Origin of the sequence: Salipiger sp. PrR007 (assembly GCF_010499845.1) — a bacterium.
In the GTDB taxonomy this organism is placed as follows: Bacteria; Pseudomonadota; Alphaproteobacteria; order Rhodobacterales; family Rhodobacteraceae; genus Salipiger; species Salipiger pacificus_A.
In genome coordinates, this window is sequence record NZ_JAAGOZ010000017.1 from 167588 (window position 1) to 223366 (window position 55779).

The following is a 55779-nucleotide window of genomic DNA, read 5'->3' on the forward strand; positions in this document are numbered from 1 at the left end:
GGCATTCCACGTGCGTCCCGCACCGAATATGACGCCCGGCCGAAGGATCCAGAGCGGCAGGTCAGCGGCGCGGCAGAGCTCTTCCTGCGCGAGCTTTCCGGCGACATATGGGTCGCGGGCCGTGGCGCTGGTTTCGAGCGGGGTCCGTTCGGTGACGTCGGCTCCGGGGGAGAGCCGGGCCGTGTCGTAGACGCCGATCGAGCTGACCAGCACGAGGTGCAGCGGCAGCCCCTCGAGCGCGGCAAGCAGGTGGCGGGTGCCGTCCACGGTGGCCGCGGTGACAGCAGCCTCGTCGGAGCCGAGATGCGCCGCGGCATGGATCACTGCCGAACAGCCCCAGGCCGCCTCGCGCAGGCGCGGGATGCAGGCGGGGTCCGCGAGATCGGCCTCGAACCAGCTTATGCCCTTGCCTTGAACGCCCTCTTCCAGCGCGGCGGAGCGGCGGAGCGCGATGACCTGCAGCCGCTGCGCGCGCGCCTCGGCAAGCACCGCGCGGCCGAGGAAGCCGGTGGCGCCGGTCAGCAGGATACGGGTTTGGCCGGTCCCATCGTCGATCGCTGCGTCGGTCATTTTTCCAGTCACTTCGCCCATGGCATCGGCTCCATGGAATCGCAGCGGGTGGTCATCACCTGCGGGCCGCTGTCCTCGCCGGCGTTCTGGATCGCCAGCGTGACCTCGGTCAGGTGCAAGGCAAACTCCGAAGACAGGCGGCAGGGGCGGCGCTCGCGCAGGGACTCCAGCATTTCGGCGGGGCCGAGCATGAAGTTCATCGCAGCGGCGCCCCAGCGTTTCACCTTGGGATGGGTTGGGTGTGGCAGCCGGAGGCGGCGGGGGAAGGGGCTCTCGATCAGCCGCCGGCGCAGCGTGCGGCGCCTTGCGAAGCGCACCTTGGCATCGTTGTCCCAAGAGGCCTCGCAGCTCAGCACGCCCTTGTCGCCGAAGATGCGGATGCCATGGCCGTGGCTGGCGACGATCGAGCAGGTGAGCCGCGTGACCGGTCCGTTCTCGAAGAAGAGCGTGGCAACAGAGAGGTCCGGGGCGGAAGCTGTCAGCCCGGGCTTGTCCGGCAGCACTTCGGCCGAGGCGGCGACCACCTTGCGGACGGTGCCGAACCACGACATCAGCCAGGTGAGGTAATAGCCCGCATGTTCCAGCGTGCAGCCGGTTGCGAACTCGTCCTCATAGGGCCAGGGCGCGCCGGTCTCGCTGTGCCAGCGGGCGTAGGGCGCCTGGGGAATGAAGCCGTCGTCGAGCTCGGCGTAGATCGCGCGCGGCGTGCCTGCGGTGCCATGGCGCAGCGCGTGCCCCAGCGTCTGCGCCGCCTCGCCCAGCACCGAGCAGGGGGCGGAGGCGAGCAGCAGGCCCTTTTTCAAGGCCAGCGCGTGCAGCGCCTTGGCCTGCCCAACTTCCATGGCGAGAGGTTTCTCGCAATAGACGTGGTGCCCCGCCTCGAGCAGCCGGAGGTTCAGCGCGTAGTGCTCGGCGGGGTTCGTCAGGTTGAGCACCACGCAGCCCTGGGGCAGGCCAGCGATGAACGCCTCGAGATCGGGCTCGGCACGCAGCTGCCAATGGCCGCAGAAACGCGACAGGCGGGCGGCGTCGCGGTCGTGGACGGCATGGACGGCGATGCCCTGCATCGCCTGCAGCGAGCGCAGGTAGAGATCGGCGACGAACCCGCAGCCAAGCAGGGCGATGGTGCCGGTCATCGGAGGCCCGTACCGCAGCGGAGCGCGCTGCAGGCGCGCGCGGTGCGAGGGAGGCGAAGGGCGTTCATCGGGGTACCTGACTACGGGTCGTGCAAAAACTGGATGCGCATTTCGGGAGGCGCCTCCGGGACGCCATTCAGCAGAGAACTTTGACGGAATTTCGGCGCTGCGCAGGTCTCTTCGGCGCATTGCTTGGATCGCGGTGCATTTGTCTCGCGACTGCGGCACGGCGGCCACGGTCATGGGCAAATCGCCCCGGCCTGCTAGGATCGCCCGGGGCCATGCGCCACATTCCCCGACGGGGCGAAATAAGGATGTCGCGCGCCGATGTATCCGCGCATGGAATTTCGGGTTGGCGGCCAGCGCGTCGCCATCAGCGTGCCCACCTGGGCCGCGTTGCAGGCGCGTGTGACCGAGCGACTCGCCCAGAGGCAAGGCTTTGCGCTGGCAACCATCAACCTCGACCATCTGGTCAAACTGAGCCGCTCGGCGAAGTTCCGGGCCGCCTATGCGGCGCAGGATCTTGTCGTCGCCGATGGCAATCCCATCGTCTGGCTCTCGCGGCTCGCAGGACGGCCGGTAGAGCTGATTCCCGGCTCCGACGCGATCCTGCCGCTGGCGCGCATCGCGGCGAAGCAAGGCATCGGCGTGGCGCTGGTCGGCAGCACGCCCGCGGCGCTGTCGCGCGCGCGCAGTTACCTCGAACGCGAGGTCCGCGACCTGAGCGTGGTGTGCCTGATCGCTCCGCCCATGGGCTTCGATCCCGAGGGGGCCGAGGCGCTGCCGGTTTTCGACGAGATCACCGCCTCCGGGGCGGGGCTGTGCTTTGTCGCGCTCGGCGCGCCCAAGCAGGAGATGTTTGCCGCGGTCGGGCGCAAGCTGGCGCCGAACGTGGGCTTTGCCGGGATCGGCGCGGGGCTGGATTTCCTTGCCGGTACCCAGCAGCGCGCGCCGGCATGGACGCGCAAGCTGGCGCTGGAATGGCTGTGGCGCGCGGCGAACAGCCCGGGGCGGCTGGGGCTGCGCTACCTGCGCTGCCTGTCAATCCTGCCGGCGCAATCGGCGCGGGCGCTGCTGCTACGTTTCTTCACGCTTCGCCCCTAAGGTGAGATCCGCCGTGGTCTGCGTCGGCGCATCATCAGCAGGTTCTTGAGCCTGCCCTTCAGGCCAAGCTGCGGCAGGATCTCCCGGTCCATCTCGAATGTCGCCCCGGTGAGCGCCGGATCGGCATCGAGCGCCAGCGCCACGCCCCACCGTGCGGCCCGTTCGGGCTGTACCCCGTCCGGAATGCCCATCTGCGTGCGCAGCATTCCCGGCATCCAGTCGGTGATGACGATCTCGGGGAAGCGGTCCGCCAGATCCGCGATCAGCGCGCGGGTGAAGATCCGCGCGGCGCCCTTCGAGACGGAATAGGCGGACGAGGCGGGCAGCGGCGCGACGTCGGCGAAGGTGGCGACGTTGAGAATGCGCCCGTGCCCGTCCTCGACCATGCCATCGAGCGCGGCGCGGCAGCAGGCGACGGTGCCGCCGAGGTTGGTGGCGACGGTCCGCAGGAAGCTTTCGGCGCTCTCGTCGAGGATGTCGCGGCGCGGGTAGGTCGCGGCGTTGTTGATCAGAAGCGCGATGCGCCCGTGCTCGGCCCTTATGCGCGCGAAAGTCTCGGCGACCTCCTGCGGCGCGGCGACATCGGTGGGGTAGAGGTGGAAGCGCCCCGGCTCGGCCTTGGCGCGGGTCTCTTCCAGCGCGGCGCGGCGGCGGCCGAGGCCGGCGACGCTGAAGCCGCGTTTCGTCAGCTCGATCGCCATGGCGCGGCCAAGGCCGGAGCCCGCGCCGGTGACGACGGCGATGCCGCTCGCGGGGGTGAGCTGGGTCATCTGCGCTCCTTGAGGAGGGAATCGGCCACGCGCAGGGCATTGGCGGCGATGGTCAGGCTGGGGTTCACCCCCATCGAACTTGGCATGAAGGACGCATCCGCCACCCGCAAGTTGCGCAGCCCGTGGGCGCGGCAGTCCGGGTCGAGCACCGAGCTCCGGGGGTCGATGCCGAAGCGCAGCGTGCCCGAGGGGTGGCCGAAATTCAGCTCGGGGGCGCGGCCGAGAAACATGCGGCGCTGGCCCCTCAGGGCGCGCGAGATCGCCTTGCGGAAGGCACGGCGGCGCTGCAGCAGCTCGGGATGCAGCGTGTAGTCGACCGACAGCCGGTGTGGCTGCGCCGGGTCGTAGGTGACGCGGTTTTCGGGGTAGGGCAGATCCTCGAGCAGGCCGACGAAGATCTGCGCATGGCCGAAGAGCTTTGCCGCGGCGGCGGCGGGCAGGCGGGTGAGCTGCGCCAGGCCTGGCAGGTGGCGCAGGCGCGATCGGGCCAGCATGCGATTGAGGTAAAAGGTGATCTCGCCATAGGACGCGCGGATGCCCATGGCCTGCACCGTGCCCATGCGGGTCCCTTCCGCGTGGTAGAGATCACGCAGCGAGATCGCCTTGGTTGCGCCGAGGTCGGGCGTCCCGCGCGGCGGCCAGAGCGCGAACATCTCGTTGAGGTGGAACATCAGGTTGCGGCCGACGAGGCCAGAGCCGTTGGCGGCGCCCTCCGGCCAGGCATCGCAGGCCGAGGCGAGCAGCAGGCGCGGCGAGTTGAGCGCCCCGGCGGCAAGCACGTAGGTTGCGGCGCGGAACACATGGGTCTCGCCGTCGCGGCGGACCTCGACACCCTCTACTTTATCCTCACGGCCGAGCAGCCGGGTTGCCTCGGCGCGGTCAAGCAGCATCGCGTTGCCGGTGGCCAGCGCGGGCTCCACCCCGGCGGAGCGCCCGTCCATCTTGCAGGTCCGGGGGCACTTGCTGCCGAGGCAGTTGAGGCAGTCCGGCGTGCGGTCGATGGCCGTATGGGCGTGGTAGGGGTGCAGGCCGTTCGCCTTGAGCGCCTGCATCAGCGCGGTTTCGGTGGCGGTGAGCGGTGGCGGGCTGCGCAGGGGCGGCGCGGGCTCGGGCGAGAGCGGGTCGGGGGTGCCATGAACGCGGTAGAGCTCGGCGGCGCGGTCATACCAAGGGCGCAGCGCGTCATAGCCCACCGGCCAGCCACCCGCGGGATGGGGCAGGCCGGGCAGCTCGTCGAGATCGTGCCGCTCGGGCCGCTCGAGCGTGGCGGCGTAGAAGACCGAGGAGCCGCCCGGCCCGGCGCCGAGCGGGGCGTAGAAGGAGCTCTCGGTCCCGTTTACCCGTGCGTGCAGGGGCTCGGGCCAGAGCCCGCGGGCCAGTCGGGCCTCGGGCACGAAGACCTCTGAAAGCCCATTGCGCGCGGCACGCTGACCGGCGGGGCCGCGTTCGAGGAAAAGCACCTTTTGCCCGGCCTCGGCCAGCGCGCGACCGATCGTGCCGCCGCCGATGCCGGTGCCAATGACGATGACGTCCCAGCAGGTGTCGCTCAGCGGGTGGGTCACAGTCCGGCCACCTTGGTGCCGAAGATCGGGACGAAGAGGTCGCGCAGCGCGCGGGCGGCGGTGTTGGTGATGTGGTTGTTGTCGAAGTACCAGCCTTCGGATCCCTGCAGCGCGTGGCACGCCTCGGCATCGCAGAACCGCGGCCAGCTGTCGATGAAGCTGATCTCACCCGTCTCGGCCATGGCGCGCCAGGGCGCCTCGGCCTCGGTCACGCGCTGCGCGAGGGTGCCTCGGGGCATGTCGGGATCGGTGACCGGCGCCGGGGCCAGTGGCCAGCCGGCGTGGGCGGCCTCGCGTGCGGCACGGCGGCTGTCGTAGTTGGCGATCTCGGGGGGCTGGCGCAGGGCGATGACCTCGGGCCCATCGGCGCGAAGCTCGGCGACGGTGGTGCGGGCGGCCTCGGCAACGATCTGCGATTGCGGCGCGTCGGCCGGTGTCGGCGCGTCGGTGGGGAAGAGCTGGATGGTGTTGCCCGCGTCAAGCCCGACGCCCGCGCCATGGGCGTAATAGGTCCAGCGCCCGATCAGGGCGATTCGCTGGAGGTCGGTCATGGCAGGAAGCGCCTGGCGGATCTGCAGGTTGGCCTGGGTGCAGGCGCGGTCCTGCGCGGGGGTGGCGGCGCTCTCGGTCTTGCGCAAACCGAAGAGCGGTGGACAGCCGGCGCGCCAGATGATGAGGCCGGGCACACCGGCCTCGTGGGCGGCGAGATCGAGCCCCTCCTTGAAGGCGCGGACGTGGCTGTCGCCCCAGACCAGCACCTGCGGCGTGCCCTCGGGGCCGATCGGGCAGGTCTCGATCCCCATCAGCGGGCCGCTCGCGGCGGTGGTGCAGCGGCTCCAGTCCTGAAGAAAGTCGGCAGAGGCGGCGATATGCGGGCGCACCATTGGGCCGAAGCGCCCCGCGAGACCGTCGCCGAGATAGAGCCAGGCGCCCACCGCCAGCGTTGCCGCCGAGGCCAGCGCCGTGCCCCCAAGGACGACGATCCCCGGCAGGCGGGCGCGGCGCATCGGGGTTTCGACGAAACGCCACGACAGCCAGGCCAGAGCCACCGAGAGCGCCATCCAGCACAGCGCTTCCACGGGGCTGGCGTAGCTGCCGCGCAGGTAGAGCGACAGGCACAGCACCGGCCAGTGCCAGAGATAGAGCGAATAGGAGATGCGCCCAAAGAACAGCGCGAACGGATGCGAGAGCGCCCGGTTCACCGGGCTGTCACCGGTGCCGCTTCCGATCAGCAGCACCGCGCCGAGCACCGGGGCAAGGGCCAGAAGACCCGGGAAGAGCGGGCCTGCCGGGATCAGCAGCACAGAGCCGAGCACCAGCGCCAGCCCGGCCCAACTCAGCGCCGGATGTCCGCGCCAGACGCGTCCGGTCTCCAGCCCCCAGATCGCCAGCAGCACCCCCGACAGCAGCTCCCAGGCGCGGAACGGAAAGAGGAAGAAGGCCGCGTCCGGGCGGCTCGGCGTGGCGAGCACGCTGGACCCGAGCGAGCCGCCCCAGATCGCAACGAGCGCCATGAGCAGCAGGCTGCGGTTGCGCGACAAGGCCACGATGAGCAGCGGCAGGAAGAGGTAGAACTGCTCCTCCACCGCCAGCGACCATGTGTGCAGCAGCGGTTTCAGCTCTGCGCCGGTGTCGAAATATCCCGACTGCCGGTAGAACAGCACGTTCGACAGATACACCGTTGCGGCGACCAGCGACTTGCCGAACTCGCGGAATTCGAAGGGCAGGAGCAATGCCGCGCTCAGCGCCGCGGTCAGCAGCGCCATGCTGAAGAAGGCCGGGGCGAGCCGGCGGAAGCGGCGCAGGTAAAAGGCCCCCAGGCGGATGCGCCCCTCGGCCTCGTACTCGCGCCAGAGGATGCCGCCGATCAGGAAGCCGGAGATGACGAAAAAGACGTCGACCCCTGTGAAGCCGCCGCCGAGCCAGGGCAGACCGAAGTGGTACAGCACCACCGAGAGCACCGCCACCGCCCGAAGCCCGTCGATGTCGGGGCGGTAGGGCATGGGGGCAAAGGCCGGATCGCGCGGGGGGGCCGGGTCACGCATGGCCGGGGCAGCCGCTGTGGGATGGGACGCAGGGGGGCATGACCGGACCGGATCTCAACATGACGCGAACTCGATATGGAACGACCCCGACAGGGGCAGAAGCGGCCTGCGCCGAGGCGTGCGCCCTTCCTCGACTATAGGAAGGCGGACGGCAGCATCGCAAGGCAAAGGCGGGCGCGGGAAGGGTAGCCTCGGAAGTGTTGCGAAACTGCGAGCGGTTTGGGGAAATCTCAAGTGGCCGATGCATCGCCTCCGCCCTGGCTGTCCCGCAGCAGCTGCGGAGGCGCGCCGGGCTGGCCCCGGGCGATCCAGTCGTAGACCTCGGCCAGCTGCGCGGCCTTGCGCGGCCAGGTGAACTGCGCGCGAACGTGCCGCCGCGCCGCTTGCGCCATGGCGGGCAGGGGCGAAGGGTCGGCGGCGAGCCGCTCCAGCGCAGCGCCGAAGGCGGCGACGATCCCGGCGCGGTCGGTGCAGGGCAGCTTGAAGCCGGTGCCCTTGGTGACCAGCTCGGCGGGGCCGGCATAATCGACGATCATCGGCACCACGCCAAGCGCCATGGCCTCGAGCACAACGCCGCCGCCAAACTCGCGGATCGACGGGAAGCTCAGCAGGTGGCAGCGACAGAGCACATCCTGAACCGCCCGGTGATCGAGCCAGCCGTGGAAGGTGACGCCATGGGTGACGCCAAGCGCCGTTGCCTGCGCCTCGAGGGACGCGCGCATAGGCCCGTCGCCGACCATCTCGAGTTTCAGGCGCCCATCTCGGAGCAGCGGGGCGGCGGCCTCGAGCAGCATGTCCGGCCCCTTGTAAGGCACGAGCCGCCCGACGAAGGCGGCGCGCAGGTGGCCGGGCTCGGGCATCGCCCGTTTGTTGAACCGGGCGGGGTCAATGGCGTTCTCGGGCAGGTAAAGCAGCTTTTCCCGATATCGGGAGGGGATCTCGGAGGCCGTATGGCGCGAGCCGGCGAGGATCGCGCTGGCGTGGCGCAGGGTCGATTCCCGCCCTGGCAGGGCTTTGTAGGCCCCGCGCAGGTAGCTCAGCCATTCTCTCTCGCGCAGGCGCTCGGCGTCGAAGCCAGTTGGCCACGGCACACCGCCGTTCAGTGGGCCGAGCACGAAGGGCACGCCCGCACGCGCGCAATGGCGGGCCAGCGGCGAGGCGACCGTGGGGCTGAGCGGCGTAATGCGGTGCACCGCGTCCCATTCCTTCGCCCGGATCCCGGCGCCGAAACGCTGCCAGACCAAGCGCTCGAAGTAGGGGTAACTCAGTGCGTTGATCGCCTGCACCATGGTCCAGCCCTTGCCATCGCCCATGCGCAGCCGTTCGGCGAGCTTCCACATCGGGCGCGCAAAGGCTTCGGAATCGATGGCGGTGAAGTCCTGCCCTTCGGCCATTCCGGCGCGCAGGAAGGCGTCGCGGTTGCGTATCTGGGTGACGATGTGGACCTCGGCCACCGCGCGCAAAGCCGACGCCAGCGACCAGCCCACCAGCGGCACCGAGACCCATTCGGGGTTGGCGGCCTCGGCGATGGCAAGGATGCGGGGCTTGCGGCTCATGGCTGCGGACCTCCGGGGCTCAGAGGATCGATTGCCATTTTAGCGCCTCCGGGCGGTCGCGCTCGACCCGCGTCAACCGCGCCGACTTCAACGCCTCGGCATAGCCGGTCAGTGCGCCCGCCACGAGCCAGGTCAGCGGGGTGAGCGTGGCATTGGGCACCATGTCCGACAAGTTGATGGCCAGCAGCAGCGAAAGCGGCGCGATGAAGGGCGAGACCTCGGCCCGGTCGCGCGCGGTGCTTTCGCGCCAAAGCAGCAACAGCGGCAAGAGGATCAGCCCGAACTCGGCGAGGAAGCCGACCCAGCCGTAGACGCCGATGACGATGATCCAGCGCCCGTCGGTCACCGTCAGGATATTGCCGGTGACCGGATCGAGGATGTGGTTGCGCCCCCAGCTGCCCCAGCCAAAGACCGGCTTCTCGTAGGCGCGGTCGAGCAGCGTGTTCTCGTTCTCGAAACGGAACTCGAGCGAGTAGGCGCGCTCGGGGTCGATCTTGGCGGCCTCGGCAAGGATGCGGTCCTCGGGCACCAGATGCGTGCCCTTGAGCACCGGGTAGGTGATCGCCACCAGCCCGATGAGGATTGCCACGCGGATCTGCCCCATGCGGGTCAGAAGCAGCACAACCGGGATCAGCACCACCGCGAAGATCAGCGCGCCCAGCGATTTCGCCAGCACGAGGATCAGCGTCAGCCAGAGTGCCACCAGCAGCATCTTCGTGTTGCGTTCGGTTCGCCAGAGCGCCCAGGCCGAGACCGTGGCGGTCATCAGGAAGAAGGCGACCCAGAGCCCGTGGTAGAGAAAGACCACCGGCCGGTAGCCGTCGGCGCGGATCGACTGGCCAAAGAGGTGCTGGTAGTATCCGTAGACCCAGCGGTTGAGCTGCGGCGAGAGCCGCATCTCGACCAGCATCGGCAGCGTGTAGAGCAGCCCGCCCCAGATCAGCGCCACCAGCAGATGTCTTTGCGAGCCCCCCTGCGCCAGGAACTGCCGCGCGAGCAGGAAGGGCAGGACCAGCAGGACCTGTTGCAGCACCAGCGCCACCGCGTCCTTGATCGAGAGCCCCGGCAGTCCGATCTCGCCGTAGAACACCGGCTCGGTGTTGGTCACCGCGGTCAGCGCGGGAGAGAGCACATAGGTGATCAGCAGCACCTTGCCCGGCAGCGAACGCGGCAGCAGCCCGCCCTGCAGCCCGTACCGCCAGAGGCAGAAGGCAAAGGCGGCGAGCGCGGGGATATTGTGCTTTGTCAGCGGCGGGAACATCGGCAGATCGAAAGCCGCCGGCGGCTCAGGCAGGATCAGGTAGCCCGCCAGAAGCGCGGCGATCAGAGCCCGGTCGGGCGGCAGGCGGCGGAACAGCACGACCGTGAAGATCGGCCAGAGCGCCAGCATCAGAAAGGCAAGAGGGTTGGGCATGCGGTGTTGCGACCCGTGGACCAGATTACTCAGAACGAGACCCGGACGACGCCCCCTGCGCCCGGACCAGGTCTTCTAGCTACCACGGGCCGGCGGCCCTGTCGCCTGCGGAGCAGCGCGATCGCCGGGGAATCGGCAGATTTGGCACATCTGCGGCCCGCTTGCGGGGGCGCGTCTGGCGAGAAGTCTCCGGCTTGGATTAAATCGCCGTGAAACCGCAGGATTGTTCGTTTGGAGACATGTTCCTGCCCGATTGCAGGCGCAGCCTACCTCCAAGAAAGGTAGCAGGAGTATGAGTGCAGCATGGTCCGTGGCCCCCTCAAGATCGCTTACCTGAGTGATTTCTCGGCGCTCGACCGGAACCTCTATTCTGGCGGCAACGCACGCATTCATGACGCGCTGCGGGCCCATGCCGGGGAGGTGACGATCCTGCCCACCGACTGGGGCACCGCCGAGCCGATCCGCCGCGCCATCCTGTCGATGCCCGACGCGCTCAGCCTGCGCCTGCGGTGGCGCGCCCAGATGGCGCTGTCGCAGGTGGTGGCCCGCCGGATCGAGGCGGCGCTGCAGCAGGACCGGTACGACGTGCTCTTCTGCGCCTATGCCTTCCAGTCGCTGCTCAGCCTGCGGCTGCCCTACCCGATGACCGTCGCCTATACATCGGACGCCACCCACAGCATCTACCGCGCCTCCGAGATCGGCGAGGCGCATCCGGGGCTGATCCCCGGCGGACGCCTCTTGGATGATTGGGTCGAACGCGCCGAGGCCGAGGTCTTCCGCCGCGCCGATCTGCTGCTCTGGCCCTCGCAATGGCTGATGGACGCCAGCGTCGCCCGCTACGAGCTGCCCGGGTGCAAGGCCCGGCTGGTGCCCTGGGGCGCAAATATCGCCCCGCCGCCACCGCTCGCGCCCCGGTCGATCTCGCGCTCCGACACGCTGCACCTGCTGGTGGTGGGCCGCAATTGGTGGGCCAAGGGCGGCCCCGTCGCGCAGGAGGTCATGTGCCTCCTGAGGGCGCGCGGCATCGACGCCCGGCTCACGGTGATCGGCTGCGTCCCGCCGCCCGAGGCGCAGGGCCCGCACACCGAGGTCCACCCGCAGCTCGACAAGGCCGTGCCCGAGCAGGCGGCGCTCTTCGAGCAGCTCTACGCCCGTGCGCATTTTGTTGTCATGCCCAGCTTCGAGAGCTACGGCTTCGCCTTCTGCGAGGCTTCGGCCTATGGCGTGCCCTCGCTCTGCCTGCGCATCGGCGGAGTTCCGGTGCGCGACGGGATCAACGGCTTCGCCCTGCCACCGGGCAGCGGCGCCGAGGATTTTACCGCCTGCATCCTCGCCTGCCTCGACGCGCCCGGGCGCTACGCCGCGCTGTCGCGCCGCAGCCGCGAGGAATACGAGGCACGGCTGAACTGGGACGCCTGGGGCCGTTCGGTCGGCACGCTTCTGCACCAGCAGGTGGCGCAGCGCAGCCGGGTCTCCGCGCCCTGCGCGGCGCCCGAGGCGCCCTGCCAAGCGGCCCCCGCGGGCTGATCCGACGCGGGTTCCGGCGCGCGGGCGCCGGGCCGCCCATCGCGCGGGCGTGACCGGGAAAGACCTAGCCTCACGGGGGCTTGTGGCCTAGCCTTCGGAGAAGGCACGGACGTGGACCCGAATGGCGCAGACGGAACGGCAGCACGACATCCCCGACACCCAGGTGCAGATCTCGGACGAGATCCGCAAGACGACCTGCTACATGTGCGCCTGCCGCTGCGGCATCGACGTTCACCTGAAGGATGGCACCCCTGTCTACATCGAGGGCAACCGCGACCACCCGGTGAACCGCGGCGTGCTCTGCGCCAAGGGCGCGGCGGGGCTGAAACAGGTGACCTCTCCGGCCCGGCTGCGGGCGCCGCTGCGCCGCGTGGGTCCGCGCGGATCGGGAGAGTTCGAGGAGATCAGCTGGGACGAGGCGCTGGAGACCGCAGCCGGATGGCTCAAGCCCCTGCGCGAGACGGCCCCCGAGCAGCTCGCCTTCTTCACCGGGCGCGACCAGTCGCAGAGCCTCACCAGCTGGTGGGCGCAGCAGTTCGGTACGCCCAATTACGCCGCCCATGGCGGCTTCTGCTCGGTCAATATGGCGGCGGCGGGACTCTACACGCTCGGCGCCAGCTTCTGGGAATTTGGCACCCCCGACTGGGATCATGCCGAGCTGCTGCTGCTCTTCGGCGTGGCCGAGGACCACGACAGCAACCCGATCAAGATGGGCCTGTCCCAGCTCAAGGCGCGCGGCGCCAAGGTGGTCAGCATCAATCCGGTGCGCAGCGGCTACAGCGCCATCGCCGACGCGTGGCTCGGCATCACCCCGGGCAGCGACGGGCTGCTGGTGCTCTCGCTGGTGCACGAACTCTTGCGCGCCGGGCGGATCGACCTCGAGTTCCTCGCGCAGTTCACCAATGCCCCGGTGCTGGTCGATTGCGATCCCAAGTCACCGGAGTACGGCCTGTTCCTGAGGGGGGATGACGACAGCCCGCTGGTCATCGATGCCCGCACGGGCCGCCCCGCGCCCTGGGACGGCGAGGGAGTCGAGCCCAAGCTCACCGGCCACCTGCGCCGCGCCGGGATCAGCCACCGCACGGTGATGGAGATGATCGCCGCGCAATACATGGACCGGGCCTATGCGCCCGAGGCGGTGGCCGAACGCGTCGGCCTGCCGCCCGAGCGCATCCGCTGGCTCGCCGCCGAGATCGCCCGCGCCGCCTTCGACACGAGGCTGCAACTGGACCGCCCCTGGACAGACTTCCGCGGTCGCCAGCACAGCACCATGCCCGGCCGCCCGGTGGCGGTGCACGCCATGCGCGGCGTCTCGGCGCATTCCAACGGGTTCCAGACCTGCCGCGCCATCCACTTGTTGCAGGCGCTTCTGGGCGCGGTAGAGACGCCCGGCAGCTTCCGCTTCAAGCCGCCTTATCCCAAGCCGCCCGAGGCGCATTGCCGCCCGCATTTCCGCGCCCGCCCCGGCCAGCCGCTGGAAGGCCCGCCGCTCGGCTACCCGCTCGGCCCCGAGGACTTGGCGGTGGACGCGGCAGGCGCGCCGCTGCGCATCGACAAGGCCTTCAGCTGGGAGGCGCCTCTGGCGGTGCACGGCATGATGCACATGGTCATCGCCAATGCGGTGGCGGCAGACCCGTATCCGATCGACACGCTGTTTCTTTACATGTCGAACATGGCCTGGAACTCGGCGATGAACACCGCCGGCACCATGGAGATGCTGACGGCGCAGGACGAGGAGGGCAATTACCTCATCCCCCGCATCATCTACTCCGACGCCTATGCCTCGGAGATGGTCGCCTATGCGGATCTCATCTTGCCCGACACCACCTACCTCGAACGCCACGACTGCATCTCGCTGCTCGACCGGCCGATCTCCGAGCCGGATGCCGCCGCCGATGCGATCCGCTGGCCGGTGATCGAGCCCGACCGCGACGTGCGCCCCTTCCAGTCGGTGCTTCTGGACCTCGGCGCACGGCTCGGCCTGCCCGGCATGTCCAAGGATGGCAGGCCGGTTTACCGCGACTACGCCGATTACATCACCAACCACGAGCGCCGGCCCGGCATCGGCCCGCTCGCCGGTTTCCGCATGGGGCCGCACGGTTTGCAGGACGGGCGCGGCACGCCGAACGAGGCGCAACTCGACAGCTACATCGCGGCGGGCGGCACGCATCGCATTCCCGTCCCGCCAGAGGCCGCCTACTACAAGCCGTGGAACCGCGCTTACCAAGACTGGGCCGTGGCGACAGGGTTGCTCGACGCCCCGGCGCCCGCGCTCGTCCAGCTCTGGTCCGAGCCCCTGCGCCGCTTCCAGCGCGCCGCCGAGGGACAGGGCGAGCGCCAGCCGCCCGACGCGCTGCGCGACCGTCTCGCCGCGGTCATGACGCCGCTGCCGGTCTGGTACCCGCCGCTGTCGGATATTCCTGAGGACGAGGAAAGCTACCCGCTGCACGCGATCACCCAGCGCCCCATGGCGATGTACCACAGCTGGGGCAGCCAGAATGTTTGGCTGCGGCAAATCCACGGGGCGAACCCGCTCTACATCCCCGGCGCCTGGTGGCGCGCGCTTGGCCTGCAGGAGGGCGATTGGGTCCGGGTCATATCTCCGCACGGCGAGATCACCGCCCCCGCCGCGCGCATGGAGGCGCAGAGCGAAAGCACCGTCTGGACCTGGAACGCCCTCGGCAAGCGCAGCGGCACCTGGGGGCTCGACCCGGATGCGCCAGAGGCGAAGAAGGGGTTTCTGCTCAACCACCTGATCCCCGAGCACCTCCCTCCGCGCGCGGAGGGCGTCAGCCTCTCCAACTCCGATCCGATCACCGGCCAGGCGGCGTGGTTCGACCTTCGCGTCCGCCTCGAGAAATGCGCCGCACCGGGCGACTCCCGCCCGGCCTTCCCGCCGCTCCGCTCTCCCGTCCCGCGCCCCGCCTGAGTTTTTCTTCCAGCTCCAGATATCCCGGGGTCCGGGGCAGCGTCCCGAAACCCGCCAGCCACGAGCCAGACGCCAGAATGACCGACCTTCCCAGCCACACGGAGCGCCAGCTCGGCCTCGTCATCGATCTCGACACCTGCGTCGGCTGTCATGCCTGCGTGGTGGCCTGCAAGGGCTGGAACACACAAAGCCAGCCGAGCCCGCTGTCGGACCAGGACCCCCATGGCGCCGCGCCTTCCGGTACCTTCCTCAATCGCGTCCACGCCTATGAGGTGATGCCGGAGTCCGGCCCGGCGCAGGTGGTGCATTTCCCGAAGTCCTGCCTGCACTGCGCTGACGCGCCCTGCGTCACCGTCTGCCCCACCGGTGCGAGCTTCAAGCGGATGGAGGACGGCATCGTGCTGGTCAACGAGGCCGAGTGCATCGGCTGCGGCCTTTGCGCCTGGGCCTGCCCCTATGGCGCGCGCGAGATGGACATGGCCGAGGGGGTGATGAAGAAATGCACCCTCTGCGTCGATCGCATCTACAACGAAACCCTGCCAGAAGAGGATCGCGTGCCCGCCTGCGTGCGCACCTGCCCGGCTGGGGCGCGGCATTTCGGCGATCTGTCGGACCCGGAGAGCGCGGTCTCGCTGCTGGTCGAGGCGCGCGGCGGCATGGACCTCATGCCCGAACAGGGCACCCGCCCCGCCAACAAGTACCTGCCGCCCCGCCGGCGCGACGCCTGGCAAGACGAGGTGGACGTTCTCGCGCCCTGGCTCGAGCCGGTGGCCGAGGAGCCCCGGGGCTTGCTCGGCTGGATCGACCGGACGCTGGCGAGGCTCTGAGATGCACCCGGCGCCCTCGCTCATCCTCTTCACCACGCTTTCGGGTCTCGGCTTCGGCCTTCTGGTGTGGCTCGGGATCGACCCGTCACCGCCCGAAGCGCTGACCGCCTTCGCGTGGTTGGCGCTGGCCTACGCCTTGTGCCTCTCGGGCCTCGCCGCCTCGGCGACTCACCTCGAGCGCCGCGAGCGGGCGTTGAAGGCGTTCCGGCAGTGGCGCACGAGCTGGCTCTCGCGCGAGGCCTGGGCGGCGTTGGTCAGCCTGCTGCTGGGCGGCGGCTACGGACTCTCGCTGTTGCTTGGCCGGCCGCTGCTGCCACTCGGCTGGTTGACCGCCCTCGCAGCGCTGGCCACCGTCTTCTGTACCGCGATGATCTACGCGCAGCTCAAATCCGTGCCCCGCTGGCACCACCGGTCGACGCCGGCGCTCTTTCTCGCCTACGCGCTGAGTGGCGGCGCGCTGCTGTCGGGCCAAAGGTGGCCGGCGTTGGTGCTTCTGGGGCTCACCGCCGCGTTGCAAATCTGGAGCTGGATCGACGGCGACGGGCGCTTTGCTCGCAGCGGCACCACGTTGGCCAGTGCCACGGGGCTCGGCGCCGCGGGCAGCCCCCGGGCGCTGTTTCCGCCACACACCGGCAGCAACTACCTGCTGCGCGAGATGGTCTTCGTCGTCGCCCGTCGCCATCTTTTGAAGCTGAGGGTGCTGGCCGCGCTGCTCGGCTTCGTGCTGCCGGCGGCGCTGCTGCTCGCGACAGCTGTGTCGTATTTTAACTTCATCTGCCTTGCCCCGCATGTCGCGGGCGTGCTCCTCTCGCGCTGGCTCTTCTTTGCCGAGGCCAAACACGTGGTCGGCCTCTACTACGGAAGGTGACGAATGTGTCGTTTCTCGCCGGGTTCGACCCGCGCTGGCAGGACGCTGGCCAGTACCTCTCTTCTCTCACCCGCGACCTCGACGAGGGGCGGCGCCTTGACCTTTTGGGTGCGATGCTCGCGCCCGAGCTGGTCTCGCATGGCGGCAGCGGCGCGCTGATCGAGCCCGAGGTGCTGGGCGCAGAGCTGGCGGCGCGGCTCGCGGCGCTGACCGGGCCGCGTCTTCGGCTGGAAGACCGGCTTTGGCAAGCCGCGGGCGCCAACACGCTCTATGCCGCCGAGCGATTTCAGGTCACCGCCCTTCACGGCGGCAATGGGCTCTACGGGCCGCCGAGCCGCAGGCCGGTGCAGTTCGCGCAGATGTCCGAGCGGCTCTGCGTCTCGGGTCGGCTCACCGAGCAATGGGTGCTGCGCGACGAGGCGGCAATCGTGCAGCAGTTGGGGCTGACCCCGGAGGAGGGGGCGCGGCTGCGCCTCGCGGGCGGCGCGCCCGATCCGGTGGCGTCACGCTATGCTGGCGGCGGCAACGCAGATGCCTGGGGCGCGGCGCTGGCCGACCTGCTCACACGGGTGATGTCGGGCGAGGTCGCGGTTTTGGCAGCGCAGTACGATCCGGCGGCAGAGCTTTTCCTGCCCGGCGCCGAGATCGGCTGCGGCCCGCGCGAGGCCGAGGCGTTTTGGATCGGGCTGCGCGCGGCCTTCCCCTCGGCCCCTTTCGAGGTCGAGCACGCGCTTGGGGCAGAGACGCCGCTCGCGCCACCGCGCGCCTGCATCCGCTGGCGGCTCACCGGGCGGCACGACGGGCAGGGCGCGTTCGGTGCCCCGAGCGGCGCGCTGGTCGATATCCTGGGGATGACCCATGCCGAGTTCGGCCAGGACGGGCTGCGCCGCGAATGGACGCTCTACGATGCGCCCGGGGTCTGGGTGCAGATCCTGCGCGCCACGGGCGCCTGCTGAGCGCGCCTCACCTCTTTTTGCGCCCGAAGAAGCCGCGGATGCGCCCGCCCGCCTCGTCGAGATTGTCGCCCATCTCTTCCAGAGCCGGGTCGATGCGGGCGCGGCGGAAGCGCCGCCAGCGCACCCAGACCGCCCAGACGATCGCCGCCAGCAGGGTCAGCACGATGATGTTGGTCCAGGGAATGATGCGTGCGTCAGGTCCGTCCACCGGCGTGATCTTCACCGCGTTGGGGTAGATCGAGAGGAACTCGTTGCGCCAGCCGTAATGTTTGATCGCCACCCATTGCGGCGCCGCCGAGCCGGAGCGCAGGTCGTTCGCCTCGGCCTGCAGGTTCGAGGTGTCGAACTTGAAGTAGGGTGGCCAGCCCCAGCTCGTGTCCTCGTTGCGGTAGACCATGACCTTGTCGTTGGACAGGCGGGTCTGGATGAAGAAGACGTCGCGCCCGCCAGTGGCGGCGGCGCTCTTGCTTCCGGCCTGGCTCCAGAACCAGCGGTTGACGCTGCCCGGCGTCTCGCGCTTCTCGTAGGTGTCGGTGATACGCGCGATGTCGTGCTGCGGCAGCGTGTAATGCAGGAACCCCGCGACGAGCACCCAGAAGAGCACGATGAAGGTCCATTTCACGTAGCGCATGGCAAGCTCTCCTGAATGTCGCGTCGGGCCTTAACTCAGGTGACGCCTCGGCGCGGGAAAATCAACCGCGCGATGCGGAAAACCTCGGCGGGCCAGCGCCCTGCCGCCGCTTCTTCCGGGCCCAAACGGGCCTGAGGGGCGGCATCTGCGGACGGGGGAAGAGCCCCCGCCCGGCCTGTTCATTGCAGCGCGCAGACTGGCCTTGCCGCGCTGCGGCGGTGTTTCACGTGGAGCGTGACGCAGGGTCGGGATGATGCCGTGCCCATGTGTGAGGGGCGCCGCCCCTCACACGCGCCGGGATATTTCCACCCAGATCAAAAGGGCAGAGGCTCAGACGCTCAGGCAGACGTATTTCATCTCGAGGTAGTCCTCGATGCCGTGGTGGCTGCCTTCGCGGCCGAGGCCGGACTGCTTGACCCCGCCGAAGGGGGCGAGCTCGGTGGAGATGAGGCCGGTGTTGACCCCGACGATGCCGTATTCCAGCGCCTCGGCCACCTTGTACACGCGGCTGAGGTCCTTGGCGTAGAAATAGGAGGCGAGACCGAAGATCGTGTCGTTTGCCATCTCGATGACCTCGTCTTCGTCCTCGAATTTGAAGAGCGGGGCGAGGGGGCCGAAGGTCTCCTCGGTGGCGAACTTCATCTCGCGGGTGGCGCCGGTGACGATGGTCGGGCCGAAGAACTGGCCGTCTAGTTCCTGCTCCTCGCTGCCGAGGAGGACCGTGGCGCCCTTCTCCTTGGCGTCGCGGATATGCTCCTGCACCTTGTCGATCGCCTTGGAGGTGATCAGCGGGCCGAGGTCGGTGCCCTCTTCGAGCCCGTCACCGACCTTGAGCTTCTTCACTGCGGCGGCGAGTTTCTCGGCGAAGGCGTCATAGACGCCGGACTGCACGTAGATGCGGTTGGCGCAGACGCAGGTCTGGCCGTTGTTGCGGAACTTGCAGGCGATGGCGCCTTCGACGGCGGCGTCTAGATCGGCGTCGTCGAAGACGATGAAGGGTGCGTTGCCGCCCAGCTCCATCGAGCATTTCATCACCTGGTCGGCGGCCTGGCGCAGCAGGATGCGGCCGACCTCGGTGGAGCCGGTGAAGGTCAGCTTGCGCACCTTGGGATTCTCGCAGAACTCCTTGCCCGCCTCGGACGAGGACGAGGTCGGCACCACGTTGAACACCCCGGCCGGGATGCCGGCGCGTTCGGCGAGCACCGCGATGGCCAGCGCCGAGAGCGGGGTCTCCGAGGCCGGACGGGCGACAAAAGCGCAACCGGCGGCCAGCGCGGGGCCGGCCTTGCGGGTGATCATCGCGTTGGGGAAGTTCCAGGGCGTGATCGAGGCGGCGACGCCGATCGGCTGCTTGATCACCGTGATGCGCTTGTCGCGGGCATGGCCGGGAATGGTCTCGCCGTAGACGCGCTTGGCCTCTTCGCCGAAGAACTCGATGAACGACGCGCCATAGGCGATCTCGCCCTTGGCCTCTGCCAGCGGCTTGCCCTGCTCTGCGGTCATGATGATGCCGAGGTCGTCCTGGTTCTCCATCATCAGGTCGAACCACTTGCGCAGGACCTTCGCGCGCTCCTTGCCGGTCCAGCTCGCCCAGTCCTTCTGGGCGGCGTAGGCACCGTCGATGGCGCCGGCGATCTGGTCACGGCTGAGATCGGCGACGCGGGCGATCACGTCGCCGCGGGCGGGGTTGGTTACCTCGAATTCGCCGTCGGCGCCGGTGATCCATTCGCCGTTCACATAGGCGCGGGTGGCAAGCAGGCTGGGGTCCTTCAGCAGCCCGGGAAGGTCGGTGGTCTGGTCAAGCATGGTGATCTCCATTTCTCCTGCCGCGGTTCCCGCTGTCTTTCCTGCTGCGGGCGTCGGCGTATCTGCTATTTGCTACTCTAGTACGAGAACGGAGGATGACGATGGATCTCAGCGACGCATATGCCAATGCAGCCCATATTCCCGGTGCGGCCGACTTTCCGCCCCGCTGGAGCGCGGCGGCCGAGGCGTTCCGGGCACAGCTTGCCGAAACGGGGCGGTTCCGCAGGCTCGCCTACGGGCCGGGCGCGCGCGAGGCGCTGGATCTCTTTCTGCCCGAGGAGGAGGCGAAGGGCCTCGTGGTCTTCGTTCACGGCGGCTACTGGCTGCGCTTCGACCGCTCGGTCTGGTCGCATTTCGCCGCGGGCCCGCTGGCGCAGGGCTGGGCGGTGGCGATGCCCTCCTATGATCTCTGCCCCGATGTGCGGATCGCGGACATCACCCGGCAGGTTGCCGTGGCCGTGAGCCGGGCGGCGGAGGAGGTCGCGGGTCCGATCCTCCTCACGGGCCATTCGGCGGGCGGACACTTGGTGGCGCGCATGCTGGCGCCGGGGCTGCTGCCGGAGGCGGTGGCGGCGCGGATCAAGCGGGTGGTGCCGATCTCGCCGCTGTCCGACCTGCGCCCGCTGATGCAGACCGACATGAACGAGGGTCTGAGGCTGGACGCGGCCGAGGCGGAGGCCGAGAGCCCGATCTTCCAGCCCGCGCCGCAGGTGCCGGTGACGGTCTGGGTCGGCGCTGCCGAGCGTCCGGTGTTCCTCGACCAGGCGCGCTGGCTGGGCGAGGCCTGGGGCTGCGAGGTGGTGATCGACGAAAGCCTGCACCATTTCGACGTGATCGATGGGCTGGTCGAGGCGGACAGTCCGCTCTGCCGTGCGGTGACCGGGGCCTGAGGCGCCGCCCTAACGCGCGTCATGTAGACGTCACGGCATCGTCATTCCTGCGTTACAGAGCGGGCGCATGGCGTTCCCCATGACAACAGGGGGACGTCCCATGACCATCCGCACGCTGTGCCTGACCTCGGCACTGGCGCTTTTCGCCGGTGCCGCGCAGGCCGAGATGACCTTCAACCGCATCGCCAGCTTTGCCACGCCCGAGAACATGGCCGAGGGCGAGGACCGCGCGCGCGTGACCTCGGCCGAGATCATCTATGCCTCGGAGGATGGCAACACGCTGGTCTACACCGACAGCCCGCTGGGCGTGATCGGTCGCATCGACATCACCGACCCGCGTGCGCCGAAGCCGCTGGGCAATATCGAGATGGGCGGCGAGCCGACCTCGGTGGCGGTTTCCGGCGGCACAGCCTTCGTCGGCGTGAACACGTCCGAGAGCTTCACCAATCCGTCGGGCAAGCTCGAGATGGTCGAGATGTCGACCGGCGAGATCACCGGCGAGTGTGACCTCGGCGGCCAGCCGGACAGCGTTGCGCTGGCCAAGGATGGCAGCTTCGTCGTCGTGGCCATCGAGAACGAGCGCGACGAGGATGCCGGCGATGGCCGCGTGCCGCAGATGCCTGCGGGCTACGTGGCAATCCTCGACGTGGTGGACGGCGCGGCGGACTGCGCCAGCCTGGTGAAGGCCGACGTGACCGGCCTCGCCGAGATTGCACCCGAGGATCCCGAGCCCGAGTTCGTCGACGTCAACGGCCTTGGCGAGATCGTCCTGACCCTGCAGGAGAACAACCACCTCGTCGTGCTGAACAAGGCCGGTGAGGTGCTGAGCCATTTCACCGCCGGCACCACCGACCTGACCGAGATCGATGCCACCGACGAGCGCGGCGCGCTGATCTTCACCGAAAGCCAGCCCGGCCGCCTGCGCGAGCCGGACTCGGTGCAGTGGATCGACGACGAGACTTTCGCCATCGCCAACGAGGGTGACATGGACGGCGGCTCGCGCAGCTTCACCGTGTTCCGCAAGGACGGCACCGAGCTTTACGACAGCGGCAACAGCTTCGAGCACGCCGTGGTGCAGGTTGGCCATTACCCGGACAAGCGCTCCGACGCCAAGGGTGCCGAGCCCGAGGGTATGGAAGTCGCGACCTTTGACGGCACGCCCTACATGATCCTGCTCTCGGAGCGCGGCTCGGTCGCCGGGGTCTACGACATGACCGACCCCGCCGCACCGGTGCTGAAGCAGATGCTGCCCTCGGGGATCGCCCCCGAAGGTGCCGTGGCGATCCCGCAGCGCAACCTGCTGGTCACCGCCAACGAGGAAGACCTGATCGAGGACGGCGGCGTGCGCGCCCACGTGATGATCTACGAATACGCCGAGGGCGAGGCGATGTATCCGACGCTGACCTCGGAAGGCGCGGACGAGCTGATCGGCTGGGGTGCGATCTCGGGCATGGTCGCGGGCGAGGACGGCAAGGTCTACGCGGTCAATGACAGCTTCTACGGCTTCCAGCCGCGGATCTTCGTCATCGACCCCAGCTCTAAGCCCGCCAAGATCACCCGTGCCATCGAGGTGACCCGCGCGGGACTGCCGGCGCAGAAGCTCGACATCGAGGGAATCACGCTCGACGGCGAGGGTGGTTTCTGGCTGGCCTCTGAGGGCAATACCGCCAAGCTGGTGCCGCATGCGCTCTACCACGTGACTGCAGAGGGCGAGATCAAGGAGGAGGTGGGCCTGCCTGCCGAGTTGCTGGCGCAGGAGAAGCGGTTCGGCTTCGAGGGCGTCACCATGCTGGACGGTACGCTTTGGATGGCGGTGCAGCGCGAGTGGGGCGACGATCCGAAGGATCATGTGAAGCTGGTGTCCTACACCCCCGAGACCGGGGAATGGGGCGCCGTACGCTACGCCAAGGCCGCTGCCGAGACCGGCTGGACCGGGCTTTCGGAGATCACCGCCCATGGCGATTACGTCTACGTGGTGGAGCGCGACAACCAGATCGGTGCCGCGGCGGTCACCAAGAAGGTCTATCGCATCCCTGCCGCCGAGATGGTTCCCGCAGCGCTGGGGAGCGAGCTTCCCGTGGTCAGCAAGGAAGAGGTGCGCGACCTGATTCCGGACCTGAAGGGCTGGGGTGGCTACGTGGTCGACAAGGTCGAGGGTCTCGCCATCACGCAGGATGGCACCGTTTACGTCTCGACCGACAACGACGGCGTCGACGACAGCTCGGGCGAAACCTTCTTCTGGTCGTTCCAGCTCGACTGATCTCCCAGACCTGAAACAGGGGCGCCGTGCGGGAAACCGTGCGGCGCCCTTGTCGTTCTTGGGGCCGGGGGCAAGCTCGCGCCGTGCGTAACTGAAACGAGAAGAACGGTCAGGACGCGCGCAACAGCGGCGGGATCAGCTCGGCCAGAAGGTCATAGACGAGGCGGATTCGGCGCGAACTGTGCAGCTCGCGATGGGCGACCAGCCAGACCGGATAGGGAATTTCCAGCTCGGGCAGGACGCGCGTGAGTTGCGGGTCGGGATCGCCGAGGCCGAGCGGGCCGACGCCGATGCCAAGCCCCGCGCGGGCCATCTGCCAGTGTACAAGATGGCTCGAGCTGACAATCGGGAAGTTCGCCTCGGTGACCGGCGCGCCGAGCTCGCGCAGGAAGGCCCTGTGCGGGCCGGGGTCCTCGAAGGCGATGAACTCGGCCGCAGCGAGGTCGGGCAGGGACTCGATCTGCGGCAGCGTGGCGAGATAGCCGGGCGTGGCGTAGAAACTGCCGCGGTCTTCGGCGATGCGTTTCGCGATGAGGTCAGGCTGCTCCGGCCGGGCGTTGCGCAGGGCGATATCGGCCTCGCGGCGCCGCAGGTCGCGGATGGCGTTGGAGGCGAGGATCTCGATGGTCAGCCCGGGCGCGGCGGCGCGAATCCGTGGCAGGACCTGTGGCAGCAGCCAGGCGGAATAGATCTCCGAGGCGGTGATCGTGACGTGCCCGGCGATATCCTGCTGCTGCCCGGTGGCGACGCGCGACAACCGTTCTGCCGCCTCACCCATGGCGCGGGCGTGCTCGGCGAGCTGCATGCCCGCTTCCGTGAGCCGAAGCCCGGTGCCCTGACGCTCGAAGAGAGTGAGGCCCAGTTCCCTTTCCAGCGCCGCCACCTGCCGCCCGAGCGTTGGCTGGCTCATCTTCAACGCGCGGGCCGCGCCCGAGAGTGAGCCCTGTTCGGCGGTGGCGAGAAACCCGCGCAGCCGGTTCCAGTCGAAGCGGAGCTTCTTCCAGTCCATGCGTATTTGTATGGCCATGGTGCAATACTGGTCAATATTACTGCGCAATCGTTGAGTGTATCTGCGGCTCATCCAAGCAAGATCCGATTTGACCCCCGAGGAGCCAGCCATGAAAGCCGCCACCGCCCGCCGCTACGGCCCCGCCGATGTTTTGCAGATCGAAGAGCTGCCGCGCCCCGTGCCGGGACGGGGCGAGATCCTCCTTCGGGTCCGTGCCGCCTCGGTCACCACCGCCGACTGGCGCCTGCGCGCCGCGGCCTTCCCCGGAGGACTGGCGCTGATCGGGCGGCTGGTTGCGGGCCTGTGGAGGCCGCGGCATCTCGTGCCGGGCTCGGATGTGGCGGGTGAGGTCGCGGCGCTGGGTACAGGTGTCGAAGGGTTTGAGGTCGGGCAAAGGGTTGTTGCCGTGCTCGGTCACGGCGGGCATGCGGAATACGGGCTTGCGAAGGCCGAGGGCGCGGTGGCGCCGATCCCCGAGGGCATGGGGTTCGACGAGGCCGCCGCCCTGCCCTTCGGCGGGCTCACGGCGCTGGAATTCCTGCGCGACGTCGCGAAGCTGCGTGCGGGGCAGAAGGTGCTGATCCTCGGGGCCTCTGGCGGAGTCGGCGCCTACGCGGTGCAGATCGCCGCAGCGCTCGGCGCGGATGTGACCGCCGTGGCGGGGCCAAGACGCGAAGCCATTCTGCGCGGCCTCGGGGCAGAGCGCGTGCTCGATTATCGCAGCGACGAGATCACCGGCCGCTTCGACCTGATCTTCGACACGGTGGGGGCGATGAACTGGCCCCAGAGCCGCGGACTGCTGGGCAAGCAGGGGCTCTTCCTGCCACTCAACTTCGGGCTGCGCGAGCTTGGCCACCTCCTGCGGTCAAAGCTCTCCGGCGGCCCGCGCATGGCGCTTCACGTGAGCGGCGACAGCCGCGAGGGGCTGGAGAGTTTGCTGGCGCTGTGGCGCGAGGGCAGGCTGCGCCCGGTCATCGACTCCCGTTTCGCGCTGGACAATATTGCCGAGGCGCATCGTCTGGTCGAGACCCGGCACCGGGCCGGCGCGGTGGTGCTCGAGGTCGGCGCGTAGCGGGGTGGGGTGGTCCTGCAGCGTCGGGGGCAAGACGCAAGAAGGGCCCCGCTGCGTCCAGCGGGGCCCTCGTCAGGTCAGGACGCGCCGGTCAGTTGACCGACTGCGAGTCGACCACGTCCTTCTCGATGGCCTTCGAGGCCTGCGGCTTGGCGATGGCGATCCGGCGCGGTTTCAGCGCTTCGGGGATCTCGCGGCGCAGATCAATGTGCAGCATGCCGTTCTCATGCGTTGCGCCCTCGACCCGGACGTGATCGGCAAGCGTGAAGCGGCGTTCGAAGGCGCGCGTGGCGATGCCGCGGTGCAGGTAGGTGCGGCCTTCGCTGTCTTCGGATTTCTTGGCAGAGACCACCAGCGCGTGCTCTTTCACCTCGACCGAAAGGTCCTCGTCGGCGAAGCCGGCCACGGCGATGGAGATGCGGTAGGCATCATCGGCGGTCTTCTCGATGTTGTAGGGGGGGTAGCTGGGCTGGGCCACGTCGCTGGCCAGCACCCGGTCCATCATGTCGGCGATCTGGTCGAAGCCGACCGTGGCGCGATAGAGCGGGGCAAGATCGAAATGTCGCATGGGAATCCTCCATTGAGCGAAACGTGCGATAGCTTTGTGCTGCGCCTTTCCATCCGGAACAGGCGCGGGGTTGATCCAGGGCCCTGTCTCAGGCACCCCGGTAACGCTCAGATGGGGAGGGATTTTTGCGCTTTCAAGAGGGCAGCGATCTCAAGGTTTCACGAAGCGCGCGCCGGTGCCGTCGCGCCCGCCGCCGACGGTGATGCGCCGCGCGCCGGCGCTGGCCACCGGGCGGGCGGCGTCAACGCGCAGCCGTGCCGCCAGGTCGGGCACCAGCGCCGCGATCCCCGGCCCGTAGGCCGCACCGCCGCCGCTCGAGGAGATCACCGAGAGGATCCGCAGCCGCCCGTTCTCACGCAGGAAGACCGGCGCGCCGGAGCTGCCGAAGGTCACGTCACAGTCAAAGCCGAGGATGCCGTCGGCGAAATGCCCGGTGACCGCGCAGGAGGGCTCGCGCGAGAGCACGTCTTCGCGGCCCTTGCCATAGCTGAGCACGGTGACCTCGCTGCCCTCGGGCGCATGCTGCAGGAGGCGGAAGGGATCGGCCTCGGCGCTGGTGATCGGCGCCTCGAGCTTGAGCAGCGCGACGTCGACCGCGACGGTCTCATGGGTCGGCCGCGGGCGCTGGACGTAGGCGGGCGGGGTGACCCAGCGGCGCACCCGCTGCGCCACGATCTCGGTGCCGCGCGCGTACCCGGCGCGAAAGGTCAGGCTCTCGGGCGGGCGTGGCGTGCCGTCCGGGGTGTAGACGCAGTGGGCGGCGGTCAGCACGATGTCCGGGGCAATGAGCGCGCCGGTGCAAAAGGCGCCCTTGCCGTCGAGACGCCCCACGGCCTCCCAGCCGAGCAGGTCGCCGCGCCCGTCGATCACGTCGAAATTCGCCTGAGCCCATGCCACCCCCGGCAGCAGCAAGAGAAGGGCGAAAACCCCCCTCATGGTTTGATGAACTTCGCGCCGGTGTCGCGCCGGGTGCCCGCGACGAGCGGGTTGAGCACGATGTCTTCCTCGAGCGCGCCGCGCAGTTTGGCAAGCGGGCCCGAAAGGCCGGTGGCCAGCGAGACCGGCGCGCCGCCGGCCTCGGCCTTGGCCGAGATGACTGAAACGATGCGCGGCGCGCCGCCCTCGAACGAGAAAACCGGCGAGCCGGAGCTGCCGAAATCCACCGTGCAGTCGAGCACCAGCATGCCCTCCTGTCGGTCAAGCACGCCGCAATAGTCCTGCAAGGCAGGAGCTTCCGATCGGTCATGTGCATAGGAGACGACGCCCAACTCGTCCCCTGCCTCGGGGAAGGGGCCGAGGCTGAAGGGCGCGATGGCGCTGTTGCGGATCGGCAGCTGCAGCTCGATCACCGCGAGGTCGCTGCGGACCCGCTCGGGGCTGGCCGGGGCCTTGAAGTCGTAACTGTCGAGCGAAAGTGCCCGGCGCACGCGGCGGTAGGCAGCGGCGCGGCCGTTGCGCCATCCGGCGAGGAACTGGATCTGCTCCACCGGCACCCGCGCGCCGCTCTGCGAGTCGAACAGGCAATGCGCTGCGGTGAGCACGAGGTCCGGCGCGATCAGTGCGCCGGTGCAGAAGGCCTTGCCGCCGATTTCCAGCCGCCCGACCGCCTCCCAGCCGCGCCCGTCCTCGCGGCTTTCCATGGAAAACAGGCTACCCTGCGCGAAAGCTGGCGCGGCCAGCAGCGCGGCGAGCAGCGCAATGAGGTATCTCACGCAAATGACTCCCTGTTCGCCCGCCTACGCTAGGGCGCGTCTGGGGCGAAATTGGGGCGCTTGCAGAGAGTCTATGGGGTCAGTCCATCGCCTTGAGTGCGCGCGGTCTTGGCCCGCCGGTGGCCCAGTCGAGCAGCTCGACGGTGTGCACCACCGGCAGCCCGGTGCCCGAGCCGATCTGCATCATGCAGCCGATGTTGCCCGCCGCGATGAGCTTTGGCGCCTTGGCCTCGAGCGTCTGCACCTTGCGGTCGCGCAGCTGTTTCGAGATCTCGGGCTGCAGCAGGTTGTAAGTGCCGGCGCTGCCGCAGCAAAGGTGGCTGTCGGCGGGCTCGACCACCTCGAAACCGGCGCGCTTGAGCAAATCCTTGGGTGCGGCTTTCACCTTCTGGCCGTGCTGCAGCGAGCAGGCGGCGTGATAGGCGACGCGCAGACCCTTCGGCGCGCCTTGCGGGATCTCGAGATCGCGCAGCAGCTCGCTGATGTCCATCGCCTTGGCCGAGACCTGCGCCGCTGCCTCCGCGAGCGGCGAGCTGCGGAACATGTGGCCGTAGTCCTTCACCGTGGTGCCGCAGCCCGAGGTGTTGATGACGATGGCGTCGAGGCCCTCGCCCTCCATCTCGGCCATCCAGGCGTGGATATTGGCCTCGGCCGAGCCATGCGCCTCCTTCTCACGCCCCATGTGGTGGGTGAGCGCGCCGCAGCAGCCGGCGCCCTTGGCCACGACCACCTCGCAGCCGAGCCGCCGCAGCAGGCGGATGGTGGCGTCGTTGATGTCGGTGTTCAGCGCCTTCTGCGCGCAGCCGGTCATCAGCGCCACGCGCTTGCGCTTAGTGGAGGTGGGCGCAAAGCTCTGCGGATCGTCGTTGCGGCTCACCGGCGGGATGCGCTTGGGCGCCATCTGCAGCATCGCCTTCAGCCGCGGGTCCGGCAGCAGCCCGGCAAAGGGACGGCCCAGCTTCGCCAGCGCCAGCGCGACGCGGAAGCGCATCGGGTGCGGGATGATCTGCGCCAGCGTCCAGCGCAGCGCCCGGTCGTGCCAGCGGCGGGTGTAGTTTTTCTCGATATAGGCCCGCGCATGGTCCACGAGGTGCATGTAATGCACGCCCGAGGGGCAGGTGGTCATGCACGACAGGCACGAGAGGCACCGGTCGATATGCTTCACGGTCTTGGCGTCCGGCACGCGCTCGTTCTCGAGCATGTCCTTGATCAGGTAGATGCGTCCGCGCGGGCTGTCGAGCTCGTCGCCCAGCACTTGGTAGGTGGGGCAGGTGGCGGTGCAAAAGCCGCAATGCACGCAGGAACGCAGGATCTCGTTGGCCCGCTGCGTACCCGGATCGCGGAGCTGGTCGGGGGTGAAGGTGGTCTGCATGTCTTGGTCCTCAGCTCGCTCGGGTCACGCCATCAGCCCGGGGTTCAGCACGCCGCGCGGATCGAAGCGGCGGCGCAGCCCTTCGCTGAGGGCGGCGACGGGGGCGGGATCGGGATGGAAGGCGGGCGTGCCGCCGGTGCCGCGCACCCGTGTGGCATGGCCGGCAAAGGCGCCGAGCCGGGCGCGGGCGTCTGTGCCTTCGGGCAGCAGCGCCCAGAGCAGCCCGCCGCCCCAGTCGTAGAGCAGCGCCTCGGCACGCAGCCGCGCGGCCAGCTCCGGCGCGTCCGAGGGCTTGCAGGAAATCCGCCAGACGTCCCCGGCGCGGCCCTGAAGGGCAGCCACATCGCGCACGGCGGCCCATAGGTCGGCGACCGCGGCGGGATCGGTCTCCTCGGTGATCTCGCGTCCCGGGAAGAGCGCCTTGAGCTGTTCCAGCCGGTAGGCGACCGAGCGCGCGAAGCCCTCGATGCGCAGCAGCGTGGTGCGCGCCGCCGGATCATGCGCCGCGCCAGTGACATCGTAGGGCGATCCGAGCGCCGCCGCCATCGCCGCCACCGCCTCGGCATCCGAAAGCCCGTGCAGCACCAGCGTGGCCGCAGCCTCGGGCTTCGGCAGAACCTTGAAGCTCACCTCGGTCAGCACCCCGAGCGTGCCATGGCTGCCGGCCATCAGCTTGACGAGATCGTAGCCGGTGACGTTCTTCATCACCCGCCCGCCGTTCGACACCACGGTGCCCGCGCCATCGACGAAACGCACGCCCAAAAGGAAGTCGCGGCAGGCGCCCGACGCGATGCGCCGGGGCCCCGAGGCATTGGCCGCCACGATCCCACCCAGCGTGCTTTCGCCCTGCGTGCCCAGAAGGCCACGCATGTCCGGCACCTCGAAGGCGAGTCGTTGGGCCTCGGCGTCGAGCGCGGCCTCCACCTCCGAAAGCGGGGTACCCGCCTTGGCCACCAGCGTCAAAGCGCCCGGCTCGTAAAGCGTGATGCCCGACAGCCCGCCGGCTTCCAGAAGGTCTCCCTCTGCAGTGCCAATGGCGCGGGTGCCGCCACCTTGGATCGACAGGGCTCCACTTGCGCCTAGGATCGCTTCGGCCAGCTGTTTTTCGGTTTCTGGTCTCATGCCACTTCGTCTGGATGAAAATATCTCAGGGGAGCGGGGGCTGGCCCCCGCTTGGTGATGCGTGCGGCCGGTCTCACTCCTCAGCGATCGCGTCACCGCGTCGCGCCTCTGAGGCGTCCAGCGGGAACACCTTTGCCGGGTTCAGCAGCCACTGCGGATCGAAAACGTCCTTCACCGCCATCTGCGCCTCGAGATCGGCGGGCCGGTATTGCGTGTGCATGAGGTCGCGTTTCTCGATTCCCACGCCGTGCTCGCCGGTCAAGCAGCCGCCGACCTCGACGCAGAGCTTGAGGATCTCTGCCCCGAAGCGCTCGCAGAGCTCGAGCTGGCCTTCCTCGTTGGCGTTGAAGAGGATCAGCGGGTGCATGTTGCCGTCGCCGGCGTGGAAGACATTGGCGACCTTCAGGCCGAACTCCTCCGACATCTCGCCGATCCGACGCAGCACGTGGGGCAGGGAGGAGACGGGAATCGTGCCGTCGAGGCACATGTAGTCGTTGATCTGCCCCATGGCGCCGAAGGCGGACTTGCGGCCGAGCCAGATGCGGCCCGCCTCGTCCTCGTCGCGCGCCTCGCGCAGCTCGACCGGATTGTGGCGCTTCGCAATTTCGACGATTTTCTCGAGCTGTTCGGCGATCTCGGCCTCCGAGCCCTCGACCTCGACGATCAGCAGCGCCTCGCACATGGGGTAGCCCGCGTGGGCAAAAGCCTCGCAGGCCTCGATGCAGGGGCGGTCCATGAACTCGATCGCCACCGGCAGCACGCCGGCCTTAATGATGTCCGACACGCATTCCCCCGCGACTTCGTTGGCGGCAAAGCCCATCAGCACCGGCCTTGCGCCCTCGGGCTTGCGCAGGATGCGCAGCGTTGCCTCGGTGACCACGCCAAGCTGGCCCTCGGAGCCGCAGATCACGCCGAGCAGGTCGAGCCCCGGCGCGTCGAGATGCGCGCCGCCAAGCTCGATCACCGTGCCGTCCATCAGCACCATGGTCACGCCCATGAGGTTGTTGGTCGTCACCCCGTACTTCAGGCAATGCGCGCCACCCGAATTCATCGCGATATTGCCGGCGATGGCGCAGGCGAGCTGCGACGAGGGATCGGGGGCGTAGAAGAAGTCTTCCTCGGCCACCGCGCCGCTGACCGAGAGGTTGGTGCGACCGGTCTGCACGCGGATGAAGCGGTTGGCGTAATCCGTCTCGAGCACGCGGTTCATCTTCGCGACGCCGAGGATCACGCTGTCGGCCGTGGGCAATGCGCCGCCGGCGAGCGAGGTGCCGGAGCCGCGCGGCACCACGGGAACGCCTTCCTCGTGGCAGATTTTCAGCACGGCCGAGACCTCTTCGGTCGAGGCGGGCAAGACCGCGCAGAGCGGCGGGCAACGGTAGGCGGTGAGCGCGTCGCATTCATAGGCGCGGGTCTCGGACAGATCCGAGATCACAGCGCTGGCGGGCAAGACCTCCCTCAGCCGCGCGACGATCTGGTCCTTGCGCGCGAGGATGCTTGCATCGGGGGCTGGCATCTGCATCGGGGTCTCCTCCTCGAATTGGTAAACTCATATAACCAATTTGCGCGGGGGCCAAGCATTTTTGCCATGGTGGCGCGCGTGCGGTGCCTGCGGATCTTGCGCGAGGCAGGAGAATGATAACAGGTGGCCCTCATGACTTGGCTGAAGATCATTCACATTCTTTGCGTCATGGGGTGGATGACCTCCATCTTCGCCGTGCCGCGCGCGCTCATCTACTGGAAACGCGACTTCGCGAAGACCGGTGAGTTCGGGCCCCTCGGAGACCTGACCTACCGGCTCTACCGCTTCTCGGCGGGGCTGGCTGTGATCGCGGCAATCACCGGGCTCTGGCTCGGGGTGCTCTGGGGCTTCCCGGCCTGGCTGCACGCCAAGATCGCCCTCGTGGTGCTGCTGGCGGCGCATTATGTCTGGACCGGCGTGCTGGTCGGTCGGGCCAAACGCGGCACGTTCCGCGAGTCGGACATGTTCCTGCGCATATTCAACGAGATCAGCGTGGTGGGCACGATCGCCATCCTGTGGCTGGTCGTGGCCAAGCCGTTCTGACCATGCTGCCCTCGCTCGATCCCTTCTATTACTTCACGCCGCTCGATCTGGCGGGGGTGGTGCTGCTGGTGGTCAGCTGGCTTGCCTGTTCGTGGCTGATCGAGCATCCGCCGGCGCGCCGCCCTTCGGTCTCGGTGCTGATGGCGCGCTACCGGCGGCACTGGATGAAACACTTCGTCACCCGCCAGCCGCGCATCTTCGATTCGAGCATCATCGGCAGCCTGCGGCAAAGCACGGCCTTCTTCGCTTCGACCTCGATGATCGCCATCGGCGGGATTTTCGCATTGCTGGGCAACCCGGACCGGGTGCGCGGCGTGGCCGACGACCTTTCGGTGGGGGGCGATGCGCCCACGATCGTCTGGGAGGCGAAGCTGCTGCTGATCCTTGCCTTCGCCGCCAATGCCTTTTTGAAATTCGTCTGGTCGAACCGGCTCTTCGGCTATTGCTCGGTGATGATGGGGGCGGTGCCGAACGACGAGAGCACCATCGCCTATACCCGCGCCGCGAAAGCAGCCGAGATCAACATCCTCGCGGCGCGCAGCTACAACCGGGGCCTGCGCTCGGTCTACTTCGGCATCGGCTCGACCGCCTGGCTGCTGGGCTCGATCCCGCTGCTGATCGCGGTGGTGATCACGATCTCGGTGATCCTGCGGCGTGAATTCACCTCTCAGTCGCGCGAGGTGCTGCTGGCCAGCGAGGAGGGCTGAGGCGGGCGCTTTTCCCTTCAAAGGGAAGGGTTGTTCCCCGTCCGAGCCTGAGAGCAGCCGACCTGCCAGCCCTGGCTCAGCGCCGCCCCTCGCGCAGCCACGCCCCGACGATGAAGCCCGCCGCCAGCAGCAGTGTCAGCCAAGGCGGCAACAGCGGGATGCGGGTGACATCCATCGTCTCGAAGGCCTCGCGCGGGGTGATCCCGAGCCAGCCGCGGCCCGCGGCGGGGCGCCCGGCACCGACCGCGCGAATGGTCGGCAGCCCCTCTTCGATCCGCGCCTCTCCGCCGCGCAGCGAGGCGACGACCGGTTCCAGCGCCCCGCCGTCGGCGATGGTCTGCTCGAACTCGCGCGGGGCGGCAGGGCCGAGGCCGATCACCGATTCCTGGTCGCCCTCCTTCAGCCGGTAGAGGCCGATTTCCGGCCCGTCGTATTCCGCTTCGAAGCGGCCCGGCGAGACCTCTTTCAGGGAGACGCTGTCTTCGGTTCCATCTGGACGGGTCACGGTGACCGCGCCCACGCCCTCCTCCAGGGTGCGGCGGATGATGCGCATGCGCTGGCCCGTGGCCTCGGCCCAGAGAGCTTCTTCCTCGAGCTCAGGCTCCTTCATCATCCAATGCGCCAACCGTCGCAGCAGGTCGAGCTGCGGGCCGCCGCCTTCGAAGCCGCGCGACCAGAGCCAGGCCTGATCCGAGGCGATGAGTGCCACGCGCCCTTCGCCGATCCGGTCGAGTACCAGCAGCGGCTTGTCCTCGGCGCCGGTCATCAGGACCTCGGCGCTGTCGTTTGGCTGCACCTCGACCTGGCGCATCCATCGGCCCCAGCTATCCTCTGCGGTGAGACCGGCGGTGACCGGGTGTCGCTGTCCGAGGTCGGTTACCGTGGGCCGATAGCCGCGGTCGATGACCCGGGCGGTGGGCTCTGCGGGCAGGATCTCGGACAGGGGTGAGCGATAGATGGAATCGGCGCTGGCGAAATCGGGACCGGCGGCAACCAGCACGGCGCCCCCATTCTCGACGTAGTTGCGCACGTTCTCGAGGTAGATCGCTGGCAGGATGCCGCGCCGTTTGTAGCGGTCGAAGATGATCAAATCGAAATCCTCGATCTTCTCGAGGAAGAGCTCGCGGGTGGGAAAGGCGATGAGCGAGAGCTCGGTGACGGGCACGCCGTCCTGCTTTTCGGGCGGGCGCAAGATGGTGAAGTGAACGAGATCGACGGAGCTGTCGGACTTCAGCAGGTTGCGCCAGGTGCGGCTGCCGGCATGGGGTTCGCCCGAGACCAGCAACACGCGCAGCCGGTCTCGCACGCCGTTGATCTGCACCAGCGCGGTGTTGTTGCGGTCGGTGAGTTCGGCCTCGCCTTCGGGGGTGGTGAACTGGATCACGTTGAGCCCGCCATGCGGCAGGGTCACCGGAAGCTCAATGTCCTGGCCGAGCGGCACGCGGTAGCTGTCAGGCTCGCCGCCATCGATCGAGATCCGCAGCTCGGTCTCGCGCTCTTGCGGGGCGGCACCATCATCCTCGATCCGCAGGGTGAGGGTCACCGGCTCGCCGAGGATCGCAAAGGCCGGGGCATTCTTGACGATGAGGCGGCGGTCCCAGTCGGTGTCATGCCCGGTCAGCAGAAGGTGCATGGGCGCGGGGAGCGATGGCGCGCGTTCGAGGTCGTGCAGCCGCCCGTCTGACAGCAGGAAGATGCCCGCGACGCGGCCGCGCGGCTCTTCGGCGAGGGCCCCGGACAAGGCGGTCATCAGCAACGTGCCGCTGTCGCCCTCGCCGTCGGGTACGGTGATGCGGCGCACCTCGGTGTTCGGCCGCGCCGCGAGCCGCGCCTCGAGCGCGTCGGCGGTCTCGGAGGTGGTCTCGAGCCGGTCGCCGAGGCGCTGCGAGGCGCTCTGGTCCTCGAGCAGCAGCACGATGTCGGAGAGCGGCGCGCGGTCCTCTTCCTGGAACGAGGGCTGGGTCAGAGCTGCCACCAGCACGAAGCCGGCGAAGAAGCGCAGCGCCCAGCCGGGCATGCCGCGCCAGAGCGCCAGCGCCACGGAGGCCAGGGCCACGGCCCCCAGCGCCCAGATCACGGGCCAGGGCAGGAGCGGGTCAAAGACGATTTCGCCGGTCATTCGGGGAGTCCGTTGCTTGGGCCGGTCGTTGTCGTGCCGGGTCTTGTGCCGCCGGTCATTGGCCGAGCCTGTCGAGCAGCGCGGGCACGTGGACCTGGTCGGATTTGTAGTTGCCGGTCAGCACGTGCATCACCAGGTTGACCCCGAAGCGGTAGGCGATCTCGCGCTGGCGCTCGCCGGCAAAGCCCGAGCCGATGCGCACCTGCGGGTTGCCGCGGTTGTCCACCGCCCAGGCTCCGGCCCAGTCATTGCCACCGATCACCACCGGAGTGACATTGTCGTTGAGGTTGCGGAAGGGCATGCCCTCGACCAGCTCGGCGTCGGGCGGGGCGGCCTCGACCCAGACGTCGCGGCTTGTGTATCGGCCGGGGAAATCCTGCAGCAGGTAGAAGGTGCGGGTGAGCACGTGGTCCTGCGGCAGCGGCTCCAGCGGCGGGATGTCGAGCGGGGCTGCCAGCTCGCGCAGTTTGCGGCCCTCGGGCGAGGCGGCGCCGAACCCCGCCACATCGGCATCGCGGGTGTCGAAGAGGATCATTCCGCCCGAGCGCAGGTACTCGTTGAGCTTGGCGTAGGCGGCGGGTGAGGGGGTCGGCTGCGACGGGGTGATCGGCCAGTAGAGCAGGGGGAAAAAGGCCAGCTCGTCGCTCTCGAGGTTCACCGCCATCGGCTCGGCGGGTTCGACAGAGGTGCGATAATAGAGCGTTTCCGACAGACCGCGCAGGCCGTTCTGCGCCAAATCGTCGAGCTGCGCGTCGCCGGTGACCACATGCGCGAGGGTGACCTCGGCGGTGGCGGCCTCGGCAAAGGCGTCGGTTTCGGTCGGGGGCGTGGAGGACACGTCCTGCGCCTGGGCCGTACCGGGGGCGGCGAGCGGGCCGAGCGCAAGGGCCAGAAGCACGGCGGCCGCGCTGGGGCGTGCGCCGCGCAGCCGGCCCGAGAGTGCCAGCGAGGCGATCACATCTGCCAGAAGCAGCGCAATGGCGAGCGCCAGAAGCCAGCCGGCGAGCGGCGTTTCCTGCGGGCGGGTCAGACCCTCGACCGGAACGGTGTCGGGCCATGTGGCGGGCTGCAGCACCCGGTCCGCGGTCACCACGTTCCGCGCAAGACTGCGTTCCTCGCCCTGGTAGAGGCCGGGCCGCAGTTCTGGGCCGAGATCGGCGGTCAGCAACGCCTCGCCGGGCACGCCCGGCAGGGTGCCGGCATCGACCACCGCGCCGAAGCCATCGAGCACGCGGATCGGTTGCCAGATGGTGCCGGCAAGCTCCTCGGGTTCGGGGGCGGCAGGCATGGCCGAGATTGCCAGCCGCTCGAGCATCTGCACGAAGAGCCCCGAGAGCGGCAGGCTCGACCATTCGGCGTTGGCGGTGACGTGGAACAGCACGACCTGCCCCTGGCCAACCCGTTTGCGGGTGACCAGCGGCGTGCCGTCGCTGAGTTGGGCAATGACCCGGTCGGCGAGCGTGGGGTCGGGCTGAGCCATGATCTGGCTGGTCACGGTGACGTCCTCGGGAACGGCCAGACCTTCGAAGGGGCTGCCGGCGGGGAAGGGCGCAAGGGATTTCGGCTCGCCCCAGCTCATGGCGCCGCCGACCGAGCGGCCACCGGCACGCAGGCGCACCGGCATCAGCGGGTCCTCGCGGTCGCGCGAGACATCGGACGCGGCAAGCCGTGGCCCGGCGAAGCGCAGCAGCGTGCCACCTTTTTCGAGCCAGGCGGCCACGCCTTCTTCCTCACCGGGGCCGAGTGTCGCCACATCGGCCAGCACGATGACATCGGGGTTCGCGGGCAGCACCTCGGTCAGCGCGCCGTCCAGAAGATCGACATCCTCTTCCAAAGCCTTGTGAAGGTAGTAGAGCGGCGAGAGCAGCTCGAGTCCCTCCCGGTTCTCGTTCCCGGCGATCAGCGCGACCTCGCGGCGGCGCAGGCTGTCGTCGGGCAGGCTGACCGCCCCGGCGCTGCGGGCGCCGTCGATCTCGAAGCGGGTGATGCGGGCGCGCAGCTCGGCGGGCAGCGAGAGGTCCAGCGCGCCCTCCGCCGCGCCCTCGGCAAAGGTCAGCGGCGCGCGGACCAGCACGGTGGGGTTCCCCGCCGGATCGAGCCCGTGCGCGGCAATCGAGATCTCGCGTTCGGCCCCGGCATGCAGGCGACGGGCGGTCAGCTGCACGTGGCCGTCCGCGAAGGCGGGCGGCAGCAGGGCGGTGAGGTTGCGCGGGCTTTCGAAGACCGTGACCTGCCCGTGATCCATGAGCGCGTTGAGCAGCGGATTGCGGCTGTCGCGGGCAAGCCCGTCGGACATCCAGTAGCTGTCAAAATCGCCTGCGGGCAACATCGACAGGGCGCGGGTCACATCGGCCTCGCCGGGCTCCCAGGGCTCGGGTTGCAACCCGCTGAGGCGGGCGCGCAGCACGGCGGCCTGCTGGAACTGGGGTACCTCGGGTTCGGTCAGCCGGAGCACGGCGACCGGGCGTGCCTCGCGTTCGGCACGGGAGAGCAGCGCATCGAGCGCCACCTGCCGCGCGCGCCAGTCCGCGGCAGAGGACCAGCTTGCATCCATCACCACCAAGAGCGGGCCGGTGCCGGCGGCGTCTGCCTCGTCTTCGGGATTGAGGATCGGACCGGCAAGGCCGATGATCACCGCGGCCACCGCCAGCAGGCGCAGCAGCAGCAGCCACCAGGGAGTGCGGTCGGTGACCTGGTCGTCGTCCTTGAGGCCAAGCAGCAGCACCACGCCGGGAAACAGCCGACGGATCGGCGCCGGGGGCACGGCGCGCAGGATCACCCAGAGCACCGGCAACGCCAGCAATCCAAGCAGCAGCCAGGGGGCGGTGAAGCCCAGGGGGCCGAGAACCGTCATCCGTGCCCTCCGTCCATCGCGCGGTAGACCCAGAGCAAGGCGTTCTGCGCGCTGTCATTGGTATGATGGCACAGAAATTGCCAACCCGTTAACCGAGAGAGGTGGCCAAGCCGCGCTTTTCGCTCGGCGAGGCGTTCGAGATAGCGTTCGCGCAGGTCGCCCGCCTTCAGCGTCTCATGCGCCAAGGTCTTGCCGACACTTTCGAAAATCGTGCGGCCCTTGAAGGGAAAGCTTTCTTCCGAAGGGTCAAGAACCTGGAGCAGAACCCCGCGCACGCCGCGGTCGGCGGCCTTGGTCAGCGCGGCTTCCATGGGGGCGATATCGCCGAGGAAATCCGACACGAACATGGCCCGCGCATGGGGGATCATGCCGCGCGCCTCGGGCTCGGAGTAGTCCTCCTCGTCATCCTTGGTCAGCGCTTCGGCGAGGCGCAAGATCTGAATGTCGCCGTTGCGCGGCGGCAGCGACCAGCCAGTGAAGCCCACCCGCTCGCCGCCACGGATCAGCAGGATCGAGGCGGCGAGCGCGACCAGCCGCGCGCGGTCGCCCTTGGTCGGCAAGTCCTTGTGCGAGGAGAAGCGCATCGAGGCACCGCTATCGACCCAGAGCTGCACACTCTGTGCGATCTGCCATTCACGCTCGCGCACAAATTGGTCGTCGCCGCGGCCGGAGCGGCGCCAGTCGATCGAGCGGTAGGTGTCGCCCGGGCGCAGCGGGCGGTATTGCCAGAAGTCGTCGCCGAGCCCCGAGCGCCGCCGCCCGTGCTCGCCCAAGAGGACGGTGCCCGCAAGCTGTTCGGCGCGGGCCAGCAGGGCCGGGAAACGGGTGGCCTCTTCCTGCGCGCTCTTGCGGAGCTGGGCGACAGGGCTGATCAAGCGGCCGCCTCGGAGGGTTCGAGCGCGCCGCAGACCTCGTCGATGATGCCGCCCAGATCCTCACCGCGGGCGCGGGCCGAGAAGGTCAACGCCATGCGGTGCACCAGCACCGGGCGGGCCATGTCCATCACGTCCTCTGGCGAGGGGGCGAGCCGGCCCTGCAGCAGGGCGCGGGCGCGCACGGTCAGCATCAGCGCCTGTGCGGCGCGCGGGCCAGGCCCCCAGGCGACGGTGTCGCGCACGCGCGCGGAAGAGGATGGATCCGCAGGGCGGAAAGCGCGCACCAGATCGAGGATCATCTCGACCACCGCGTCGCCCACGGGCATGCGGCGCAGCAGGTGCTGCGCGGCCATCAGCGTGGCAGGATCGAAGACCTGATGCGCCTGTGCCTCCTCGGTGCCTGTGGTGGCCAGCAGGATGTCCTTTTCCGTCTTGCGATCGGGGTAAGCCACGTCGATCTGCACGAGGAAGCGGTCGAGCTGCGCCTCGGGCAGCGGGTAGGTGCCCTCCTGCTCGATCGGGTTCTGCGTGGCCAGCACGTGGAACGGCAGCTCGAGCGTGCGGGTCTCACCGCCAATGGTCACCGATTTCTCCTGCATTGCCTGCAGAAGTGCCGACTGGGTGCGGGGCGAGGCGCGGTTGATCTCGTCGGCCATCAAGAGCTGGCAGAAGATCGGGCCGGGCAGGAACTTGAAGGCGCGGCTGCCGTCGGTGGCGGTTTCCAGCACCTCGGAGCCGAGGATGTCGGCGGGCATCAGGTCGGGGGTGAACTGCACGCGGTTGCCGTTCAGGCCCATGACCGTCGACAGCGTCTCGACCAGCCGGGTCTTGCCGAGACCGGGCAGACCGATGAGCAGCGCATGGCCCCCGCAGAGCAGGGCGGCTAGGGTCAGGTCGACGACCCGTTCCTGCCCGATGAAGCGCCGGGTGATCGCCGACTTGGCTTCGGCGAGCTTTTCTTCCAGCGCCTCGATCTCGGCGACCAGGTCTTCGGACATGGGGGAGACTCCCTTGCGTAAATCCTTTACCGAAGCGAGTGTATCGCGGGGGGGAAAAATGGCAAAAGCAATGCGCACACAAAATTACGTGACACCCTCGGCTGATGGCATAGCTGCTGCAGCACGCGCCGCTTCGGGGCGGGGCCTGCCGCCGGTCGAGCGCTGGAAACCGCCCTTCTGCGGCGATCTGGACATGCGGATCGCCCGCGACGGCACGTGGTTCTACCTCGGGACTCCCATCGGCAGGTTCGAGCTGGTGAAACTCTTCTCGTCGATCTTGAGAAAAGACGGCGAGAAATACTTCCTCGTGACGCCGGTCGAGATGGTCGGAATCACCGTCGAGGACGCGCCCTTCGTCGCCATCGACTTCGAAGCGGAAGGGGCGGGCGAGTCGCAGGTGCTGACCTTCCAGACCCATGTCGGCGATTTCGCCGTCGCGGGGCCGGACCACCCGATCCGCGTGGTGCGCGATGCCGAGACCGGCGAGCCTGCGCCCTACGTCCTTGTGCGGCGCAATCTCGAGGCGCTGATCGACCGCAAGAGCTTCTACCGGTTGGTCGAACTGGGCGTGCATCACGAGCATGACGGGGCCCGCTGGTTCGGGCTGTGGTCGTCGGGACGGTTTTTCCCGATGATTCCCTCGGAGGAGCTTGAGGCCTGAGCTTCAGGCCTCGATCCGGCGCATGATGAGGTGGCCGAGCGCGGGCGACAGCCGCATGACCTTGCGCAGCAGCCGGGTCTTGCCGATCCAGATTTCCGGCTTTCCGGCCTCGGCACCGGCGAGGATGGCCGCGGCGGCCTCTGGGGCGGCCATCTTGCGCTCGGCCCGGCCGCGCGAGAGCGACGTGTTCACCGCCGGCAGCAGCGCCTCGCAGATGCCGATCCGCAGTTCGGCGTCCTCGGCTTGGTAGCGCAGGCTGCGGGTGAAGCTGCGCATCCCTGCCTTGGTGGCGCAGTAGATCGGCGCATCGGTCTTGGGAGCGACCGCCAGCCCCGATGTGACATTGACGATCCGCGCCCCGGACCGTGCGGCGAGCCTGGGAAGAAGCGCCGTGGCGATCTGCATGGGGGCGATCAGGTTGATCCGCACTTCCTCCTCGATCCCGGCGTCGTGGTTCCCGCCATCGGCGAGCAGCGGGTAGCTCATCACTGCCGCATTGTTGATCAGCACCGAGCAGTCTGGGTGCACGTCGGCCACCCAATTGACCACGCCGCGCGGAATTTCGGGATCGCCGAGGTCGGCCTCGAGCCCGTCGAATCGCGATCCGAGCCGCCGGGTCATCCCGTCCAGGGCGGCGACGTTGCGGGCGACGCCAAGCACGGTCGCGCCCTCGGCCACGAGCTGCTCGGCCATGGCGCGCCCGATGCCGCGCGTCGCGCCGGTCAACAGCACCTTTCGGCCAGTCCAATATCCGGTCATGACGAAGTCCTTGTCTGCTCTCCCAGGTCCCCGCTAGAATGTGAGTAATCCCTCAGGTTTCCTACTCGCATTCCCCCATGGCAAGAATCGTCGCGCTAACCCCCCGGAAAACACCGCGCCAAGGCCGCTCGCGCGCCTCGGTCGAGGCGATGCTCACGGCCGCGGCTCAGATTCTCGAAGCCGGGGGAATCGCGGCGCTCACCACGAATGGCGTGGCCGAGCGGGCTGGGGTGAGCATTGGCACACTGTACCAGTATTTTCCGAACAAGGAGACGATCCTGGCCGAGCTGGTGCGGCGCCAGAAGATGCAGTTCTTCGAGGACATGTTTGGCGCTGTCCAAGCCGCGAAGGCGATGGATCTGCGTCGCGCCACCGAGACGGTGCTGCACGCCTCGATCCAGCACCATGCGCGTGCGCCGGAGCTGTCGCGCGAGCTGGAGAAGCTCGAGGACATGCTCGACGTCGACGAAGAGGACATCTGCGCCGGCGGCGGACTGGTGGACAGGCAGATCGTGGAACTGCTCGAGAGCTTCGGCATCGCGCAGCCCGAGACAGCGGCGCGCGATCTCTCGGCGCTCTGCCGGGGCATGGTGCACGCGGCGCTGGCGGATGGCGAGTGCGACCTCGTTGCCATCGAAGCCCGACTGCGCCCGGCGGTCTTCGGATATCTGGGACTGGCTCCAGAGGGGGGCTGACGCTCAGTCGCCGAGCTTGGCGTGCACCTCGTCGAGGTCGATCTCGCCGATCGGCATCTTGTTTCCCGGGTTCTCGACATCGTAGCGGAAGAGATCGAAGTCGCGCTTGTAGACCTCGTAGACCAGATGCATCGACAGGTCGTCGAAATAGTCCTCGACCGGGTGCGCGCGCTTCGGCCCATGGGCCTCGGATTCATTGAAGCGGGGGATGGCCTTCAGGTCTACGGGGTGCCGGGTCTGCACCTTGTCCAGCACGCCCTGCATGCCTTCGTCGAATTTCTCGGTCCAGAAGATGCTGTCATACCGCCCGCCGCCCGCGATGAAGGTCGAGACATGGCCCGAGACCGCCGACCAGTGGATGTCGGGGTCCATCGGACGGCGCCAGCGGATGGTGTCGCGGGCAAACAGCAAGAAGCGGCGGAAGGAACGGATCTGGTCGAACTCCTCCTTGCCGTCCGGCCCGCCGACCTCGATCCCGTATTTCTGCACCAGCATCGGCACGAGGTTGCCGCGGTAGCGGTTGCCGTTGCGCTGGATGCCGCAGATCTTGTCGAAGAAGCTCGACAGGATGCGGCTGTAGGGGTTGCGTACGGCGGTGAAGGCATAGGCGCCACGCGTCTTCACGTTCGCGCGGATCGGGTTCTGGCTTTCCTCGCGGGCCCATTTGTGCAGGCCTTGGGTCGCGTCATGGATGTCGCCGCCGTAGAAGCTGCCGTGGTCGGCGTAGTACATGATCTGGCCGATGGTCGAGCAGGCGCATTTCGGCACCACCCGGTAGACCATGCTTTCGCTTTCGGTCATCCATGTGCCCGGAAATCCCATGCCGCCCGCTCCTCGTACTGCCCGGCTTGTCGCGGGCTCCCTCTGCATGCAAAAAAGCAAAAGACATCGGCCTGTACAATGTCTTCGCCCGGGTAAAGGTGAAGAAGCGGGCGAAAATTGGGCGGACCTCATCCTGTGGCGAAGATTGCCTTCATATTGCTGTGCCACAAGGATCCCGAGGCGATCATCAAGCAGGCGCAGAGCCTGACCGCCGTCGGCGACTGCATGGCCATCCACTTTGATGCCAGCGCGCCTCAGGCCGAGTACGACCGCATCCGCACCGCGCTTGAGGGCAACCCCAACGTGACTTTTGCGCGCCGGGTGAAATGCGGCTGGGGCGCCTGGTCGCTGGTGCAGGCGACGCTGAACGCGGTGGAGGCGGCGCTCGACCAGTTTCCGCGCGCGACGCATTTTTACATGCTCTCGGGCGACTGCATGGCGATCAAGTCGGCCGAATACGCCCATGAGATGCTCGACATGCGCGAGGCCGATTACATCGAGAGCGTCGATTTCTTCACGTCGGACTGGATCAAGACCGGCTGGAAGGAAGAGCGGCTGATCTATCGCCACCTGTTCAACGAACGCACCCAGAAGCGGCGCTTCTACGCCATGTTCGAGGTGCAGAAGCGGCTGGGACTGAAGCGGAAGATACCCGCTGATCTCGACGTGATGATCGGCTCGCAATGGTGGTGCTTGCGGCGGCGCACGCTCGAGGCGATCCTGCAGTTCATCGCAGGCCGGCCCGATGTGGTGCGCTTCTTCCGCGGCACCTGGATTCCTGACGAGACCTTCTTCCAGACGCTGGTGCGCCACCTCGTGCCCGAGTCCGAGATCGAAAACCGCACGCTGACCTTCCTGATGTTCTCGGACTACGGGATGCCGGTCACCTTCTACAATGACCACTATGACCTGTTGCTGGCGCAGGATTACCTTTTTGCCCGCAAAATCAGCCCCGGCGCGCTCGACCTGAAGCGGCGGCTCGCGGTGCTCTATTCCTCGGAGCGGGTGACGTTCCAGATCTCGGGAGAGGGGCGCGCGCTCTATCGCTTTCTGACCGAGAAGGGCCGGGAGGGCCGCCGCTTCGCGCCGCGGTTCTGGGAGACCGAAAGCTCGCTCGGGCGCGAGCGGGAGCTGCTGATCGTGGTCAGCAAGAAATGGCACGTGGCCAAGCGGCTGATCGGGCGCATCCGCGAGGCGACCGGGCTGCCCTGCATCGACTACCTGTTCAACGAGGAGAGCTGCGTGCTGCCCGACCTCGGCGGCATCCAGTCCACCATGGACAAGCGCCACCGCCACCGCCGCGCGCTGATGCGCATGCTCTACGACTACTACGGTTGCGACCGGCTGGTGGTCTGCCTCGATCCCGGCAACCTCGACTTGATCGAGGATTTCTGCCGCGACCGCGCCAGCACCCGCCTGCTGCAGATCGACTGCGCCTTCTCGGACGCATTCCTCGCCGGTCACGCCACCCGGATCGGACTGGCAGGCGCGCGCACCTCCGAGTCCGCCTTGGCGCGGCTCGTGCCGACGATCCGCAACGATATCCTGCACGAGAGCGACGCGCTGCGGGACGCGCAGCTGCCAGACCACTTTCATCTGCGCGAACTCGACCCGTTCGAGGCGCAGGTGCAGGCGCTTGCGCAGTTCCTTTCGATCCCTGCCGAGCGCGCGCGGGAGATCGTCTCCGACGACCAACTCTATTCCGATTGAGGGTTCCCATGGCCTACAGCTACGACGACCAGAACATTTTCGCGAAAATTCTGCGGGGCGAGATCCCCAACGACACCGTGCTCGAGACCGAGCACAGCCTCGCCTTCCGCGACATCCGCCCGCAGGCGCCGGTGCACGTGCTGGTGATCCCCAAGGGCGCCTACGTCTGCTACGACCATTTCGCGCAGACCGCTTCGGACGCCGAGATCCTCGACTACACCCGCGCCATCGGCAAGGTCTGCGAGATGGAAGGCGTGGCGGCGAACGGCTTCCGGCTGATCTCCAACGCCGGCGAGGAAGGCGTGCAGGAGGTGCCGCATCTGCACGTGCACATCCTTGCCGGCCGGCCGCTGGGGCGGATGCTCGAGCGCGCCTGAGACATAGCGCCGCCGCGCGGCCCATGCCGGAATTTTTTTAAAGAGAAGACGGCAAGGGCGCGGCGCTCTTGCCGGAGCTTTGCTGAGAGGGCGGCGCCGGGGTTCGGCGGCGCCCTTTTTATGGTCACACGGCGGGACGGCTGCGGGTCAGATCGAGGAAGACATCCTCGAGGTCGGCCTGCTCGGTGCGCACGTCGCTCAGGCGGATGCCGCGTTCGCGCATCAGCTCCAGCACGTCCTCGGCCGAGGTCTCGCGGGCGTGGTAGTTCAGCGCGATCAGCCCGCCCTCGCGGCGCTCGGCCTTGATGCCGGGGGCCTCGGGCAGTTCCTCGGGCATGCTCTCGGGGGTGATCACCATGGTCTTGGCGTCGATATTGCCAAGCAGGTTCGCCGTGCTGTCGCGCGCTGCCACCTCGCCGTGGTTGATGATCGCGATCTCGTCGCACATCTCTTCGGCCTCTTCGAGGTAGTGGGTGGTGAGGATGATGGTCATGCCGCGTTCGCGGTTGAGCCTCCGCACGTTGCGCCAGAGCATCTGCCGCAGCTCGATGTCGACCCCCGCGGTGGGCTCGTCGAGTACGAGGATATGCGGGTGATGCACCAACGCCTTGCCCAGCAGCAATCGGCGGCGCATGCCGCCCGAAAGGGTACGGGCATAGGCCTCGGCCTTGTCCTCGAGCCCGACCAGTTCGAGGATCTCGTCGGTGCGGCGGTCACGCTTGGGCACACCGTAGAGCCCGGCCTGCACCTCGAGCGCGCCGCGCGGCGAGAAGAAGGGATCGAGGTTCAGCTCCTGCGGCATGACCCCGATCGAGGCCCGGGACTGGCGCGGGTTGCGGTCCTGGTCCCAGCCCCAGATCGATACCTTGCCGGCGCTCTTCACCACCAGCCCGGCGAGAATGTTGATCAGCGTCGACTTGCCCGCGCCGTTGGGCCCGAGCAGCCCGAAGATCGAGCCCCGGGGCACAGTTAGATCGATACCCTTCAGCGCCTGCTTGCCGCCTGCGTAGGTCTTTCGCAGCCCCTCGATGCGGATCGCGTCATCACTCATGCCGAGCCTTGCTCCCGTGCCTTACTTGTCTCATAACGCAGGTAGTGCAAAGCCAGTGAAAAGGGAACCGGAGCATGGCCACCGAGGCGCCCGAGACCAAAATCGTCGACAGCTACCGCATCGCCTGTGACGGCGGTGAAGGGGCACTTGGCCACCCGCGCGTCTGGCTTTCCCTGCCGCATGAGACCGGCGTCGTCGAATGCCCGTATTGCGACGCGCGCTACGTGCACAAGGATTTCGAGGACAAGGTCTGAGCGCCTCCGAGGCCCTCTGACCCCGGTTCATGCTCGCCGTCTTCCTCAAGGTTCTTCCCTTCTTCGCGCTGATCGGCCTCGGCTACGGGGCCGCGCGGATCAGGTTCTTTTCCGAGCAGTCGGTGGCGGCGATCACCCGCTTCGTCTTCTACTTCGCCCTCTCGGCGATGCTCTTCCGCTTTTCCGCCACGCTGTCGATCTCCGAGATCTTCGACCCGCGCGTGGCCTCGGCCTATCTCTTCGGCACGGCGGCGGTCTACGCCGTGGCGACCGTGGTGGGCCTCATCCGGCGGCAGGATGTGCAGACCACCGCCATCGAGGCGCAATGCGCGGCCATCGGCAACACCGGCTTTCTCGGCGTGCCGATGCTGGCCGTGCTGCTGGGGCAGGCGGCGGTGGGGCCGATCATCCTGATGCTGTCGATCGACCTCATCGTATTCTCGACGCTGCTGGTCATCCTCGTGACCGGGTCACGTGAAGGACGCCTCACGCCCGCCACGCTGAAGCGCGTCGGGCTCGGGCTGGTGCAGAACCCGATGATCGTCTCGATCGCGGCGGGGCTTTGCGTCTCGGGCTCGGGGATCGGACTGCCCGCGCCGGTCGCCGAGTTCCTGTCGATCCTGGGCAATGCGGCGACGCCCGGCGCGCTTTTCGCCATCGGCGCCTCGCTGGCCTCGAAGAGCGCAGAGCGGCTGGCGGTGGCGGGCTGGCTGAGTTTCTGCAAGCTGGTGCTGCATCCGGCCTTTGTCGCCCTGGGCGCCTTCTTCGTCTTCCCGGTGACCAGCTACCAGGCGGCGGTGATGGTCTCGGCCGCCGCGCTGCCGGTGGCGGGCAACGTCTTCATCTTGGCACAGCATTACGGCATCGCGCCGCAGCGGGTCTCGGCCGCGATCCTGATCTCGACAGTCGTGAGCATCGTCACTGTCAGCGCGGTGATCGCCTGGGTCCAGCTCTGAGCGTCGGCCCCGTCTTTCCCTTGCGCGGCGCCACCTCGGCGGGGTAGCCCTTGGCCGAACCGGAACCGGCGCAAACAGGAGTGCCCCATGGAAATCAAATCCGAAAACCGCTGCTTCGGCGGCGTGCAGGGCGTCTACAGCCACGCCTCCGAGGCCTGTGGCTGCGACATGACCTTCGGGCTGTTCCTGCCCGAGCTGGCCAAGGATATGGAGGTGCCGGTGCTGTGGTACCTTTCGGGGCTCACATGCACCCATGAGAACGCCATGACCAAGGCCGGGGCGCAGGCGTGGGCCGCCGAGGCGGGCGTGGCGCTGGTCTTCCCTGACACCTCCCCGCGCGGCGAGGGCGTGGCGGATGACGAGGCCTATGACCTCGGCAAGGGCGCAGGTTTCTACGTCAACGCGACCGAAGAGCCCTGGGCCCCGCATTTCCGCATGTGGGATTATGTGGCCGAGGAACTGCCCGCGCTGATCGGGCAGGAGTTCTCGCTCGACATGGAGCGCCAAGCGATCACCGGCCATTCGATGGGCGGCCATGGCGCGCTCACGCTGGCGATGTCGCTGCCGGGCCGCTTCCGTTCGGTCTCGGCCTTCGCGCCCATCACCAACCCGACGCAGAGCGACTGGGGCCGCAAGCAGCTCGGCGCCTACCTCGGCGCGGATGAAACCAAGTGGGCGGCACATGACTCCACGCTGCTGATGCGCGAGAAGGGCTTCGACGGCCCGGTGCTGATCGACCAGGGCGGCAACGACCAGTTCCTGCACCTCCTGAAGCCCGAGGCGCTGGCCGAGGCGATGGCGGCGAAGCGGCAGGCGGGCAGCTTCCGCACCCAGCCGGGCTACGACCACAGCTACTTCTTCGTCTCGACCTTCATGGAAGAGCATATCGCCTTCCACGCCGAGGCGCTTTACGCGTGACGCTCTACATCGACGCCGACGCCTGCCCGGTCAAGGAGGAGGTGGAGCGCGTGGCGAGCCGCCACCGCCTGCGGATGGTGCTGGTGTCGAACGGCGGGTTGCGCCCCTCGCGCAATCCGCTGGTCGAGGTGGTGACCGTCGCCGCCGGGCCCGACGAAGCGGACATGTGGATCGCCGAGCGGGCGGGCAAGGGCGACGTGGTGGTGACCAGTGACATCCCGCTCGCGGCGCGCTGCATCGAGGGCGGCGCGCGGGTGCTGCGCCCGGACGGCGAGATCTTCACTCCCGGCAATATCGGCGCGCAATTGGCGATGCGCGACCTGATGCAAGATATCCGCGCTTCGGATCCTTTCTACCAGAGCGGGAAAGGCCGAAGCTTTACAAAGAATGACCGCTCCCGTTTCCTAAATGCTCTAGAGCGCGAGGTGCGCGCTGCAGGGGACTAGGAAATGACCATCGAAGCTGTTGTCTTCGACATCGGGAACGTGCTCATCGAGTGGCAGCCCGAGCGATACTTTGATCGCCTTCTGGGAGAGAGAAGCCGCCAAGCGCTCTTTGCCGAGGTCGATCTTCACGGGATGAACGAACGCGTCGATCAGGGAGAGGACTTTCACGACGAAGTCTACGCCTTGGCCGAGCGCTACCCGCATTGGCGGGACGCCATCCGACATTGGCACGATCATTGGATCGAGCTCGCAAGCCCGGAAATTCCGAAGTCGGTGGCGCTCTTGCGATCGCTGCGGGCGCGCGGCGTGCCGGTCTTCGCATTGAGCAATTTCGGGATCGGCACCTTCGCGGCCGCCGAGAAGAGGTATCCGTTCCTCAAGGAATTCGACCGCCGGTTCATCTCGGGCCACATGGGGGTGATCAAGCCCGATGCCGAGATCTACGTGCGGCTCGAGGCCGAGAGCGGGGTGGCGCCGGAGCGGCTGCTGTTCACCGATGACCGCGAAGACAATATCGCCGCCGCCGCCGCGCGCGGCTGGCAGGTGCATCTGTTCGAAGGGCCGGAGGGCTGGGAGCGCAGCCTGATCGCGCATGGGCTGCTGCCGGAGTGCGACGCCGCATGAGCTACCTGCTGGGCGCCATCGGGGTGGCGCTTCCGCTGCTCGCAGCGCTTCCGGGGATTGGGGAATTCCGCCGCCGGAAGCTCGACGACACCCGCCGTCTAGAGGCCCCCGGACAGTTTGTCCGGCTCTCGCAAGGCGAAACCCATTACACCCTGCTCGGGCCGGAGGAGGGCGAGTTGGTGGTCTGCATCCATGGGCTCACTGCGCCCTCGGTCGTGTTCAAGGCGCTGGCCGGGCACCTCGGGGCAAGGGGCAAGAGGGTGCTGATCTACGATCTTTACGGGCGCGGATATTCCGACCGGCCGCATGCGCTGCAGACCCCGGGCTTCTTCGCGCGCCAGCTGGATGAACTGCTTGGCGCGCTGAAGCTGCGGGGCCCGGTCGCGCTTCTGGGTTACTCCATGGGGGCCACCGTGGCGGTGCATTTCGCCGCCGAAATGCCCGGCCGGGTCTCGCGGCTGGTGCTTCTGGCGCCGGCGGGGATCGAGTCGGAACTCTCTCCGATCGTCGACTGGACGGCGCAGCACAGGGGCGTGGGGGACTGGCTGTTCCACATGGTCTTTCCCAAGGCGCACCGCCAGAACGTCTTCGAAAGCTCGGACTCGCGCTCCGAGGTGCCCGAGATCGACCGTCTGCACCTCGCGGAACTGGAGCGGCGCGGCTACGTGCGCTCGGTGCTCTCGAGCCTGCGAGGGTGCCTGCAGGCGCCACAGGAGGCGGAGCACCGGCGCATTGCACGGCGGGGCCTCCCCGTATTGGCGATCTGGGGCGGGCAGGACCGGATGGTTCGCGCCGGCACCATGGAGCAGCTCTCTTCCTGGAATCCCGATGCCGAGCAGCGCCTGATCGAGGACGCCTGGCACGGCATCCCGCACACCCATGCCACCGAGGTGGCGCGGATGATCTGCTCGGAGGAAGGCTTGCGCAGCTTCGCCTGAGGGCGGGCGCCCGGCCGGTCTCAGACCGGCTGGGTGGCTGCCAGGCGGGGCGTCTCGCGCACCGGCAGGTGCACGATGGCGCTCAGCGCGCCGACGCCGACGCCGATCCACCACACCAGCGTGTAGTCGCCGTAGATGTCGTACATCCGCCCGCCGAGCCAGACGCCGAGGAAGCCGCCGAGCTGGTGGCTGAAGAAGACGATCCCATAGAGCGTGCCCATGTAGCGCAGCCCGTAGAGATGCGCGACGAGCCCCGAGGTCAGCGGCACGGTGGCAAGCCAGAGCGAGCCCATGACCACCGAGAAGACGAGCACGCTGACCGGGGTGATCGGCAGCATGATGAACAGGGCCGCGGCGATGGTCCGGAGAAGATAGATCATGGCCAGCAGGTACTTGCGCGGCCAGCGCTTGCCGGCCCAGCCGGCCAGCAACGTGCCGCCGACGTTCGCGACACCGATGACCGCGATGGACACTGCGCCAAGCGCCGAGGTGGTGGTCACGCCGAGGTTGTGCAGCACGCTGCCGGCGGCAATCGGGCTGCAGAGCTCGGTCACGAAGGCCGGGAAATGCGCGGTGACAAAGGCCAGCTGGTAGCCGCAGGAGAAGAAGCCGAGGAAGATCAGCGCGAAGGACGGATCGCGGAAGGCCCGGCCGAGGATGGTGCCCATGCTCTCTTCGAGTTCCGCCTTGCTGGCGGCGGGGGCGCGCATCAGCGGCAGGAAGAGCAGCACCGCAAGGATCGCCACGGTGAACACCAGGAAGACCTGCTGCCAGGGCATCATGCCCAGCATCCACTCGGCCAGCGGCGCGCCGAAGATCTGCCCGGCGCTGCCCGCGGCGGTGGCGATGGCCAGGCTCATCGAGCGGTTCTCGTCCGACGACGCCCGTCCCACCACGGCGAGGATCACGCCAAAGCCGGTGCCCGCGACGCCGAAGCCCACGAGAACCTCGTACATCTGGTGCTGCAGCGGGCTGACGGCAAAGCTCGAGAGCACCAGGCCCGCGGCGTAGATGACCGCGCCGAGGATGATCGCCTTTCGATCGCCGATCTTCTCGGCCATCGCGCCGAAGATCGGCTGCCCGATCCCCCAGGCGAGGTTCTGGATGGCGATGGCGAGGCTGAACTCGGCGCGCGGCCAGTTGAACTCGGTGGCGATCGGGATCTGGAACACGCCGAAACTGGCGCGGATCGCGAAGGAGATCAGGATGATCAGGCAGCCCACCACGAGGACGGGCGTGAAAAGAGGGGTGCGGCTCATTGCGGGCTCCTGCTGCGACGCGGCAGCTTTACGGCATCTGAACGCCGCGTCAATTGCCGGATGTTGATGCAAGGCATCACGGATCGGAATGATTGCGGCGGTGCGGCGGAAGCACCCTTCGGCAGGCCCTACACAATCTCCGCGCGTCGCGCTATGGCGCATATATGACCACGCTGATGGACCTTTACGACGAGAAGGTGGCCGAGGGCCTGTTGCTGCGCGATCCCGCGCAGGAAGAGGCGCTGCCGCATTTCGAGCGCATCCGTGCCGAGCTTGCCAAGCCGGCGAAGAAGGGCTTCTTCCGCAAGGCCCCCGAGCCGCCCAAGGGGCTCTACATCTGGGGCGGGGTGGGGCGCGGCAAGTCCATGCTGATGGACATGTTCGTCGAGAGCCTGCACGTGCCGGTGCGCCGGGTGCACTTCCATGCCTTCATGCAGGAGATGCAGTCGGAGCTGCATCGGCTGCGTGGCGAGGGCGTGTCGGACCCGGTGGTGCCGATGGCCAAGAAGGTCTCGGACGCGGTGAAGGTGCTCGCCTTCGACGAGATGCAGATCACCGACATCGCCGATGCCATGCTCGTGGGGCGACTCTTCGAGCAGCTGTTCGAGGCGGGCACCGTGGTGGTCACAACCTCGAACCGGGTGCCGGACGATCTCTACAAGGACGGGCTCAATCGCCAACTCTTCCTGCCCTTCATCAAGCTGATCAAGGAGCGGCTCGAGGTGCGCGAGCTGGTCTCGGAAAAGGACCACCGGCAGGACCGTCTCAAGGGGGCACAGGTCTACTTCTGTCCGGTCACCCCCGAGACGCGGGCGCAGATCGACCACATCTGGCAGGAGCTCACCCACGGCCACGAGGAAGTGCTGACGCTGCACATCAAGACCCGCAAGGTCGAACTGCCGCGCTACTGGAACGGCGTGGCGCGCGCCTCCTTCTACGACCTCTGCGGTCAGCCGCTGGGGCCGGCGGATTACCTCGCGCTGGCCGACGCGGTGCGCGTGCTGGTGATCGAGAACATTCCGCGGTTGGGCCGGGGCAATTTCAACGAGGCAAAGCGCTTCGTGACGCTCGTGGATGCGCTCTACGAAGCGAAGGTGAAGCTGATCGCCAGCGCGGTGGACGAGCCCGAGAGCCTCTATATCGAGGGCGCGGGGGCCTTCGAGTTCGAGCGTACCGCCAGCCGCCTGCGCGAGATGCAGGACGCGGAGTGGGGCAAGCCGATCTGAAGACCGGGCCGGAGCCCGGCCCGGGCGGCACCATGTCGTGCCGCGAGCGCAAAAAGGAAGGGTCCCGAGGGACCCTTCAAACTGCTCGATTTTTGATTAAAGTCTTCTGCCTGCGATAGAAATTCACTTCGACCCCTAAGGGCCGTGGGCATCGCAGAGGGTTCGGCAGCGGAGGCCACACAAGAATTGCGTGCGGCCGGTCTGTCCCTCGGGTGCCGTTTTGACTGGCACCGCTCCGTAGCTCTGTCTGTCCCCGATGTGCTTCGCCGCGCAGATTGCAGAGAAGCAAAACCTTACACCTCAAAGCCTAGGTGACGTTCGCGTGATCCGTCAAGATATAGTTGGTTAAACGAACCCTAAGAGTCCGCTTTTTTTCTGCCACCAGCCTTGGTGCCCTTGCGGTGGCCTGAAAGTCAGCCGTTTTCGCGCAGGACCGTGCCCGCAAGGTAGAGCGAGCCGCAGATCAGCACCCGGGCGCGGGGCTCCTCGGCGGTGATCGCGGCCAGTGCACCGGCGACGTCGGCGGCGGCATGGGCGCGAAGGCCGGAGGCGCGGGCGATGCGTGCGGTCTCCTCGGCCTCCAGAGTCGCCGGAGCGTCGGGGATCGAGACCGAGGTCAGGCTGTCGGCGACGGCGGCGAGCGGACGCAGGTAGCCGCCGACGTCCTTGGTGTTCAGCATGCCGCAGATCAGATGCGTCGGGCGGCGCGGCATCCGGCCAATGTGCTCGGCCAGCGCCTCGCCGGCCGCGGGGTTGTGGCCGCCATCGAGCCAGAGCTCGGCCAGTGGCGCCGCCGAGATCAGCGGGCCGCGGGTCAGGCGCTGCATGCGGGCGGGCCAGTCGGCGGCGGTCACCGCCGCTTCGCAGGCGGGCTCGTCCATGCCGAGATGGCGCAGCGCGGCCAGCGCCGCACCGGCGTTGTAAAGCTGGTGCTTGCCCGGCAGGTTCGGCAGCGGCAGATCAAGCAGACCGGTCTCGTCCTGATAGACCATGCGGCCGCGCTCTTCCCAGACGTGCCACTGCTGGCCATGGGCCAGGAGCGGAACGCCGAGCTGGGCGGCGCGGGCCTCGATCACCGCCATCGCCGCGTCGGGCTGCGGGCCGACCACGCAGGGCACTCCGCGCTTCAGGATACCGGCCTTCTCGCCGGCGATCTCGGCCAGGGTCTCGCCAAGGTACTGCTGGTGGTCCATCGAGATCGGGGTGAGGATGGTGAGCGCGGGCTGCTCGACCACGTTGGTCGCGTCGAGCCGGCCGCCGAGGCCGGTTTCCAGAAGCGTGTAGTCGGCGGGCGTGCGGGCGTAAGCCAGCAGCGCGGCGCAGGTGGTGATCTCGAAATAGGTGATCTGCGCGCCGCCGTTCTTCTCCCAGCACTCGTCGAGCACGGCGCTCAGCGCGTCTTCCGAGATCAGCTCTCCGGCAAGGCGGATGCGTTCGTGGAACCGGACGAGATGGGGGGAGATATAGGCGTGGACGCGCTTGCCGTCCGCCTCGAGACCGGCGCGGATCATCGCTTGGGTCGAGCCCTTGCCATTGGTTCCGGCAAGATGAATCACCGGCGGCAGGGCGCGTTCGGGATGATCCAGCGCCTCCAGCAGCCGCCAGACCCGGTCAAGGGTCAGGTCGATGATCTTGGGATGCAAGGACATCATCCTCTCGAGGATGACGTCCGATCCGGCGGTGCGGGGCGCGCTGGTCACGCTGGTCACTTGGCGGATGTCTTCTTCGCGGGCTGGGCTTCGGCGACGGCATCGGGCGTCTCTGCCTCGGCATCCGGCGCAGGCAGGTCACCGGCCACTGCGGGCGGCATCCCCAGCAGCATGCGCAGGATGGTGGTCAACTCGCCCTTCAGTTCGCGGCGGTCGGTCACCCGGTCGAGCATGCCATGCTCGAGCAGGTACTCGGCGCGCTGGAAGCCCTCGGGCAGCTTTTCGCGGATGGTCTGCTCGATGACGCGCGGACCGGCGAAGCAGATCAGCGCGCCCGGCTCGGCGATCTGAACGTCGCCCAGCATCGCGTAGGAGGCCGTGACCCCGCCGGTGGTCGGGTGCGTCAGAACGACGATGTAGGGCAGCCCCGCCTCGCGCAGCATCTGCACCGCGACCGTGGTGCGCGGCATCTGCATCAGCGAGAGGATCCCTTCCTGCATGCGCGCGCCCCCGGCGGCGGAGAAGAGGATCAGCGGGCGCTTCAGCTTCACCGCCTCTTCGGCGGCGGCGACGATGGCGTTGCCGACATACATGCCCATGGAACCCGCCATGAACGAGAAGTCCTGCGCGCAGGCGACCACGGGGGTGCGGTTGATCTCGCCGGCGGCGACCAGCATGGCCTCGCGCTCGCCGGTGGATTTCTGCGCCGCCTTCATCCGGTCGGGGTATTTCTTCTGGTCGCGGAACTGCAGCGGGTCGCTGATCGGCTCGGGCACGGCGATCTCGTTGAACACACCGCCGTCGAAGAGCGCGGTGAACCGGGCGCGCGGCGTGATGTTCATGTGGTGGGCGCAGCTGGTGCAGACCCCGAGGTTGTCCGCAACTTCGCGGTGGAAGAGCATCGTCCCGCAGGAGTCGCATTTGGTCCACAGGTTCTCTGGCACCTCGCGGCGCGAGAAGATCGAGTTGATCCGGGGACGGACGTAGTTGGTAATCCAGTTCATGCGGTGCTGCCCTTGTGTTCCGAGCGTTCCGTGCGGCGTTCAGCGATTTTGTGTTGGCGCTGACTTAAGCAAGAGGCAGGGGAAATGCAATCGCGGCCTGCGCGGCGGTGCCACTCAGGACGTCGGGCCGGAGCATCCTCAGCGCCGCAAGGCGAGGCGCGCCGCGAGCCAGCTGATCAGCAGCGTCACCAGATCCATCGGCAGCATGCGCAGCAGTGCCTCGGTGTCCGACGGTCCAAAGGGCCAGACCATCAGCGCCAGCCCAGACATGTCTCCCTGCGGCGCGATGAGCGCCAGCGCCACGATATTGTTCACGAAATGCAGCGCGATGGCGGGGCCGAGCGTGCCCGATCGGGCGGTCAGATCGGCCGATGCGAGGCCGAAGAGAAAGGCCCAGATCGCCACGCTGGTTGCGGCGCTTCCATAGGTGCCGGGGGCGTAATGCCCCAGGGCAAAGAGCACCGACGGCACGGTCAGCCAGACCCAGGGCTGTGGCAGCCGCGCGGCAAGCTGGCTTTGCAGGTAGCCGCGGAACAGGAGTTCCTCGCTGGTGGTCTGGATCAGGATCGCGGGCAGGGTGAGCGGCAGGAGCGCGAGCCAGCGCAGCGGAGTGAGTCCGGCCTGTGGCGCGCCGTCGGTGGCCCAGACCATCAGCGCCCCGCCGAGCAGGGCAGCAAGGCCAGCCGCCCCCGCGGTGCGCCGGAACTGCGAGAGCGCCAGCGGCAGGGGGCCGATGAGGGTCCGCGGGTCTCGATCGTGCACGACGCGCGCCGCGGTCGCGGCACCGATCCCCAGTGCGCCCATGGAGACCAGAAGGATCAGCATCCCGAGCGGCGCGTCGGCGCGATGGATCGCCTCGGCCAGCGCGGCGCTGCTGCCTTGCGGTGCCAGCATCAGCACCAGGCCGAAGAGCAGTTGCCCGATCAAGAAGGTCACTGCCAGCACCAATCCAATGCCAACCGCCAGCCGCCAGAGCTGCGGCCGCCGGGCAGGTCCGGTCAGCATGGCGAAGGGGGCATATCTCATCGCGGGCCCCGCGCGCGAGGGCGCTGCGGAAGGGCGGGGGCATCGGCTCTCTCGGGGCGCATGGGGGATCCTTTTGCGCC

At 68.2% G+C, this 55779-nt stretch carries 49 protein-coding genes (1 of these 49 running past the window's edge); 22 read left to right on the plus strand and 27 right to left on the minus strand.

The genetic code is table 11. The features are described 5' to 3' along the window. Both G0Q01_RS07705 and G0Q01_RS07710 read right to left on the minus strand, forming a co-directional pair. Positions 1–570: the 5' portion of an NAD(P)-dependent oxidoreductase gene (locus tag G0Q01_RS07705; protein ID WP_164213203.1), read on the minus strand. Its footprint begins 426 nt before the window's first position; only the first 570 of its 996 coding nucleotides appear in the window; the start codon lies at positions 568–570; its stop codon lies beyond the left edge, outside the window. 8 nt (positions 571–578) lie between these two features. Next, positions 579–1706: a Gfo/Idh/MocA family protein gene (locus G0Q01_RS07710; RefSeq protein ID WP_164213204.1), complete on the minus strand. Its 1128-nt coding sequence runs from the start codon at positions 1704–1706 to the stop codon at positions 579–581. A gap of 339 nt (positions 1707–2045) precedes the next feature. Here G0Q01_RS07710 and G0Q01_RS07715 point away from each other — a divergent pair, with 339 nt between their 5' ends. Continuing rightward, complete coding sequence (locus tag G0Q01_RS07715) at positions 2046–2810, plus strand: WecB/TagA/CpsF family glycosyltransferase (protein WP_164213205.1); 765 nt, start codon at positions 2046–2048, stop codon at positions 2808–2810. On the opposite strand, the gene G0Q01_RS07720 is transcribed toward G0Q01_RS07715, so the two are convergent. The 5 genes from G0Q01_RS07720 to G0Q01_RS07740 all read right to left on the minus strand — a co-directional run bounded on the left by G0Q01_RS07720 (position 2807) and on the right by G0Q01_RS07740 (position 10157). Continuing rightward, on the minus strand, positions 2807–3580 hold the full coding sequence (locus G0Q01_RS07720) for an SDR family oxidoreductase (protein ID WP_164213206.1): 774 nt from the start codon (positions 3578–3580) through the stop codon (positions 2807–2809). The genes G0Q01_RS07715 and G0Q01_RS07720 overlap by 4 nt on opposite strands. Beyond that, entirely contained in the window at positions 3577–5142 is a 1566-nt protein-coding gene (locus tag G0Q01_RS07725) for a GMC family oxidoreductase (protein ID WP_164213207.1), read from the minus strand. Before G0Q01_RS07725 ends, G0Q01_RS07720 begins: the two co-directional genes overlap by 4 nt. Further along, positions 5139–7187, minus strand: coding sequence for an acyltransferase family protein (locus G0Q01_RS07730; RefSeq protein WP_203594935.1), 2049 nt, complete (start codon positions 7185–7187; stop codon positions 5139–5141). The genes G0Q01_RS07725 and G0Q01_RS07730 overlap by 4 nt, the downstream gene beginning before the upstream one ends. A 230-nt stretch (positions 7188–7417) precedes the next feature. Then, positions 7418–8743 (minus strand): glycosyltransferase family 4 protein, encoded by a 1326-nt coding sequence (locus tag G0Q01_RS07735; protein ID WP_164213208.1) that lies wholly within the window; start codon positions 8741–8743, stop codon positions 7418–7420. A 19-nt stretch (positions 8744–8762) separates the two neighbouring features. Further along, positions 8763–10157, minus strand: a complete 1395-nt coding sequence (locus G0Q01_RS07740; protein ID WP_164213209.1) for a hypothetical protein — start codon at positions 10155–10157, stop codon at positions 8763–8765. 303 nt (positions 10158–10460) lie between these two features. Here G0Q01_RS07740 and G0Q01_RS07745 point away from each other — a divergent pair, with 303 nt between their 5' ends. The 5 genes from G0Q01_RS07745 (at position 10461) to G0Q01_RS07765 (ending at position 17264) form a co-directional block, all read left to right on the plus strand. Further along, on the plus strand, positions 10461–11684 hold the full coding sequence (locus G0Q01_RS07745) for a glycosyltransferase family 4 protein (RefSeq protein WP_164213210.1): 1224 nt from the start codon (positions 10461–10463) through the stop codon (positions 11682–11684). Between the two features lie 121 nt (positions 11685–11805). Continuing rightward, entirely contained in the window at positions 11806–14613 is a 2808-nt protein-coding gene (locus G0Q01_RS07750) for a molybdopterin oxidoreductase family protein (protein ID WP_164213211.1), read from the plus strand. A gap of 77 nt (positions 14614–14690) precedes the next feature. Continuing rightward, positions 14691–15440 carry a 4Fe-4S dicluster domain-containing protein gene (locus G0Q01_RS07755; protein WP_164213212.1) on the plus strand — a complete coding sequence of 250 codons (750 nt, stop codon included), beginning with the start codon at positions 14691–14693 and terminating at the stop codon, positions 15438–15440. 1 nt (position 15441) lies between these two features. Beyond that, positions 15442–16308 (plus strand): DmsC/YnfH family molybdoenzyme membrane anchor subunit, encoded by an 867-nt coding sequence (locus G0Q01_RS07760; RefSeq protein WP_164213213.1) that lies wholly within the window; start codon positions 15442–15444, stop codon positions 16306–16308. 5 nt (positions 16309–16313) lie between these two features. Further along, entirely contained in the window at positions 16314–17264 is a 951-nt protein-coding gene (locus G0Q01_RS07765; RefSeq protein WP_164213214.1) for an ester cyclase, read from the plus strand. Positions 17265–17271: 7 nt separating this feature from the next. On the opposite strand, the gene G0Q01_RS07770 is transcribed toward G0Q01_RS07765, so the two are convergent. Both G0Q01_RS07770 and G0Q01_RS07775 read right to left on the minus strand, forming a co-directional pair. Next, the gene (locus G0Q01_RS07770; protein ID WP_164213215.1) at positions 17272–17895 is read right to left on the minus strand and encodes a DUF1523 family protein; all 624 of its coding nucleotides are present in this window, start codon (positions 17893–17895) and stop codon (positions 17272–17274) included. Positions 17896–18225: 330 nt separating this feature from the next. After that, positions 18226–19701: an NAD-dependent succinate-semialdehyde dehydrogenase gene (locus tag G0Q01_RS07775; RefSeq protein WP_108967421.1), complete on the minus strand. Its 1476-nt coding sequence runs from the start codon at positions 19699–19701 to the stop codon at positions 18226–18228. 101 nt (positions 19702–19802) lie between these two features. On the opposite strand from G0Q01_RS07775, the gene G0Q01_RS07780 reads away from it, so the two are divergent. After that, entirely contained in the window at positions 19803–20591 is a 789-nt protein-coding gene (locus G0Q01_RS07780; protein WP_164213216.1) for an alpha/beta hydrolase, read from the plus strand. A 100-nt stretch (positions 20592–20691) separates the two neighbouring features. Continuing rightward, positions 20692–22851, plus strand: a complete 2160-nt coding sequence (locus G0Q01_RS07785; protein ID WP_164213217.1) for an esterase-like activity of phytase family protein — start codon at positions 20692–20694, stop codon at positions 22849–22851. Between the two features lie 109 nt (positions 22852–22960). Here the strand turns inward: G0Q01_RS07785 and G0Q01_RS07790 are convergent, their stop codons facing one another. Further along, on the minus strand, positions 22961–23860 hold the full coding sequence (locus tag G0Q01_RS07790) for a LysR family transcriptional regulator (protein WP_203594936.1): 900 nt from the start codon (positions 23858–23860) through the stop codon (positions 22961–22963). A gap of 109 nt (positions 23861–23969) precedes the next feature. Here G0Q01_RS07790 and G0Q01_RS07795 point away from each other — a divergent pair, with 109 nt between their 5' ends. Then, complete coding sequence (locus G0Q01_RS07795; RefSeq protein WP_164213218.1) at positions 23970–24932, plus strand: NAD(P)-dependent alcohol dehydrogenase; 963 nt, start codon at positions 23970–23972, stop codon at positions 24930–24932. A 91-nt stretch (positions 24933–25023) separates the two neighbouring features. Here the strand turns inward: G0Q01_RS07795 and G0Q01_RS07800 are convergent, their stop codons facing one another. From G0Q01_RS07800 to G0Q01_RS07825, 6 genes are all read right to left on the minus strand, one after another. Further along, positions 25024–25500, minus strand: a complete 477-nt coding sequence (locus tag G0Q01_RS07800) for an Hsp20 family protein (RefSeq protein ID WP_108964128.1) — start codon at positions 25498–25500, stop codon at positions 25024–25026. 150 nt (positions 25501–25650) lie between these two features. Then, positions 25651–26436, minus strand: a complete 786-nt coding sequence (locus G0Q01_RS07805) for a serine protease (RefSeq protein ID WP_164213219.1) — start codon at positions 26434–26436, stop codon at positions 25651–25653. Further along, a complete protein-coding gene (locus G0Q01_RS07810) occupies positions 26433–27212 on the minus strand; it encodes a serine protease (RefSeq protein ID WP_370526689.1) in 780 nt (259 codons plus the stop codon). The genes G0Q01_RS07805 and G0Q01_RS07810 overlap by 4 nt, the downstream gene beginning before the upstream one ends. A gap of 79 nt (positions 27213–27291) precedes the next feature. Next, positions 27292–28584, minus strand: coding sequence for a glycolate oxidase subunit GlcF (glcF, locus tag G0Q01_RS07815; RefSeq protein WP_164213220.1), 1293 nt, complete (start codon positions 28582–28584; stop codon positions 27292–27294). Positions 28585–28608: 24 nt separating this feature from the next. Next, on the minus strand, positions 28609–29706 hold the full coding sequence (locus G0Q01_RS07820; protein WP_164213221.1) for an FAD-binding protein: 1098 nt from the start codon (positions 29704–29706) through the stop codon (positions 28609–28611). 73 nt (positions 29707–29779) lie between these two features. Continuing rightward, positions 29780–31228 carry an FAD-linked oxidase C-terminal domain-containing protein gene (locus tag G0Q01_RS07825; protein WP_164213222.1) on the minus strand — a complete coding sequence of 483 codons (1449 nt, stop codon included), beginning with the start codon at positions 31226–31228 and terminating at the stop codon, positions 29780–29782. 132 nt (positions 31229–31360) lie between these two features. Here G0Q01_RS07825 and G0Q01_RS07830 point away from each other — a divergent pair, with 132 nt between their 5' ends. Both G0Q01_RS07830 and G0Q01_RS07835 read left to right on the plus strand, forming a co-directional pair. Continuing rightward, a complete protein-coding gene (locus tag G0Q01_RS07830) occupies positions 31361–31771 on the plus strand; it encodes a CopD family protein (protein WP_164198586.1) in 411 nt (136 codons plus the stop codon). Positions 31772–31773: 2 nt separating this feature from the next. After that, positions 31774–32478: a DUF599 domain-containing protein gene (locus tag G0Q01_RS07835; protein ID WP_164213291.1), complete on the plus strand. Its 705-nt coding sequence runs from the start codon at positions 31774–31776 to the stop codon at positions 32476–32478. A gap of 76 nt (positions 32479–32554) precedes the next feature. On the opposite strand, the gene G0Q01_RS07840 is transcribed toward G0Q01_RS07835, so the two are convergent. Genes G0Q01_RS07840 through G0Q01_RS07855 form a run of 4 tightly spaced genes read right to left on the minus strand, consistent with a single transcriptional unit; the run spans position 32555 to position 39324 of the window. After that, positions 32555–34597, minus strand: coding sequence for a glutamine amidotransferase (locus tag G0Q01_RS07840; protein ID WP_164213223.1), 2043 nt, complete (start codon positions 34595–34597; stop codon positions 32555–32557). A 55-nt stretch (positions 34598–34652) separates the two neighbouring features. Next, positions 34653–37451: a DUF4159 domain-containing protein gene (locus G0Q01_RS07845; RefSeq protein WP_164213224.1), complete on the minus strand. Its 2799-nt coding sequence runs from the start codon at positions 37449–37451 to the stop codon at positions 34653–34655. Continuing rightward, the gene (locus G0Q01_RS07850; protein ID WP_164213225.1) at positions 37448–38326 is read right to left on the minus strand and encodes a DUF58 domain-containing protein; all 879 of its coding nucleotides are present in this window, start codon (positions 38324–38326) and stop codon (positions 37448–37450) included. The genes G0Q01_RS07845 and G0Q01_RS07850 overlap by 4 nt, the downstream gene beginning before the upstream one ends. Continuing rightward, positions 38323–39324 carry a MoxR family ATPase gene (locus G0Q01_RS07855; protein WP_108967409.1) on the minus strand — a complete coding sequence of 334 codons (1002 nt, stop codon included), beginning with the start codon at positions 39322–39324 and terminating at the stop codon, positions 38323–38325. The genes G0Q01_RS07850 and G0Q01_RS07855 overlap by 4 nt, the downstream gene beginning before the upstream one ends. Positions 39325–39382: 58 nt before the next feature. Between G0Q01_RS07855 and G0Q01_RS07860 the strand changes: the two genes are divergently transcribed. Further along, on the plus strand, positions 39383–39985 hold the full coding sequence (locus tag G0Q01_RS07860) for a DUF1285 domain-containing protein (protein WP_235939830.1): 603 nt from the start codon (positions 39383–39385) through the stop codon (positions 39983–39985). A 3-nt stretch (positions 39986–39988) separates the two neighbouring features. Here the strand turns inward: G0Q01_RS07860 and G0Q01_RS07865 are convergent, their stop codons facing one another. After that, positions 39989–40744 (minus strand): SDR family oxidoreductase, encoded by a 756-nt coding sequence (locus G0Q01_RS07865; RefSeq protein ID WP_164213226.1) that lies wholly within the window; start codon positions 40742–40744, stop codon positions 39989–39991. Between the two features lie 77 nt (positions 40745–40821). Between G0Q01_RS07865 and G0Q01_RS07870 the strand changes: the two genes are divergently transcribed. Next, a complete protein-coding gene (locus G0Q01_RS07870) occupies positions 40822–41439 on the plus strand; it encodes a TetR/AcrR family transcriptional regulator (protein ID WP_164213227.1) in 618 nt (205 codons plus the stop codon). Between the two features lie 3 nt (positions 41440–41442). Here the strand turns inward: G0Q01_RS07870 and G0Q01_RS07875 are convergent, their stop codons facing one another. Further along, on the minus strand, positions 41443–42261 hold the full coding sequence (locus G0Q01_RS07875) for a sulfotransferase family protein (RefSeq protein WP_164213228.1): 819 nt from the start codon (positions 42259–42261) through the stop codon (positions 41443–41445). A 135-nt stretch (positions 42262–42396) separates the two neighbouring features. On the opposite strand from G0Q01_RS07875, the gene G0Q01_RS07880 reads away from it, so the two are divergent. Together G0Q01_RS07880 and G0Q01_RS07885 are read left to right on the plus strand one after the other, a co-directional pair. Further along, the gene (locus G0Q01_RS07880; RefSeq protein WP_164213229.1) at positions 42397–43971 is read left to right on the plus strand and encodes a DUF5928 domain-containing protein; all 1575 of its coding nucleotides are present in this window, start codon (positions 42397–42399) and stop codon (positions 43969–43971) included. A gap of 8 nt (positions 43972–43979) precedes the next feature. After that, positions 43980–44348, plus strand: a complete 369-nt coding sequence (locus G0Q01_RS07885) for a histidine triad nucleotide-binding protein (protein WP_108967399.1) — start codon at positions 43980–43982, stop codon at positions 44346–44348. A 124-nt stretch (positions 44349–44472) separates the two neighbouring features. On the opposite strand, the gene G0Q01_RS07890 is transcribed toward G0Q01_RS07885, so the two are convergent. After that, a complete protein-coding gene (locus G0Q01_RS07890; protein ID WP_164213230.1) occupies positions 44473–45399 on the minus strand; it encodes an ABC transporter ATP-binding protein in 927 nt (308 codons plus the stop codon). Positions 45400–45473: 74 nt separating this feature from the next. On the opposite strand from G0Q01_RS07890, the gene G0Q01_RS07895 reads away from it, so the two are divergent. From G0Q01_RS07895 to G0Q01_RS07920, 6 genes are all read left to right on the plus strand, one after another. Continuing rightward, positions 45474–45653, plus strand: a complete 180-nt coding sequence (locus G0Q01_RS07895) for a zinc-finger domain-containing protein (protein ID WP_108967395.1) — start codon at positions 45474–45476, stop codon at positions 45651–45653. A gap of 29 nt (positions 45654–45682) precedes the next feature. Then, positions 45683–46609, plus strand: a complete 927-nt coding sequence (locus tag G0Q01_RS07900; RefSeq protein WP_164213231.1) for an AEC family transporter — start codon at positions 45683–45685, stop codon at positions 46607–46609. A gap of 87 nt (positions 46610–46696) precedes the next feature. Beyond that, positions 46697–47527 (plus strand): S-formylglutathione hydrolase, encoded by an 831-nt coding sequence (fghA, locus tag G0Q01_RS07905; protein WP_164198597.1) that lies wholly within the window; start codon positions 46697–46699, stop codon positions 47525–47527. Further along, a complete protein-coding gene (locus G0Q01_RS07910; protein ID WP_164213232.1) occupies positions 47524–47973 on the plus strand; it encodes a YaiI/YqxD family protein in 450 nt (149 codons plus the stop codon). The genes fghA and G0Q01_RS07910 overlap by 4 nt, the downstream gene beginning before the upstream one ends. A gap of 3 nt (positions 47974–47976) precedes the next feature. Continuing rightward, complete coding sequence (locus tag G0Q01_RS07915; protein WP_164213233.1) at positions 47977–48597, plus strand: HAD family phosphatase; 621 nt, start codon at positions 47977–47979, stop codon at positions 48595–48597. Further along, positions 48594–49535 (plus strand): alpha/beta fold hydrolase, encoded by a 942-nt coding sequence (locus G0Q01_RS07920; RefSeq protein ID WP_164213234.1) that lies wholly within the window; start codon positions 48594–48596, stop codon positions 49533–49535. The genes G0Q01_RS07915 and G0Q01_RS07920 overlap by 4 nt, the downstream gene beginning before the upstream one ends. Before the next feature lie 20 nt (positions 49536–49555). Here G0Q01_RS07920 and G0Q01_RS07925 read toward each other — a convergent pair whose 3' ends face one another. Beyond that, positions 49556–50794 (minus strand): MFS transporter, encoded by a 1239-nt coding sequence (locus G0Q01_RS07925; RefSeq protein WP_164213235.1) that lies wholly within the window; start codon positions 50792–50794, stop codon positions 49556–49558. A 164-nt stretch (positions 50795–50958) separates the two neighbouring features. Here G0Q01_RS07925 and zapE point away from each other — a divergent pair, with 164 nt between their 5' ends. After that, a complete protein-coding gene (gene zapE, locus G0Q01_RS07930; protein WP_108967383.1) occupies positions 50959–52020 on the plus strand; it encodes a cell division protein ZapE in 1062 nt (353 codons plus the stop codon). Between the two features lie 413 nt (positions 52021–52433). On the opposite strand, the gene G0Q01_RS07935 is transcribed toward zapE, so the two are convergent. The 3 genes from G0Q01_RS07935 to G0Q01_RS07945 all read right to left on the minus strand — a co-directional run bounded on the left by G0Q01_RS07935 (position 52434) and on the right by G0Q01_RS07945 (position 55699). Beyond that, entirely contained in the window at positions 52434–53672 is a 1239-nt protein-coding gene (locus G0Q01_RS07935; protein WP_164213293.1) for a folylpolyglutamate synthase/dihydrofolate synthase family protein, read from the minus strand. A gap of 53 nt (positions 53673–53725) precedes the next feature. Next, positions 53726–54673, minus strand: a complete 948-nt coding sequence (gene accD / locus G0Q01_RS07940; RefSeq protein WP_164213236.1) for an acetyl-CoA carboxylase, carboxyltransferase subunit beta — start codon at positions 54671–54673, stop codon at positions 53726–53728. Positions 54674–54811: 138 nt separating this feature from the next. Further along, positions 54812–55699, minus strand: coding sequence for a CPBP family intramembrane glutamic endopeptidase (locus G0Q01_RS07945; protein WP_164213237.1), 888 nt, complete (start codon positions 55697–55699; stop codon positions 54812–54814). Positions 55700–55779: the final 80 nt, after the last annotated feature.

Bases quoted from the DNA above. Each gene is read 5' to 3' on its own strand.
- G0Q01_RS07750 (WP_164213211.1), top strand. From the start codon at position 11,806: ATGGCGCAGACGGAACGGCAGCACGACATCCCCGACACCCAGGTGCAG.
- G0Q01_RS07890 (WP_164213230.1), bottom strand. From the start codon at position 45,399: ATGAGTGATGACGCGATCCGCATCGAGGGGCTGCGAAAGACCTACGCA.
- G0Q01_RS07945 (WP_164213237.1), bottom strand. From the start codon at position 55,699: ATGAGATATGCCCCCTTCGCCATGCTGACCGGACCTGCCCGGCGGCCG.
- G0Q01_RS07755 (WP_164213212.1), top strand. From the start codon at position 14,691: ATGACCGACCTTCCCAGCCACACGGAGCGCCAGCTCGGCCTCGTCATC.
- G0Q01_RS07715 (WP_164213205.1), top strand. From the start codon at position 2,046: ATGGAATTTCGGGTTGGCGGCCAGCGCGTCGCCATCAGCGTGCCCACC.
- G0Q01_RS07845 (WP_164213224.1), bottom strand. From the start codon at position 37,451: ATGACGGTTCTCGGCCCCCTGGGCTTCACCGCCCCCTGGCTGCTGCTT.
- accD (WP_164213236.1), bottom strand. From the start codon at position 54,673: ATGAACTGGATTACCAACTACGTCCGTCCCCGGATCAACTCGATCTTC.
- G0Q01_RS07740 (WP_164213209.1), bottom strand. From the start codon at position 10,157: ATGCCCAACCCTCTTGCCTTTCTGATGCTGGCGCTCTGGCCGATCTTC.
- G0Q01_RS07760 (WP_164213213.1), top strand. From the start codon at position 15,442: ATGCACCCGGCGCCCTCGCTCATCCTCTTCACCACGCTTTCGGGTCTC.
- G0Q01_RS07920 (WP_164213234.1), top strand. From the start codon at position 48,594: ATGAGCTACCTGCTGGGCGCCATCGGGGTGGCGCTTCCGCTGCTCGCA.
- G0Q01_RS07865 (WP_164213226.1), bottom strand. From the start codon at position 40,744: ATGACCGGATATTGGACTGGCCGAAAGGTGCTGTTGACCGGCGCGACG.
- G0Q01_RS07745 (WP_164213210.1), top strand. From the start codon at position 10,461: ATGGTCCGTGGCCCCCTCAAGATCGCTTACCTGAGTGATTTCTCGGCG.
- G0Q01_RS07735 (WP_164213208.1), bottom strand. From the start codon at position 8,743: ATGAGCCGCAAGCCCCGCATCCTTGCCATCGCCGAGGCCGCCAACCCC.
- zapE (WP_108967383.1), top strand. From the start codon at position 50,959: ATGACCACGCTGATGGACCTTTACGACGAGAAGGTGGCCGAGGGCCTG.
- fghA (WP_164198597.1), top strand. From the start codon at position 46,697: ATGGAAATCAAATCCGAAAACCGCTGCTTCGGCGGCGTGCAGGGCGTC.
- G0Q01_RS07935 (WP_164213293.1), bottom strand. From the start codon at position 53,672: ATGATGTCCTTGCATCCCAAGATCATCGACCTGACCCTTGACCGGGTC.
- G0Q01_RS07895 (WP_108967395.1), top strand. From the start codon at position 45,474: ATGGCCACCGAGGCGCCCGAGACCAAAATCGTCGACAGCTACCGCATC.
- G0Q01_RS07820 (WP_164213221.1), bottom strand. From the start codon at position 29,706: ATGAGACCAGAAACCGAAAAACAGCTGGCCGAAGCGATCCTAGGCGCA.
- G0Q01_RS07925 (WP_164213235.1), bottom strand. From the start codon at position 50,794: ATGAGCCGCACCCCTCTTTTCACGCCCGTCCTCGTGGTGGGCTGCCTG.
- G0Q01_RS07885 (WP_108967399.1), top strand. From the start codon at position 43,980: ATGGCCTACAGCTACGACGACCAGAACATTTTCGCGAAAATTCTGCGG.
- G0Q01_RS07770 (WP_164213215.1), bottom strand. From the start codon at position 17,895: ATGCGCTACGTGAAATGGACCTTCATCGTGCTCTTCTGGGTGCTCGTC.
- G0Q01_RS07720 (WP_164213206.1), bottom strand. From the start codon at position 3,580: ATGACCCAGCTCACCCCCGCGAGCGGCATCGCCGTCGTCACCGGCGCG.
- G0Q01_RS07795 (WP_164213218.1), top strand. From the start codon at position 23,970: ATGAAAGCCGCCACCGCCCGCCGCTACGGCCCCGCCGATGTTTTGCAG.
- G0Q01_RS07825 (WP_164213222.1), bottom strand. From the start codon at position 31,228: ATGCAGATGCCAGCCCCCGATGCAAGCATCCTCGCGCGCAAGGACCAG.
- G0Q01_RS07900 (WP_164213231.1), top strand. From the start codon at position 45,683: ATGCTCGCCGTCTTCCTCAAGGTTCTTCCCTTCTTCGCGCTGATCGGC.
- G0Q01_RS07775 (WP_108967421.1), bottom strand. From the start codon at position 19,701: ATGCTTGACCAGACCACCGACCTTCCCGGGCTGCTGAAGGACCCCAGC.
- G0Q01_RS07875 (WP_164213228.1), bottom strand. From the start codon at position 42,261: ATGGGATTTCCGGGCACATGGATGACCGAAAGCGAAAGCATGGTCTAC.
- G0Q01_RS07790 (WP_203594936.1), bottom strand. From the start codon at position 23,860: ATGGACTGGAAGAAGCTCCGCTTCGACTGGAACCGGCTGCGCGGGTTT.
- G0Q01_RS07915 (WP_164213233.1), top strand. From the start codon at position 47,977: ATGACCATCGAAGCTGTTGTCTTCGACATCGGGAACGTGCTCATCGAG.
- G0Q01_RS07710 (WP_164213204.1), bottom strand. From the start codon at position 1,706: ATGACCGGCACCATCGCCCTGCTTGGCTGCGGGTTCGTCGCCGATCTC.
- G0Q01_RS07870 (WP_164213227.1), top strand. From the start codon at position 40,822: ATGGCAAGAATCGTCGCGCTAACCCCCCGGAAAACACCGCGCCAAGGC.
- G0Q01_RS07830 (WP_164198586.1), top strand. From the start codon at position 31,361: ATGACTTGGCTGAAGATCATTCACATTCTTTGCGTCATGGGGTGGATG.
- G0Q01_RS07855 (WP_108967409.1), bottom strand. From the start codon at position 39,324: ATGTCCGAAGACCTGGTCGCCGAGATCGAGGCGCTGGAAGAAAAGCTC.
- G0Q01_RS07805 (WP_164213219.1), bottom strand. From the start codon at position 26,436: ATGAGGGGGGTTTTCGCCCTTCTCTTGCTGCTGCCGGGGGTGGCATGG.
- G0Q01_RS07785 (WP_164213217.1), top strand. From the start codon at position 20,692: ATGACCATCCGCACGCTGTGCCTGACCTCGGCACTGGCGCTTTTCGCC.
- G0Q01_RS07840 (WP_164213223.1), bottom strand. From the start codon at position 34,597: ATGACCGGCGAAATCGTCTTTGACCCGCTCCTGCCCTGGCCCGTGATC.
- G0Q01_RS07835 (WP_164213291.1), top strand. From the start codon at position 31,774: ATGCTGCCCTCGCTCGATCCCTTCTATTACTTCACGCCGCTCGATCTG.
- G0Q01_RS07800 (WP_108964128.1), bottom strand. From the start codon at position 25,500: ATGCGACATTTCGATCTTGCCCCGCTCTATCGCGCCACGGTCGGCTTC.
- G0Q01_RS07780 (WP_164213216.1), top strand. From the start codon at position 19,803: ATGGATCTCAGCGACGCATATGCCAATGCAGCCCATATTCCCGGTGCG.
- G0Q01_RS07860 (WP_235939830.1), top strand. From the start codon at position 39,383: ATGGCAAAAGCAATGCGCACACAAAATTACGTGACACCCTCGGCTGAT.
- glcF (WP_164213220.1), bottom strand. From the start codon at position 28,584: ATGCAGACCACCTTCACCCCCGACCAGCTCCGCGATCCGGGTACGCAG.
- G0Q01_RS07730 (WP_203594935.1), bottom strand. From the start codon at position 7,187: ATGCGTGACCCGGCCCCCCCGCGCGATCCGGCCTTTGCCCCCATGCCC.